Annotated in this window: 36 protein-coding genes (1 of these 36 running past the window's edge); 21 read left to right on the plus strand and 15 right to left on the minus strand. The window is 70.6% G+C overall.

From position 1 onward, the window contains the following. Positions 1-54 precede the first annotated feature (54 nt). The 8 genes from ACFWHU_RS20420 to ACFWHU_RS20455 all read right to left on the minus strand — a co-directional run bounded on the left by ACFWHU_RS20420 (position 55) and on the right by ACFWHU_RS20455 (position 17093). A complete protein-coding gene (locus ACFWHU_RS20420; protein ID WP_385803162.1) occupies positions 55-2526 on the minus strand; it encodes a M28 family peptidase in 2472 nt (823 codons plus the stop codon). Further along, the gene (locus ACFWHU_RS20425) at positions 2507-4360 is read right to left on the minus strand and encodes a BTAD domain-containing putative transcriptional regulator (RefSeq protein ID WP_387226123.1); all 1854 of its coding nucleotides are present in this window, start codon (positions 4358-4360) and stop codon (positions 2507-2509) included. The genes ACFWHU_RS20420 and ACFWHU_RS20425 overlap by 20 nt, the downstream gene beginning before the upstream one ends. Before the next feature lie 350 nt (positions 4361-4710). After that, positions 4711-7320, minus strand: coding sequence for an amino acid adenylation domain-containing protein (locus ACFWHU_RS20430; protein ID WP_387226125.1), 2610 nt, complete (start codon positions 7318-7320; stop codon positions 4711-4713). Positions 7321-7400: 80 nt separating this feature from the next. Next, a complete protein-coding gene (gene gntD, locus ACFWHU_RS20435) occupies positions 7401-8405 on the minus strand; it encodes a guanitoxin biosynthesis L-enduracididine beta-hydroxylase GntD (protein ID WP_385803168.1) in 1005 nt (334 codons plus the stop codon). 71 nt (positions 8406-8476) lie between these two features. After that, complete coding sequence (locus tag ACFWHU_RS20440; protein WP_387226127.1) at positions 8477-12928, minus strand: amino acid adenylation domain-containing protein; 4452 nt, start codon at positions 12926-12928, stop codon at positions 8477-8479. Between the two features lie 33 nt (positions 12929-12961). After that, positions 12962-13162: an MbtH family protein gene (locus tag ACFWHU_RS20445; protein ID WP_385803172.1), complete on the minus strand. Its 201-nt coding sequence runs from the start codon at positions 13160-13162 to the stop codon at positions 12962-12964. A gap of 47 nt (positions 13163-13209) precedes the next feature. Continuing rightward, a complete protein-coding gene (locus ACFWHU_RS20450; RefSeq protein ID WP_387226129.1) occupies positions 13210-16308 on the minus strand; it encodes a condensation domain-containing protein in 3099 nt (1032 codons plus the stop codon). Beyond that, the gene (locus tag ACFWHU_RS20455) at positions 16305-17093 is read right to left on the minus strand and encodes a thioesterase II family protein (RefSeq protein WP_387226131.1); all 789 of its coding nucleotides are present in this window, start codon (positions 17091-17093) and stop codon (positions 16305-16307) included. Before ACFWHU_RS20455 ends, ACFWHU_RS20450 begins: the two co-directional genes overlap by 4 nt. 303 nt (positions 17094-17396) lie before the next feature. Between ACFWHU_RS20455 and ACFWHU_RS20460 the strand changes: the two genes are divergently transcribed. The 10 genes from ACFWHU_RS20460 (at position 17397) to ACFWHU_RS20505 (ending at position 38596) form a co-directional block, all read left to right on the plus strand. Next, positions 17397-19376: an AMP-binding protein gene (locus ACFWHU_RS20460; RefSeq protein WP_387226133.1), complete on the plus strand. Its 1980-nt coding sequence runs from the start codon at positions 17397-17399 to the stop codon at positions 19374-19376. Positions 19377-19443: 67 nt separating this feature from the next. Then, positions 19444-28743 (plus strand): amino acid adenylation domain-containing protein, encoded by a 9300-nt coding sequence (locus ACFWHU_RS20465; protein WP_387226136.1) that lies wholly within the window; start codon positions 19444-19446, stop codon positions 28741-28743. A gap of 78 nt (positions 28744-28821) precedes the next feature. Then, entirely contained in the window at positions 28822-29547 is a 726-nt protein-coding gene (locus ACFWHU_RS20470; RefSeq protein ID WP_385803181.1) for a GPR1/FUN34/YaaH family transporter, read from the plus strand. Positions 29548-29595: 48 nt separating this feature from the next. Further along, positions 29596-30648 (plus strand): hypothetical protein, encoded by a 1053-nt coding sequence (locus ACFWHU_RS20475; RefSeq protein ID WP_387226138.1) that lies wholly within the window; start codon positions 29596-29598, stop codon positions 30646-30648. Positions 30649-30748: 100 nt separating this feature from the next. Then, positions 30749-31813 carry a methyltransferase gene (locus ACFWHU_RS20480; RefSeq protein ID WP_385803185.1) on the plus strand — a complete coding sequence of 355 codons (1065 nt, stop codon included), beginning with the start codon at positions 30749-30751 and terminating at the stop codon, positions 31811-31813. A 50-nt stretch (positions 31814-31863) separates the two neighbouring features. Beyond that, on the plus strand, positions 31864-32907 hold the full coding sequence (locus ACFWHU_RS20485; RefSeq protein ID WP_387226142.1) for a methyltransferase: 1044 nt from the start codon (positions 31864-31866) through the stop codon (positions 32905-32907). A gap of 239 nt (positions 32908-33146) precedes the next feature. Further along, positions 33147-34841: an MFS transporter gene (locus ACFWHU_RS20490; protein ID WP_385803189.1), complete on the plus strand. Its 1695-nt coding sequence runs from the start codon at positions 33147-33149 to the stop codon at positions 34839-34841. A gap of 80 nt (positions 34842-34921) precedes the next feature. Further along, positions 34922-35461 (plus strand): GNAT family N-acetyltransferase, encoded by a 540-nt coding sequence (locus tag ACFWHU_RS20495; protein WP_385803191.1) that lies wholly within the window; start codon positions 34922-34924, stop codon positions 35459-35461. Between the two features lie 433 nt (positions 35462-35894). After that, positions 35895-37325: an FAD-binding oxidoreductase gene (locus ACFWHU_RS20500; RefSeq protein WP_385803193.1), complete on the plus strand. Its 1431-nt coding sequence runs from the start codon at positions 35895-35897 to the stop codon at positions 37323-37325. 428 nt (positions 37326-37753) lie between these two features. After that, positions 37754-38596: a methyltransferase domain-containing protein gene (locus ACFWHU_RS20505; RefSeq protein ID WP_385803195.1), complete on the plus strand. Its 843-nt coding sequence runs from the start codon at positions 37754-37756 to the stop codon at positions 38594-38596. A gap of 79 nt (positions 38597-38675) precedes the next feature. Here the strand turns inward: ACFWHU_RS20505 and ACFWHU_RS20510 are convergent, their stop codons facing one another. Together ACFWHU_RS20510 and ACFWHU_RS20515 are read right to left on the minus strand one after the other, a co-directional pair. Continuing rightward, entirely contained in the window at positions 38676-40298 is a 1623-nt protein-coding gene (locus tag ACFWHU_RS20510) for an MFS transporter (RefSeq protein ID WP_385803197.1), read from the minus strand. Between the two features lie 254 nt (positions 40299-40552). After that, positions 40553-41488: an SDR family oxidoreductase gene (locus tag ACFWHU_RS20515; RefSeq protein WP_385803199.1), complete on the minus strand. Its 936-nt coding sequence runs from the start codon at positions 41486-41488 to the stop codon at positions 40553-40555. Positions 41489-41676: 188 nt separating this feature from the next. On the opposite strand from ACFWHU_RS20515, the gene ACFWHU_RS20520 reads away from it, so the two are divergent. The 7 genes from ACFWHU_RS20520 to ACFWHU_RS20550 all read left to right on the plus strand — a co-directional run bounded on the left by ACFWHU_RS20520 (position 41677) and on the right by ACFWHU_RS20550 (position 47701). Continuing rightward, complete coding sequence (locus ACFWHU_RS20520; RefSeq protein ID WP_387226146.1) at positions 41677-42528, plus strand: HipA family kinase; 852 nt, start codon at positions 41677-41679, stop codon at positions 42526-42528. Then, complete coding sequence (locus ACFWHU_RS20525; RefSeq protein ID WP_385803203.1) at positions 42525-42908, plus strand: DUF3037 domain-containing protein; 384 nt, start codon at positions 42525-42527, stop codon at positions 42906-42908. The genes ACFWHU_RS20520 and ACFWHU_RS20525 overlap by 4 nt, the downstream gene beginning before the upstream one ends. Positions 42909-43081: 173 nt before the next feature. Next, a complete protein-coding gene (fabG, locus tag ACFWHU_RS20530) occupies positions 43082-43843 on the plus strand; it encodes a 3-oxoacyl-ACP reductase FabG (protein ID WP_383844485.1) in 762 nt (253 codons plus the stop codon). Positions 43844-43860: 17 nt separating this feature from the next. Next, entirely contained in the window at positions 43861-44637 is a 777-nt protein-coding gene (locus ACFWHU_RS20535) for an SDR family oxidoreductase (protein WP_387226148.1), read from the plus strand. Positions 44638-44744: 107 nt separating this feature from the next. Next, positions 44745-46325 (plus strand): ABC transporter substrate-binding protein, encoded by a 1581-nt coding sequence (locus tag ACFWHU_RS20540; protein WP_385803207.1) that lies wholly within the window; start codon positions 44745-44747, stop codon positions 46323-46325. A gap of 78 nt (positions 46326-46403) precedes the next feature. Beyond that, positions 46404-47087, plus strand: a complete 684-nt coding sequence (locus ACFWHU_RS20545) for a uracil-DNA glycosylase (protein WP_385803209.1) — start codon at positions 46404-46406, stop codon at positions 47085-47087. Positions 47088-47242: 155 nt separating this feature from the next. Further along, the gene (locus ACFWHU_RS20550; RefSeq protein WP_385803211.1) at positions 47243-47701 is read left to right on the plus strand and encodes a hypothetical protein; all 459 of its coding nucleotides are present in this window, start codon (positions 47243-47245) and stop codon (positions 47699-47701) included. Positions 47702-47725: 24 nt separating this feature from the next. On the opposite strand, the gene ACFWHU_RS20555 is transcribed toward ACFWHU_RS20550, so the two are convergent. Next, positions 47726-48169, minus strand: a complete 444-nt coding sequence (locus ACFWHU_RS20555; RefSeq protein ID WP_387226151.1) for a hypothetical protein — start codon at positions 48167-48169, stop codon at positions 47726-47728. A 190-nt stretch (positions 48170-48359) separates the two neighbouring features. On the opposite strand from ACFWHU_RS20555, the gene ACFWHU_RS20560 reads away from it, so the two are divergent. Next, complete coding sequence (locus ACFWHU_RS20560; protein WP_387226153.1) at positions 48360-49265, plus strand: Gfo/Idh/MocA family protein; 906 nt, start codon at positions 48360-48362, stop codon at positions 49263-49265. Here the strand turns inward: ACFWHU_RS20560 and lnt are convergent. From lnt to ACFWHU_RS20580, 4 genes are all read right to left on the minus strand, one after another. Beyond that, positions 49210-50826, minus strand: a complete 1617-nt coding sequence (gene lnt / locus ACFWHU_RS20565) for an apolipoprotein N-acyltransferase (protein ID WP_387226155.1) — start codon at positions 50824-50826, stop codon at positions 49210-49212. The two genes, ACFWHU_RS20560 and lnt, sit on opposite strands and share 56 nt — an antisense overlap. Before the next feature lie 144 nt (positions 50827-50970). Then, positions 50971-51429 carry a nuclear transport factor 2 family protein gene (locus ACFWHU_RS20570; protein WP_387226157.1) on the minus strand — a complete coding sequence of 153 codons (459 nt, stop codon included), beginning with the start codon at positions 51427-51429 and terminating at the stop codon, positions 50971-50973. A gap of 191 nt (positions 51430-51620) precedes the next feature. Continuing rightward, a complete protein-coding gene (locus ACFWHU_RS20575; RefSeq protein WP_023543147.1) occupies positions 51621-51791 on the minus strand; it encodes a hypothetical protein in 171 nt (56 codons plus the stop codon). 194 nt (positions 51792-51985) lie between these two features. Continuing rightward, entirely contained in the window at positions 51986-52858 is an 873-nt protein-coding gene (locus ACFWHU_RS20580) for an undecaprenyl-diphosphate phosphatase (protein ID WP_385804701.1), read from the minus strand. Positions 52859-53308: 450 nt separating this feature from the next. Between ACFWHU_RS20580 and ACFWHU_RS20585 the strand changes: the two genes are divergently transcribed. The 3 genes in view from ACFWHU_RS20585 to meaB are tightly spaced (at most 4 nt apart) and all read left to right on the plus strand, a layout consistent with a single transcriptional unit that may run on beyond the window. Next, positions 53309-55189, plus strand: coding sequence for a methylmalonyl-CoA mutase family protein (locus ACFWHU_RS20585; protein ID WP_387226160.1), 1881 nt, complete (start codon positions 53309-53311; stop codon positions 55187-55189). After that, positions 55186-57387 (plus strand): methylmalonyl-CoA mutase, encoded by a 2202-nt coding sequence (gene scpA, locus ACFWHU_RS20590; protein ID WP_387226162.1) that lies wholly within the window; start codon positions 55186-55188, stop codon positions 57385-57387. Before ACFWHU_RS20585 ends, scpA begins: the two co-directional genes overlap by 4 nt. A gap of 4 nt (positions 57388-57391) precedes the next feature. Further along, on the plus strand, positions 57392-57671 hold the 5' portion of the coding sequence (meaB, locus tag ACFWHU_RS20595; protein WP_385804707.1) for a methylmalonyl Co-A mutase-associated GTPase MeaB. 725 nt of this gene lie beyond the right edge of the window; 280 of the gene's 1005 nt are visible here — the first part of the coding sequence; it begins with the start codon at positions 57392-57394; the stop codon falls past the right edge of the window.

Here is a 57671-nt window from a genome sequence, read left to right on the forward strand (position 1 = left end):
GGAGCCCGGCCGCCGAACGGCGGCCGGGCTCCGGCACAGCGGGCTTTTCGGCTCTCACTCCAGGACGCGCGTGGTGGCGACCAGGGTCGCCTCCCCGACGGAGGCGATCCCGAGGGCGGGTGCCCGGGTGCCGTCCGGCCCGTCGCCGGCCGGGCCCGGCAGCCCCGGAGTGCGGTCGATGACCCTGATCTTCGCCGGTCCCGGCGCCAGCTCCAGTTCCAGCTCCGCGCCCCGCTCGGGCACCTGACGGACCCACAGTTCCCAGGGCGCGTCCCCGGCCGGGTCGTCCGCGAACTCTCCGGGCACCCCGGACAGCGACCAGCCGCGGACGGCGGCCCCGCTGACGAGGATCACCAGCTCGCCGGCGCCGCGCTCGGAGACCGCCGTCAGCCGGACCCGCCGTCCCCCTGCCTCCGAGCCCCCGAGCACCTTGGTGGTGATCCGGGGACCGGGCGACGGGAACTCCTCGGCCGGGCCCCGCCGTACGGGTACCCGCCAGCCCGGCCAGAGGTCGGTCACGGAACCGCGCTCGGCGTCCGCGGGCAGGAACCGGTCGCTCCAGTCGTCCGACGGGGCCCGGCTCAGCCAGTGGCCCGTACGCCGGTCGGCGTCCCACAGGTAGGCGAGATCGGCCCGCAGATGGCGCTCGCGCTCCGGAGGCAGCAGGGCGATGCCCACCAGCACGGCCGCCGCCACCACGGCGGCGGTCACCGGCAGCAGCCGCGGCATGCTCGGCAGCACCCCCGGCAGCAGGGCCGTGAGCAGCGCCGCCACGGCCACCGGCACGGCGACCACGCCGAGGCCCAGGGCGACGGTGAGCAGCGGCAGCAGCGGGAACACCAGCAGGGCGACCGGGACGGTCCCCAGTGCGGCGGCAAGTACCTTGCCCCGTACGGTCGTTCCGGCTCGGGAGGTGAGCACGGCCGCCGCGGCGAGCAGACCCAGCGCGGGCCAGATGAACACATGGCTGCCGCCGGGCAGCGCCACCGCGCTCGCACCGGACAGCAGAATCCACAGCAGCATCGCGCCCGCCACCTGTGCCCGGGGAGCGGCCCACCGCCGGGCGACCAGGGCCAGCGTGCTGCCGACGGCCAGGGTGAGCACCAGGAACCCGGCGAGGGCCGGACCGTGCCCGCCGATGTCGTAGTAGTGATCGAACTCGACGCGTCCGGACGCCGTCAGCGGGGCCAGGACGAACGCGGCCCCGGCGGCGAGCACCAGTTGACCGAGGGCGACGAGGAACCCCCGGCAGGTGTCGCCCACGCCGAGCACGCCCCGGGCGCGCAGCCGCAGCAGCAGCACCAGACCGAGCCCGGCCACCGCCAGCGCGGCGGGCAGGGCCGCGCCCAGCGGATAGGAGACGAACCATCCCGCGGCCTGGAAGTACGCGGAGTCCCCGGCCGGCGTACGCGCCAGATCGGCGGAGCCGAGTGCGCGGGCCAGACCGAGGGCCTGCCCGCCCTGGTGCTGGACGGTGGCCGGGTCGACCTGCTCCGGGGTGTCGGTGGCCCCGTGGTAGTGGGTGTAGCCGTCCAGGTAGGCCAGGTTCAGCCCCTGGTGTCCGGCCTCCTGGAACACCGTGAAGTCGGTGAGGTTGGGCATGTAGTCGTACGCGGCGTCGAGCAGCGAATCGGTCCGCGCGCCCGGTACCTTCCCGGCGAGGGTCTTGACCAGCCAGGCGGTGTCAGGACCCGCTTCGAACATCAGACTCGGCCCACGGCTGCCCCGCGCCTCGAAGTTCAGGATCACCGCGTCGGGCGGCAGCACGCCCGGAGCGTTCACCAGGGCCTGCGCGCCGAGGAGGCCGCTCTCCTCGGCGTCGGTGAACACGAACAGGACATCGTTGCGCGGGGGCGGTCCGGTACGGAGCGCGCGGGCCGTCTCCAGCAGCACCCCGACCGGGACCCCCGCGTCGTTGGCGCCGGGCCCGGCCTCGGTGGAGTCGTAGTGGGTGACCAGCGCGACGGGACGCGTGCTCGCGGTGCCGGGGATGCGGGCGACCACGTTCTCCAGCCGCAGACCGGCGTACCGGGAGTCGGCGCCGATGGGGGAGAGGTCCGGCCGGTGGGCGGCCGCCGCCCCGGTGTGCACCTCGGTGTCGATGCCCAGCGCGGTGAGCGTACGGACGATGTGTTCGCGGGCCCGCGTGTGCGCGGCGGAGCCGCTGGGCCGTGGGGCCGCGGCGATCTCCCGTACGTGCGCGGTGGCGCGGGCGGCCGAGAAGGTGTCGGCGGGGGCGTCCGGGCCGCGGGCGGCGGGCATCCGGCCGTCCAGGATCACCAGGGACAGACAGAGCGCCGCGAAGACGGCGACAGCCACCGGGAACACCCAGCGGGCCACGGTGCCACGGTCCGCTCCCGGCGGCCCGTCGCCGGGCTCCCGCCGGTCGGTGCCGGGCTCCCCGGGGCTGTCGCGAGCCTGCCCGTCGGGGTGGGGATCCCGCGGGCCGACAGGGTCGGGAGCGGACGCCTCCCGGCTCTTGGGCGGGGTACCGCCCGCGCTGGTGTCATACCGCCCGTGTGCCATAGACCGTGGATCCCTCACTCGGCCGGTATCCGCGCGGCACCCCGGCGGTGCTCTCCCGCCCGCACAGGGCGAGTTCGATGCGGTCGAGCACGTCCTGCTCCGCCACCGCGCCGAGTTCCGCCGCGGCGCGCTGCCGGGCGTGGTCGCGGACCAGCGGGTTGAACGCGTAGGTGGGGCCGCCGGGTATCCCGCCGGGGGCGACCGTCAGCAGGTGCAGGTTGACCAGGGTGTCCAGCAGTCGCTGGGTGTCCTCGCCGGGCCGGTCGGAGACGGCGGAGGCCATCCACTCGGGGACGTACTCCAGGTCGCACAGGCTGAGCCGGAGCCACAGCCGGTACCCGGCCGGGGGCAGCTGGTCGAGGGAGGACGTGAGCCGCGCTCCCATGTCCAGGCAGCCGATGGAGAGTTCGTCGATACGATTCTGCTGGGTCGCCAGACGGTCGGTGAAGCTGCGCAGGGTGCAGCGCGGGCGGGCCCGCAGCCGCGCTCCGGCGGCCCGGATGGCCAGCGGCAGATGTCCGCAGAGCTGGGCGATCCGCCTGGCGCTGTCGACCTCGGCGAAGACCCGCTCCACGCCCACCAGGGAGGCGAGCAGGTCCAGGGCCTCGTCGGTGGGCAGCCCGTCGACGCTGTACTCGGTCAGGCCGGGGATCTTCAGAAGGCTGGCCCGGCCGGTGCACAGGACCGCGCTCTCGCCGCTGGGCAGCAGGGACTCGTACCGCGTGGACTCGGCCACGTCGTCCAGCAGGATGAGCAGCCGCTTGTTGGCAGTCACGCTGCGGAACAGCGCGGCGCGGGCGGCGAGGCCCGCCGGGATGCGCTGTTCGGGCACGCCGAGCGCGTCGAGGAAGCCGTGCAGCACCTCCTGCGGGGCCGCGGGGTCGGTCTGTCCGTGCAGGTCGGCGTAGAGCCGGCCGTCCGGGAAGCGCTGTTGCAGGCCGTGGCCGACATGGATGGCGAGCGCGGTCTTGCCGGTGCCGCCGCATCCCGCCAGCGCCACCACGCGCGGCCCGCCGTCCGCGCGCAGGTCCGAGGTGATGCGGTGGAGCAGGTCGCGCCGGCCGGTGAAGTCCTTCACCCGCGCCGGTAACTGGGCCGGCACCTTGGCGGGCGGCCAGGGCTGGTACGACACGGCGGGCGGTGGTGCGATCGGCTCACCGGACAGGATCTTCTGGTGCAGTTCCTGGAGTCCGGGGCCCGGCTCCAGACCGAGATTGTTGATCTGGGTGAGGCGGTTGTTGCGGTAGACGGTGAGCGCCTCCGCCCGCCGCTGGGACAGGTGCAGGGCGGTCATCAGCTGGGCGCACAGCCGCTCGCGCATCGGGTATTCGGCGACAAGCGGCTTGAGCTCGCTGATGAGTTCGGCGTGCCGGCCCAGTGTCAGGCCCACGTCGAGCCACTCCTCCAGGACCGAGAAGCGGCGTTCCTCCCAGTGCGCGGCCACCGCGTAGGTGAGCGGTCCCGAGAGGTCGGCGAGCGGCTGCCCGCGGAAGAGGGCCAGGGCGCTGCGGTATTCGGCGGTGGCCGACTCCAGTTCGCCGACAGTCACCAGCTCCCGGGCCCGGCGTACGGCCTTCTCGAACGCGTGGGCGTCGAGGTCCTCGTCGCCGAGCCGGATCCGGTAGCCGCCCTGCTCGGTCTCGATGAGGTCGACCGGCGCACCGGCGGCGGCGAAGGCGTTCCGCAGGCGCCAGACGCAGGTCTGGATCTGCTTGTCCGCGGTGGCCGGAGGAGCGGAGCGCCACACGGCGTCGATCAGCGAATTGACCGGCACGATTCGGTTCGCATGTAGCAACAGGGCCGCGAGCACCGTCAGCTGGCGATTCCTGCCCACGCGAATTGGCTTGCCGTGAATGATTACCTGTAATGGTCCCAGGATGCGAAAGAAAATGTCACGGCCATTGTCGTCCAGTCCCTCTTGGGGGTGACCTGTATTGAGAGATGAATATCCATTGTGGATCGGCAAGATCATCCTCCGGGCGCCGAAGCTATTTGCAGGCCAGCAGGGAACTTTAGGAGAGCATCGGGCGTCATGTCCATACCCCGGCTTGGTCGTGACCATGGAATTTGTTCGGAGAAACTTTTCCACCGGCCGGGATTCTTTACACTGTGCACAATGCGGACTGGCTTGAATAGTGCGGTCCCATGGAGGTGGCTATCGGCGGGGTATCGATCGGCCGGCATCTATGCCCGTTGGCCTGAAATCGCCATCGTGCGCAGGGCCAGTGCGTCGACCTTTCCACCAGGTGTTCTCGGCAGTTCGGGCAGCACGGTGATGTGATCCGGGCGCATCGGCCCGGGAAGCGTCTCGGCTATTTTCTCGTGCAACTCCGAGGCCGTCGCCCCGGCTCCCAGCACCACGAACGCGATCAGCCGTTCCCCCGCGTCCTCCCGGCGCAGCAGCACCGCGCAATCGGTCACCGCGGGGTGTCTGCGGACCGCCGCCTCGACCTCGCCCAGTTCGATCCGGAACCCGCGCACCTTGACCTGGTGGTCCACCCTGCCGAGAATGCGCAGCCGGCCGTCGTCCCCCCACCAGCCGCGGTCCCCGGTCCGGTAGAGACGCCCGCCGGCCTCGAAGGGATCCGGCAGGAACCGCTCCGCGGTCAGCGCCGCCCGCCGGTGGTAGCCACGGGCCACTCCGGGCCCGCCCAGGTGGATCTCGCCCGGCACTCCTGGCGGTACCGACCGCAGTCTGTTGTCCAGTACATACGCCCGGTAACCGGGCACCGGACGCCCGATCGGGATGCCCGCACCGGCCGCCTCGGCCGGGCCGCAACGGTGCGTGGTGGCCCAAACCGCACACTCGGTGGGCCCGTAGTCGTTGAACAGCGGTGTGTCCGGACAGAGCCGCAGGTGCTCGGCCACGATGTCCGGGCTCAGCGGTTCCCCGCCCACGGCCACCATCGCGAAACGGCCGAGCACGTCCCGGTCCGCGACCTGGAGAACGATCCGGTAGTGCGAGGGCACCGCGTGGATGTGCGTGACGGCCGCGAGCTCCAGCAGCTTCCGCAGCGCCATCGGGTCGTGCGCCTCGGTCTCGGTCGGCAGCACCACCGCGCCGCCGGCGGTCAGGGCCCAGAACATGCCGCCCGCCGCCCCGTCGAAGCACAGCGGCGGCAGCACCAGGTCCCGGCCGGGCGGCGGGCCGGCCGCCGCACGGGCAGCCGTCGACGCGACGATCGCCCGGTGGTGCACCCCGATGCCCTTGGGTTCCCCGGTGGAGCCGGAGGTGTAGATGACGTACGCCAGATCGTCGGGGGTGACCGGAACACCGGGGGAGGTGCCGGGCAGCCCGGCGGCCCCCTCGGCCGGCAGCACCGGTACGGGGACGGAGAATTCCGGCCTCCGGGTGGCGAGCAGTGCCACGGCCCCCGAGTCGGTCAGGATGTGCCGGATCCGCTCGGGCGGGTACGTCGGCTCGATCGGGACATAGGCCGCGCCGGCCTTCAGCGTGCCGAGCATCGCGGTCACCGACCAGGCGGCGCGCTCGGTGAGCAGGGCAACGAGCCGGCCGGGACCGACCCCGGCCGCGCGGAGCTGCCGGGCCACCCGGTTGGCGTCCTCGTCCAGTTGACGGTAGGTCAGTTCGGTGTCCCCGCACAGTACGGCGAGCGCGCCCGGGGTCCGTGCGGCGTGCTCCTCGACCAGGGTGTGCAGGCAGAGCGAGGGAAATGATCCCTCGGCGCCGCGCGACCAGCCGTCGAGCGCGGTCCGCTCAGGCTCGGTGACGCCGTCGATCTCGTGCACCGGCAGGTCGTCCAGCAGTCCGTCCAGCACGGCGAGCAGGCGTCGCGCGAAGGTGTCGACGGCCGTCTCCTCGTACAGACCGGTGTCGTGGTCCACACGCAGCCGGTCGCCCTCCAGCAGGACCAGCAGCCCGTGGTGGGCGACCGCGTCCGGCACCCGGACCGGCAGCGCGGTGTACGCGCCGACCCGCTCCGGCTCCGGTTCGCCGCCGGGGGCCAGCGCGAGTGCCGCGCGGAACCCCGGGGGGATCGGGACACCGGAGGCGACCGCGTCCCCGGCCCACCGCAGGGCGGCGGCGCCGGACCCGGTCTCGGCCACCCGCGGTGTGACCGCCACGGGGGTGTCGGACGCGACGACCAGCGCTGTCCCGGGCGAGCCGCCGCAGCGGACCAGGAGCAGCGCGACGGCGGCAGCCAGGCCCGCCTCGACGGGCACCCCGGTGGCCCGCAGCCGTGCGGTGGCCGGTCCGGCCGGGACGCGCACGGTCCGCGCGTTCCCGGAGGCCCGCCCGCCGCCGCTCAGGACGGTCGGCGGCTCCGGCGCCGCGCCCTCGGTGGGGGTGCTCCGCGCCCCGGCGAAGTCCGCGAACGGACCCTCCGGTCCGCTCTCCGGTCCGGCCGGGAACGCGGTGTCGTCCGTCAGCAGCCACCGCAGCACCGCCGCCGGGGGCAGCGGGTCCGCGGTGACCACCACCAGGAGGAACCTCTCCTCGCCGAGCCGGGCCAACAGCACCCGGGCGGGCCCCGGTTCCACCTCGGCGGCGGCGGTCTCCTCCCGTACCAGTTCGCCCCACTCCGTACTGTCCGTCCCGCCGGTCACCAGATCGTGCACGGTGAGCGGGACCTCCGGAACCCGGGCCGCGACCCGTGCCCGCAGCGCGCGCAGGTCCGGTCGGCCGTCGACCACCCACGTGCCGGTGGTGAGACAGGAGCGGCCGTCCGCCGGAACACCCGCCGGACCGGGCGAAGGAACACCCGCCGGAACAGCCGAAGGAACAGCCGTCGGGCCGGCTGCGGGAACGGACATGGGCACGGATGCGGACATGGCTCGCTTCCTCCTGTTGTGAAGTCGTGGTGAAGCGGCCGGACGGGCGTCCGGCCGCTTCTGTCTGCTCCCACGGCCCGTCAGAGCAGGACGCGCTCCGCCGGAGTCTCCCGGTGGGCCCGCGACTTGCGCAGATCCCGGGTGACGACCGCCTTCTTCAGCCAGCGGTCCGTCCCGTCGAACCGGGCCTTGAACGCGCTCCTGCCGTGCACCGCCCGGTAGTTGTCGATCACCAGCAGGTCACCGGGGGCCAGCGCCACTTCGGTCAGGTTCCGTTGCAGCTCCCCGGTCAGCGCCGTCAGCGCCGCCGCGGCCTCCTGATCACCCGGCAGCGGCGACATGAACGCCGGGTCGATCCGCAGGTACGGCCGGTCCGGATGCCCGAACAGCACGGCGACCGGCTCCGGATCGTCCTGCATCCGCTGTACCGCGTGCAGGCTGCCCCGGTTCTCGGTGAGCTTCCGGGCGTGCTTGAGGTGCTCGGTGTCCGGAAGGATCAGGAACCGGGACTGGCCCAGCACCTCCCGCTGCTCGTCCGTCAGCGTCACCTCGTCCACCCCGGCCACCACCGTCGGCACCGCGTCATGGTTCCGCAGTCCCAGCAGCAGCAGATAGTCGCAGCGGTACGGGTGGAAGCCGTCCTCGGTGTGCCAGGCCAGCTCCACCGTCCCGTGGCCGCTCTGGTCGTTCTCGTGAGCGGGGACCGGCAGCACGTCGTGCACCAGCCTCCCGTTCTGGAGGGTCGACCAGCCGAACAGGTCTCCGAGGTGCGCGGTCGCCAGCATGAGAGACACCTCATGCACCGCCGACTCCGGTTCCCTGGGTGGCTCCCGCCAGTCCAGCGGGGTCGGCCCGAGCCGGTTGTCGTCCACCGGAAGGCCCCGCACGACCAGGCAGGAGGCCGTCTCCGCGTTCCGGAACTCCCGCAGCTCCTGGATCAGGCGCGGTGGCAGCCGGTGGGCCTGCACGGACAGGTCGTCCAGCAGGGAGGGGGCGCTGCTCGCCCCGTGGTCCCGCAGGACCGAGCGGGTGAGCGTGTCCAGAGCGGCCCCTTCGGCCGCGTCGAGGTCCACGTATCGGATCATCGGCGCTCAACTCCCCAACGATCCGTATGGAAGCGTCCTCGTGTGTTCACGAGTTCTCCTTGTCCTGACGGTCAGTTGACGTTGGCCTGCGGCACGACGAAGGTCTCGGGATCGGGCAGGTAACCGCCGTCCACCAGGAACCGGAAGCAGGAGTGCGCCCACTCCTCGGCCACCGGCGGGCAGCTGATGCCCGAACCCTCGAGGGCCTCGGTCAGTACCCGGCACTCGTCCATCGGGTTGATCTGCTTCTGCAGCTCCGGGTCGAGCGCGGCGTGCCGCATCGTGGCGACCCGCAGCAGCGGGGTCATCGGGAACAGGATGTGGTCCTCGTCGACGTTCAGCGCCCGCTGCCTGGCGTCCTCCTCGTCGATGACGTCGAGGTTGTAGCCGAACGACCGCAGCCACTGGTAGCACTGCTGCATCGTGGTGGGTGCCGGGTTGGTGATGTTGAAGTTCTTCCCGAAGTTCTCTTCCCGGAGCGAGGTGTAGACGACGGCCTGAGCCGTGAAGTCCACCGGCACCGCGTTGATGACGTCGTTGTAGAGCGGCAGCACCCCGAGGTCGAGGAAGCCCCGCAGATACACGTACAGGTAGTCGGTGTGGTGCGAAGCGCCGGTCTCGGCGTGGCCGGTGATCATCCACGGGCGCTGCACGGTCAGCGGGATACCCCGCTCCCGGGCGATGTACATGATCTTCTCGGCCAGCCACTTGCTGCGCGGGTAGCCGGTCGGAATCCGGATCGGCCCGCTGTCCAGGTCCTCCTCGGTGAACGGGCGCTCCGCCCCGCTGCCCATGAAGACGTCCACACTGGAGATGAAGTGGACCGATTTCAGCGTCTGAGTCGTCGCCAGCCGCAGCACCTCCTTGGTGCCCTCGACGTTGGCCGGCCGGGCCGCCTCGTACGGGTAGGTGAAGTTGACCACCGCGCCGCTGTGGTAGATCACGTCGATCTGGGACGCGCAGGCCGCGAACTCCTCCGGGCCCAGACCCAGCCGCGGTTTGGCCAGGTCACCGATGACCATGCGCATCCGGGAGCGGTACGACTCGTCCCACGCGTGGTAGGTGCGCAGGGTCTGCTCCATGCGCTCCCACGCCGCGTCCTCGCTCTCCGCCCGGACCAGGCAGTGCACGAGGGCCTCGGTGCTCTTGATCAGCTCCACCACGAGGAACGCGCCCAGATAACCGGTGGCACCGGTGACCAGCGCGTGCCGCGGGTTGAACCACTCGGAGTGCGGCAGGTCCCCGGGGGTGATCTCCTCGGGCAGCCGGACCTCCTCGTGCAGCTCCTCCAGTTGCTGCGCGTACAGGACCTCGCTGTCCACGTTGTCCCGCTGCCGCCGGTCCTCCTCGATCGCCGCGGCGACGCCGGCCACCGTGGGCACCCGGAAGATCTGCTCCACCGGCAGGGTCACGTCGTGCGTCCGCGCCAGCTGCGCGGTCAGCCGCGCCACCAGCAGCGAGTTCCCGCCGAGTTCGAAGAAGTCGGCCACCGCGCTGACCGCGGGCACGCCCAGCAGAGAGCAGAAGGTCTCCGCGATCTCCGCCTCCAGCTGGGTCCCGGGCTCCACGAAGTCCTCGATGCCGAGGTCGGGCACGGGAAGTGACGCGGTGTCGACCTTGCCGTTCGGCGTGAGCGGTATCCGCTCCAGCGTCACGAACGCGCCCGGCACCATGTAGTCGGGCACCTGCGCCAGTACGTGCTTGATCAGGGCTTCCTTGGTCAGCACCCGGCCGACGACCGGGACCACGTACGCCACCAGGCGCTGCACGCCCGGCTGGTCCTCCCGCGCGATCACCGCGGTCTCGGCGACCAGCGGGTGCCGGCGCAGGACGTTCTCGATCTCGGTCAGTTCGATCCGGAAGCCACGGATCTTGACCTGGGTGTCGGCACGTCCCAGGAACTCGACGCTGCCGTCCTGCCGGTAGCGGGCCAGGTCCCCGGTCCGGTACAGACGGGCTCCCGGCTCCTCGGAGAACGGGTCGGGCAGGAAGCTCCCCGCCGTCATCCCCGGCCGGCTGACGTAACCGCGGACCACGCCGCCGCCGCCGATGTACAGCTCGCCGGGCACGCCGGGCGGCACCGGGCTCAGCCGCTTGTCCAGCAGGTGCAGACGGGTGTTGGGGATCGGGTTACCGATCGGCACCCGGCCGGACGCCGCGTCCGTCGCGGTCACCGGGTGGACGGACGCCCAGACGGTGGCCTCGGTCGGACCGTACTCGTTGAACAGCGCCACATCCGGGGAGCGCCGCAGATGCGCCTCGACCAGGCTGGGCGGCAGCACCTCACCGGCCAGCACGGTCGTCCGTACGGAGGGGAACGCCTCCGGCTCGGCCTCCAGCAGCACCGCGTACTGCGAGGGCACACCGTCGACGTGGGTGACCTCCTTGTCCCGGATCAGCGCACCGAGCAGCCGCGGGTCCAGCACCTCCGTCTCGTTGGGCACGACGACGGTGCCGCCGCGGCGCAGCGTCCAGTACAGGCCGCCGCCCGACGCGTCGAAGGTGAACGGAGCCAGCACCAGATAGCGCTCCGGCAGCCCCGGGGCCTCGATCACCGAACGGGCCAGCGTGGAGTGCACGATCTGCCGGTGCTCCACCGCCACACCCTTCGGGCGGCCGGTGGACCCGGAGGTGTAGATGACGTACGCCAGGCTGTCCGGCGCGACCTCCACGGAAGGCCGGGTCACCGGGCCCTCGGGATCGGCGGTCGGCACCGCCACCCGCTCCAGGCCCGGCAGCTTGCCCGCGAGCCCGTCCAGCGCCCCCTCGTCCCCCACGACCAGGGAGATCCCCGCGTCCTCGGCGATCGACGCGATGCGGTCCGCCGGGTACGACGGGTCCAGCGGCACGTACGCGCCGCCCGACTTCAGCACGCCCAGCAGCGCGACCATGGTGTGCACCGACCGGTCGGCCAGTACGCCGACCAGGGTCTCCGGGCCCGCACCGAGCCCGGCGAGCCGCGCGGCCAGCGCCTCGGCCCGCAGGTCCAGCGAGGCGTACGTCAGCTCCGCCGTGCTGGAGGTCAGCGCGAGGGTGCCGGGGCCGGCCGCAGCCGCCTCCTCGACCAGCTCGTGCAGCAGTCGCGGCCCGGCGTGCTCGGCGCCGGTCGCGTTCCACGCCGCGAGCCGCTCCTGGTCCGGGCCGGACAGCAGCGAGAAGTCGGCCAGCGGCCGGTCCGGTTCGGCGACCGCGGACTTCAGGAGCAGCAGCAGCCGGTCCAGCAGCCGCTCGGCGGTCTCACGGTCGAACAGCGCCGTGTTGAAGTGGACGCGCAGCGACAGTTCCCCGTCGCGGCGGACCGCGAACAGGTCGAGGTCGTGCGGGGTCCAGGTGACCGGCAGGTTCACCGGACTGGCGACGGCGCCCGGCAGCTCCCGGCTGCTCCACTCCTCCTCGAAGCCGAACAGGGCCTGGAACAGCGGGGTGTGGCTGAGGTCGCGGGCGGGCTGCGCCGCCTCGACGATCTGCTCGAACGGCAGCCGGCCGTGCGCCAGTGCCTCGTCCAGGGCCGAATCGGTCCGCCGCAGCAGCCCGGTCAGGGTCTCGCCGGCCTCCAGGTCGAAGCGCACAGGCAGGGTGTTCTCCAGCGGGCCGACCAGGTCGCCGGCTCCCTCCTGCCAGGACGGCGGTACGGGTACGCCGACCGCGAATCCCTGCTGCTGGGCGTGCCGGGACAACACCGCGGTGTACCCGGCGAGCAGCAGACGCGACAGCCTGTTGCCGGTGCCGGCCGTGAACGCGTCCAGCTCGGTGCGCAGTTCCGTCGGAACCGGCACCGTCACCACATCGGCGTCGATGGTCTTCACCGGCGGCCGCGGCCGGTCGGTGGGCAGCTCCAGGGTGGTCAGGCCCGCCGTACGGGCGCGCCAGTACTCGATGTCCTTCTCGGCCTCGTCGCCGGCCAGCCAGGCGCGCTGGGCGGTGGCGAGAGCCTGCGGCTCGGCGGCGAGAGCGGTGACCTCCGCGCTCCCGCCGAGCAGGTTCGCGTACCCGGAGAGGACCTCGTCGGTGAGCAGCCGCACCGAACGCCGGTCGGCGACCAGCTGATGCACCGTCAGCAGGAGGACGTGGTCGTCCTCGCCGAGCCGCAGCAGGCTCGCCCGCACCAGCGGACCCTGCGCCAGATCGAACCGGCGGCGGGTCTCGGAGGCCGCGATCCGCGCCAGTTCGGCGTCGAGCCGGTCCGGGTCCACCTGGACCACCGGCAGCCGCAGTGACGCCACCGGCCTGACGGTGGCCAGCGGGTGGCCGTCCACCGTACGGAAGGTGGTACGCAGCACCTCGTGGCGCTGCACACTCGCCGACAGTGCCTGCTGGAGTACGGCCGGGTCTGTCCGGCCGGTCAGCCGTACGGCGGCGCTGGTCTGCCAGGGCCGCTTCTCGTCCAGCTGGATCAGCAGCCACAGGCGGCGCTGTTCCAGGGTGAGGTTGCTGGTGACGTTGGCGGATGCGTCCAGGAGGCCCGCCAGGAGCGCGCGCTTCTCGTCGGCCGTCAGGGAACTGATCTCTTGCTGCCCGCTCATTCGGTGGACTCCCGTCCTAGCTGTCGGATGCGATCAGGCGGAGCGTTCGCGGACCGAACGAGGACGCATGTCGGTCCACACCCGCTCGATGTGCTTGAGGCATTCCTGCTTGGTGCCGGCCGGACCGTTCGCGGCCCAGCCCGAGGGCACCGCGCGGTCGGCGAACCAGATCGAGTACTGGTCCTGCTCGTTGGTGACGACCTGGAAGACGGTGTCGGCGTCGTCGATACCCATGAGGGCTCCTCGTGGTGTGTCGTGTGGTCGGTTCGGACGTCCCGCGGTCAGTTCAGATGGCGCAGGAGCTGGTCGATCTCGTCGTCGGACATCCCGGCGAGCTGGGCGAGCAGCGCCTCGTCGGTGGTGGGCCTGCGGTCGCGGGCCCGTTCGAGTTCCTCGATGACCTCGGCCAGTCCGGCCGGGGTCGGCAGCCGGAAGAAGTCACGCACCGGAACCTGGAGGCCGAACTCGGCCCGGACGCGGCTCAGCAGTTTCGCGGCGAGCAGGGAGTGCCCGCCGAGCCCGAAGAAGTCGGCGTGCACTCCGACCGCCGACAGCCCCAGGGCGTTCTGGAAGATCGCCAGCACCCGGCGCTCCACCCCGTTGCGGGGCGCCACGTCCGCCACCGCCTCGCGCGGCGGCTGCTCCGGCGGCGCCGGCAGCGCCCCCCGGTCCGGCTCGCCACCGGGACCCACGGGCAGTTCGTCCAGCACCCCGAAGACCGCCGGTACGCGGTAGCCGGGCAGCGCGGAGCGGGCCCGGCCGCGGATGTCCGCGGCGAGCGCCTCACGTTCCCGCTCGGTGCCTGCCGCGACGCTGCCGTCCGGCACCAGCCAGGCGATCAGGCGGGCCCCGCCGGCGTCGGTGGTGACCGCGGCGGCCCCCACCCCCGGGAAACCGGCGAGCACCCGCTCGACGGCCGCCGCAGGTACGGCGCGGTCCCCGGCGAACAGCCGGCCCTCGCCGGGCCCGACCGCCTCCAGGGCCCCGTCCCGGGCCCGCCGGCATCGCAGCCCCACCGGTACGGCGGCGCCACTCTCGTCGGCGACGTACAACTCGCCGACCAGGCCGTCGGACACCGGCGCACCCCGAACGTCCAGCAGGCTCCGCACCACCCCGGCCGGCGGCGGTCCCAGCCGGCGCGCCCGACCCTCGTCCAGCGGGGCCAGCGCGGCCGGCACCGCCATCGGCTGCGGGCCGGGGCGGCCCAGGAACACCGTGCCGCCGGTCCGCGTCAGCATGCTCACCAGGTCGGGGGCGAGTACCTCGCCCACACACACGAGCCGGGCCCCGGGCGGAGGCTCCCAGCCCTCGGTCAGCACCCGCCGCCAGGTCGGCGGATCGGCCAGTACGAACGCGGCGGGCGGCCCGGCCGGTGCCACCTGCGCACCCGACAGCATCAGACTGCGGGCGTGGGCCAGCGGCATCAGCAGATCGACCAGGGACGGCGGGGCACCGCCGTCCAGCAGCAGCACATCGTCCTCCGCGGACACCGACAGCCGCTCCGCCACAGTGGCCAGCGCGGCGGCCAGCGCCCCGTGCGACAGCGTCGCCCCGGACCCGTCCGAGCCCCCGTCACCGGACCACCAGGCGGGCGCGTCCGGCCCCGGCGCGCCCGTGTCCGCCACCGGGTCGAACCGCGGCCCGGTGGTGATCAGCCAGCCGCCCGGCTCCTCCTCGGCCCGCCGGACGAACGCACCCGCCCGGTCGTGCCGCTGTCCGTACGCCGGCACAGCGCCGACCTCGAACGCCGCCAGCAGCACGGCGATCAGCGCCGCCGACGGCACCGGGGGAGTGGTCACCCGCATGCCGGGTCCGGCGATGCCCTCCGCCCGCAGCCGGCCGGCCAGATCCGCCGACCACTCGCGCAACTCACCCAGCGTCAGTACGGCGTCGGCCGAGGACAGCACCATGTCGTCCGCGCCGCGCCGCGCCAACAGCTCCGGCACAGTGACCGCGGCCGTACTCACCTCCGCCTCTGCCGTGACCGTGTCCGCGTCCAGGTCCGCCAGGGGCAGCGCCCCCACCGGGACCGCCGGGTCCCGCAGCGCGTCCGCCAGCACCAGCCGGTGCAGCTCCACGATCCGCGCCGCCGTCGCCTCGTCGTACAGGCCCCGGTCGTAGTCCAGCTGGAGCCGCAGCCCGTCCCCGTCCGGCAGCACGGTCAGCCACAGGTCGAACTTGGCGGCCGTACCGGTCAGTTCCACCGGCGCCATGGTCAGGCCGGGCAGCCGCACCTCCGCCGCAGGCGTGTTCGGCATCGAGAACATCACGTCGAACAGCGGATTGCGGTCCAGTGCCCGGGTCTGCCGAATCTCCTGCACGAGCCGGTCGAACGGCATCCGGTCGTTCGAGAACGCGCCCAGACAGGCGTCGCGCACCACCCCGGCCGCCGACTCGAACCCACCGCGCAACGGCAACCGGGCCCGCAGCACCAGGGTGTTCGCGAAGAACCCGACCAGCCGCTCCGAGTCCGGATGGTGCCGCCCCGCCACCGGCGTGCCCACCACCACGTCCTCCTGGCCCGTCACCCGGGCCAGCGTCGCCATGAAACCGGTGAGCAGCACCATGAACAGCGTCCCGCCGGACCGCTTCGCCAGCTCCTCCAGCGCGGCCGTCGTCGGACCGTCCAGACGCTCCTCCACCCGGCCGCCGTCCCCGCCGCGCCCCTGATCACGGGGACGGTCCACCGGGAGCTCCAGCGGCGTCGTACCGCCGAGCGCCTCCTGCCAGTGGGCGACCATCCGATCCATCCGATCGCCGGCCAACTGCTCGTCCAGCCAGCCGACATAGTCGGCGTACTGCACCGGCAGTTCGCCGAAGCCGGACCGGCCGCGCTCCCGCAACCCCCGGTAGGCGTCGGCGAGATCTCCGTAGAACACGTCCATCGACCAGCTGTCGCACACCAGATGATGGATCGTCACGATCATGGTGTGCCTGCGCGCCGCCTCGCGCACGAGGACCAGCCGCAGCAGCGGTGGCGCGTCCAGGGCGAACGGCAGCGCCGCCTGCTCCCGCGCCAGCCGCTGCACCTGGGCCTCGGCCGCCTCGGGCGACAGGGCCGCGCAGTCGACCACCGGCAGCGACACCAGCGCCTCCGGCAGCACCAACTGGTGCGGATCACCGTCGACCAGGCCGACTCCGGTGCGCAGGCTCTCGTGCCGCGCCACCACCGCGTTGACCGCCTGCTGGAGCAGCACGACATCCAGATCGCCCGTCAGCCGCACCGCGCTCACCACGTTGTACGCGGCATTGCTCGGCGGGTTCAGCTGGCAGACGAACCAGAGGCTGCGCTGCGCCGGCGCGGCCGGCAGTACGAAGTAGTCGCTGTAGTCGCGGGATTCGCCGCTGCCGACACCACCGGCGTACGAGGAACTGCTCACTGGGTCCCCGCCTCCTTCGCGGCTGATACGCCAAGTGCCGTCTCGATGAAGGTCACGACGCTCCTCTCGTGGTCCTGCACGAAGAAATGACCTCCGTCGAAGTCGTGCACCGAACAGTCCGCCGACGTCTGCCGGGCCCAGCCCGCGTCCCCGGGCCGCACCAGCGGGTCCCGCGTACCGCGCAGCACCCGCACAGGCACCGGCAACGGCGGCCCCGGCACATGTCCGTAGGTCTCCGCCAAGGTCAGATCGGCCCGGATGGTGGGCAGCATCAGCGCCACCAACTCCGCGTACTGCGAAAGCTCCTGGGGCTCCATCCCCTCCCAGGCGCGCAACCGGTCCAGCAGCTCCGCGTCCGGCAGGTGGTGCACCTGCTCCTGGTCCGCGTACTGCGGGGCGTCCCGCCCCGACACGAACAACGCGACGGGCAGCGGCAGTTCCAGCTCCACGAACCGCCGCAGCACCTCGAAGGCGACCAGCGCCCCCATGCTGTGCCCGTAGAACGCGTACGGCCGGCGGGTCAGCGGCTTCAGCGCGGGCGCCAAGGCGTCGACGAGCGTGGTCATCTCCTGGAACGGCGCTTCCCCGAGCCGCACTTCCCGGCCCGGCAGCTGCACCGCGGTGATCTTCAGCGCCGAGGTGTAGCGGTGCCAGCTCCGGAACACCGCGGAACTGCCCCCGGCATGCGGAAAGCACACCACCTCGCTGACCGGATCGGCCACTTCACCGAAAGATCTGAACCAACGGGAACTACTCAGTCGGGTCGGGCGCACATCTACCTCCATCGGAGATGGCGAACGTAGAACGCGAGAATGTGCTGGATCGGCACCACCGGATCAGATTCACCGACCGGATCGCAGTGCGGAATCCTATCCCTACCAGTTTCATCCAAGGGCGCTCAATGACCGCATACCGGCCTGAGAGGCGAGCGATAAGGAACTGAGAGCCGAGTGAGAGACAGCACGCTTTTAATTGCATCGGCGCCGAAGTGTGTCGCCTTCGCGCCGAGTCACCACCGAACCCCGCACTCTCCCTGATACGTCGATCCGACACCGGGCCGCCCGCGGCCGAGGGAATGGAGTCCGCCGATGCCGAGCCCCGCCCGCCCCACACTCGTGCACACCCTCGTCGGGCACGCCGCCACCCGCGGCGAGCAGACGGCCTACGAGTACCTGCACGACGACGGGCGAGTGGACAGCCTCACGTACGGGGAACTGCTGACCCGAGCCACCAGGACGGCGGCGCGACTGCGCGCCGACGGCGGACAGAACGGCCCCGCCCTGCTGCTCTACCCGCCCGGCCTGGACTTCGTCGTCGCCGTCTGGGCCTGCCTCCTCGCCGGCGTGCCCGCCGTTCCGGCCTACCCGCCGCTGTTCGGCTCCACCGACCGCATCACGGCACGCTTCACCCGGATCCTCGACGACTCGCGGGCCACCACCCTGCTGGCCGACCCGCTGGTGCTCGGACTGTTCACCTCGGGCCTGCGCGCCGAGGACCTGCCGCGGGTCCTCACACTCGAGGACACCGTCGAGGAGACCGCCGGCCCGGCCGGGGCCGGGGGCCCCGATCCGGACGTCCTCGCCGAACTGCTGCGTACCGCCGCGGTTCCCGAGGACACCGCACTCATCCAGTACACCTCGGGCAGCACAGGACAGCCCAAAGGCGTCGTTCTGGAACACCGGAATCTTCTCGCCAACATCAAGGCGATTACCGAGGTGTTCCAGCTCGACGAAACCGCGCGAGTCGTATCCTGGCTGCCGCCCTATCACGACATGGGGCTCATCGGATTCATACTCACGCCCGTCCACGGCGCATTTCCGGTCCGATTGATGTCCCCCGTACATTTCCTCAAGAGTCCGCTCTCCTGGCTGCGGCAGATCAGCGAACTCGGCATCACCCACACCGGCGGTCCGAATTTCGCCTACGACCTGTGCGACCGGCGCGCGGCCACCGGCGACCTCACCGGACTCGACCTGAGCACCTGGCGCCTCGCCTTCAACGGCGCCGAACCGATCCGGCCCGCGACCCTCCAGCGGTTCACCGAGCGCTTCGCCGCCCACGGCTTCCGCCCCGAGGCGTTCCTGCCCTGCTACGGACTGGCCGAGGCCACCCTCATCGTCACCGGACGCCACTGGACCGCCCACGACATCGTCGACGAGGACGGCCGTGTCGACTGCGGCCCCGTCATCGACGGACACACCCTCGCCCTCGTCGACCCCGACACCAACACGCCCGTCCCCGAAGGCGCCGAGGGCGAGATCTGGATCAGCGGCCCCAGCATCAGCGGCGGCTACTGGAACAGCACCGGCACCCCCGACAGCGAACTCTTCGGCCTCCTCGACGGCACCCGCCGCCTGCGCACCGGCGACCTCGGCCGGCTGCGCGCCGGACACCTCACCGTCACCGGCCGCCGCAAGGACGTCCTCATCCAGAACGGCGTCAACCACCACGCCCACGACCTCTGTTCGGCCGCCGCCGAGGACAACCCCGCCGTACGGCCCACCGCCGCCGCCTTCAGCGGCCCCGACGAAGAGGTCGTCATCGCCGTCGAAGTCGTCGGCAAGGACCACGACCCGGCGGCCGTCGCCGCCGACATCCGGACCCGCGTCCTCACCGCCACCGGAGTCCGCGTGCACACCGTGGTCCTCTGCCCGCCCCGCAGCATCCCCCGCACCACCAGCGGGAAGATCCAGCACTCCCTGGCCCGCACCCGCCACCTCGCGGGTGAACTCGGCGGCACCGCGGTCACCGCCACACCGGCCACCGCCACCGCGGAGGAGGCGGAAGTCATCACCCTCTTCCTCTCCTCCATCTTCGCCGCCGTCTGCCAGGTCCCGTCCTGCGGACCCGACGAGACCCTCAGCGCCATGGGCGGGGACTCCCTGCGCGCCGCCGAGATCGCCGCGGTGGTCGAGGACGCCCTCACCCTCCCCGTACGCGTCGAGGACGTCCTCCGCGCCCAGTCGCCCCGCGAGCTGACCGCACGCCTGGCCCAGCGCTGGGCCGACGACGGAGTGCCCCCCGCCGACGCACTGGAACGGGTCAAGACCCTGATGTCCCACGAGTGAGGCAGACACCCACACCCGGCAACCAAGCGGAGGACCACGTCCGGTGACGAAACGGAGGACGACGCCTGTGTCAGACAACTCTCAGGTACCCGCCGACCTTGGCCGCGACCTCCTCGCCCGCTGGCGTGCCCGCACACCGGACGCCACCGCACCCCTCGACCCCCAGGTCAGTCCCATCCAGCTCGGCCTGCGGCTGTTCGAGGAGATCCACCCGGGCACGGCCGCGAACATCCTGCGCTTCGACGCCGAGGTCGGAGGCCCCGTCGACACGGACCGCCTCGCCGCCGCCCTGCGCACACTCGCCCGGCGGCACGCCGTGCTGCGCACCACCTTCCCCCAGGGGGACCGCACCGCCTGCGCCGTCACACCCGAAGCCGACGCCGCACCCGACCTGACCCTCACCGACCTCGGCCACCTCGGCGCCGACGCCGGCCGTGACCGGGCCCGCGCCGCCGCCGACACCCGCGCTGCCGACCCCGTGGACCTCGCCACCGGCCCGCTGTGGCGCGTCGCCGTCTGGACCTTCGCCGACGGCACCGCCCGCCTCCAGCTGCTCGCCCACCACATCGTGGCCGACGGCTGGTCCCTCGGAGTGTTCCTCGCCGAACTCGGCGCCCTGTACGCGGATTCGCCCCTCGGCCCGGCCACCCCGCTGCCCCCGGTCCCGGCGACCCCCGACCCGGCCGAACTCGCCGCCTGGCGAGACCGGCTCGCCGGCGCCCGCCCGCTGGCCCTGCCCACCGACCGGCCCCGACCGGGCACCCGCCGGTTCCGCTCCGACCACGTCGACATCTCCGTCGACGCCGAACTCCTGCGCCGCGTCGAGGTCTTGGCCGACAGCACCGGCATGACCGCCTTCATGGTGCTGCTCGCCGCCTTCCACCTCACCCTCGCGCGCACCGCGGGCCACGACGACATCACTGTCGGATCGCCCATCGCGACCCGCGAACGCCACCGCTCCCCGGGCGCCGTCGGCCCGCTGGCGACCATGCTCGCCCTGCGCACCGACACCACCACGGCCCGCACCGCCCGTGAGGTGCTGCACGCGGTCCGGGACACCTGCCTGGACGCGTACGGCGGCGCCCATGTGCCCTTCGAGACCGTGGCGGAACAGGTCGGGCAGCGCGGCACCTCCCTGTTCGACGTGCTGTTCGTGCTCCAGCCGCAACTGCCCGTGGTCCACCTGGGCGACCTGCCGGTCCGGCCGATGGTGATGGCGCCCACCACCATCCGTAACGACTGCGAGCTCTACCTCTGGCAGGGCGAGGACGGCATCACCGGCTTCCTCGGCTACGACACCGACCTGTTCTCGGCCGACACCGCGGACCTCCTCGCCAGCCGCTTCCACACAGCTCTCACCGCGCTTGTTGATGCTCCTGACCGTGAGTTGGCCGAGTTGGATGTGCGGTCGGTGGGGGAGCGGGAGCGTGTTGGTGTGCTGTCGGTGGGGGCGGCGGTGTCGGGTGTGGTGGCCGGTCGGGTGGAGGGAGTCTTCGAGGCGGTTGTTGATGGGTTGAGCGGTGAGGGTGTGGCGGTTGTCGGTGTGGGTGGGGCGTTGTCGTATGGGGAGTTGGAGGAGCGGTCGAATCGTTTGGCCTGGGGTTTGCGGGGCTTGGGCATTGGCCGGGGTGATGTGGTGGGTGTGTTGCTGCCGCGGTCGGTTGATCTGGTGGTGGCGTTGTTGGGTGTGTTGAAGTCGGGTGCGGGTTATGTGCCGATGGATCCGGGTTATCCGGCTGAGCGTGTGGCGTTCATGGTTGAGGACTCCGGTGTGTCGTTGGTGCTCGATTCGGCCGGGGAGTTCCCTGACGGGGGCCGGGCTGACCGTGTTCCGGCGGTGGGTGGTCCTGATGATGTGGCGTATGTGATTTATACGTCGGGTTCGACGGGCCGGCCGAAGGGTGTGGTGATCGAGCACCGGCAGGTGGTGTCGATGCTGGCGTGGGCGGGCCGGGTGTTCTCCGGTGAGGTGCTGGCGGGGACGCTGGCGGCCACATCGGTCTCTTTCGACCTGTCGGTGTTCGAGATTTTCGCCCCGTTGTCGGTGGGCGGGGCGGTGTATGTCGTACCGGACAGTGCGCTGGACCTCATCGCCCATCCGGAGCGGTATGCCGGTGTGACGTTGGTGAACACCGTTCCCTCCGTGGCGCGGGAGTTGCTGGCGGCGAACGCGGTCCCTCCGCAGGCGCGGACGGTGAATCTGGCGGGTGAGCCCCTGGCGCCTGCGCTGGTGCGGGAGTTGTACGCACACCCGGTGATCGATGAGGTCAACAACCTGTACGGGCCGAGTGAGGACACCACCTACTCGACCCACGCCGTGACCGTTCCGGGCGACGTGCGGACAGCGATCGGTGTTCCGGTCGACGGCACAACCGCCCATGTCCTGGACGGCAATCTGCGGCCCGTGGTGCTGGGCGCGGTCGGTGAGTTGTATCTGGCCGGTGCCGGTGTGACGCGCGGCTATCACGCCCGTCCCGCTCTCACAGCCGAGCGCTATCTGCCCGACCCGTTCTCGGATCAGGGCGGGCGGATGTATCGCACAGGGGACCTGGTCCGGTGGCGTCCGGACGGTCAGTTGGACTATCTCGGCCGGGCCGACGGTCAGGTGAAGGTGCGCGGCCACCGGGTCGAGCTGGGCGAGGTGGAGGAAGCCCTGCGCAAGCACGACCAATTGGATGAGGCGGTGGTCGTCGCCCGCGAGGACGTATCCGGATCGCTGCGTCTGGTCGCGTACGTAGTACCGAACAAGCCGGGCGGTGCGGTTCCCGCCGAGCTGACCTCTCATGTCCGTGTCTGGCTGCCGGACTTCATGGTTCCTTCGGTCTTCGTCGGCCTGGAGGAGTTCCCGCTTCTCCCGAACGGGAAGATCGACCGCAACGCGCTTCCCGACCCGGATCCGAGTGCCGGTCACACCGCTTATCGGGCACCCGCCGGGCCGGCCGAGGAACTCGTCGCCGGAATATGGCGCGAGGTCCTGGACGTCACCGAAGTCGGCGCGGACGACGACTTCTTCGCTCTCGGCGGCCACTCCCTCCTCGCCACCCGTCTCACCCACCGACTCGGTGCCGCCCTCGGCACACACGTCCCGCTCCACCTCGTCTTCGAACACCCCACACTCACCGAACTCGCCACCCACCTGCCCCGCTCGGGCGACGGCCACCAGTCCATCCCGACCGCGCCGCGCACCCCGAACTCCGACGGCACCATCACTCTCCCCGCCACCTCCGGCCAGAAGCGCCTGTGGCTGCTGTGCGCGCTGGACCCACAGGCCAATCTCGCCTACACCCTCAACGGCGGGGCCCGGCTGTCCGGCCACCTCGATGCCCCGGCACTGGCACGGGCCATCGAGGAGGTCGCCCGCCGCCACGAGGTGCTGCGGACCACGCTGCGCGAAGAGAACGGCGAGATCGTCCAGGTCGTTCATCCGGTCTGGCACGGGGACCCGCTGCCGCCGACCGCGCAGGACGCGGCCCCGGCGGACGACGAGGCCGAACTTCTCGAGAACTGGCGCCGGTCCACGGTGGACCTCGCCGACGGCCCCCTGTTCCGCGCCCGGATCGTCCGCCGCACCGAGGACGCCCACCTGCTCCTGCTCTCCCTGCATCACACCATCGCCGACGGCTGGACGCTCACCCTCCTCCTCGACGAAATCGCCCACACATACACCGCACTTGTCGAAGACCACCCGCTCGCCCCGGCCCCTGCTCTCCAGTACGGCGACTTCGCGCACTCGCGGGCTGCCGTACCCGTATCCGAAGACGACACCGGGCTCGTCCACTGGCGTGAGCGGCTCGCGGGGGCGCACTCCCTGGACCTCCCGACCGACCATCCGCGTCCGGCCCGCCGTACCCACAACGGCGCGGCCATCCCCGTGGAGCTGAGCGCCGAAGCGGTCAGGCGGCTGGCGCGGAGTACCGGAACCACCCCGTTCGCCGTGGTCGCCACCGCGGTCACCGTCGTCCTCGGCGCCCTGTCGGGCAGCCACGACGTGACCATCGGCATCCCGACCAGCGGCCGTACCCACCCCGACACCGCGGAAATCCTCGGGTTCTTCACCAACACACTGCCGCTACGGCGGACCCTGGACCCGCAGGCCACCCTCGCGGCGACCCTGAGCGCCACCCACCATGCCCTGGTGGAAGCGCACCAGCACGCGGAGACACCGTTCGAGGAGATCGTCCGGCACGCGGCGCCCGCCCCTGACGGCCAGGCGCGCAGCCCGCTGTTCCAGACGATGCTCGCCCTCAACGAAACCCCGTCGCGGAACCTGCACCTGCCCGGTCTGACCGTCGCCCGGCTCGACATCCCGCCGGCCGGCACCCAGTTCGAGTTCTCGCTCCACCTGGAGCAGGGCGAGGACGCCATCACCGGCTACCTCACCTACAACACCGACCTCTACGCGGACACCACCGCGCGCCTCGTTCCCGAACGCCTTGCCACCGTCGTCTCCGCTCTGGCGGAGCATCCGGACTCTGTACTGGCCGAGTTGGATGTGCGGTCGGTGGGGGAGCGGGAGCGTGTTGGTGTGCTGTCGGTGGGGGCGGCGGTGTCGGGTGTGGTGGCCGGTCGGGTGGAGGGAGTCTTCGAGGCGGTTGTTGATGGGTTGAGCGGTGAGGGTGTGGCGGTTGTCGGTGTGGGTGGGGCGTTGTCGTATGGGGAGTTGGAGGAGCGGTCGAATCGTTTGGCGTGGGGTTTGCGGGGCTTGGGCATTGGCCGGGGTGATGTGGTGGGTGTGCTGTTGCCCCGGTCGGTTGATCTGGTGGTGGCGTTGTTGGGTGTGTTGAAGTCGGGTGCGGGTTATGTGCCGATGGATCCGGGTTATCCAGCTGAGCGTGTGGCGTTCATGGTTGAGGACTCCGGTGTGTCGTTGGTGCTCGATTCGGCCGGGGAGTTCCCTGACGGGGGTCGGGTTGACCGTGTTCCGGCGGTGGGTGGTCCTGATGATGTGGCGTATGTGATTTATACGTCGGGTTCGACGGGCCGGCCGAAGGGTGTGGTGATTGAGCACCGGCAGGTGGTGTCGATGCTGTCGTGGGCGGGCCGGGTGTTCTCCGGTGAGGTGCTTGCCGGCACGCTGGCCGCGACATCGGTGTCCTTCGATCTTTCGGTGTTCGAGATTTTCGCCCCGTTGTCGGTGGGCGGGGCGGTGTATGTCGTTCCGGACAGTGCGCTGGACCTCATCGCCCATCCGGAGCGGTATGCCGGTGTGACGTTGGTGAACACCGTTCCCTCCGTGGCGCGGGAGTTGCTGGCGGCGAACGCGGTCCCTCCGCAGGCGCGGACGGTGAATCTGGCGGGTGAGCCCCTGGCGCCTGCGCTGGTGCGGGAGTTGTACGCACACCCGGTGATCGATGAGGTCAACAACCTGTACGGGCCGAGTGAGGACACCACCTACTCGACCCACGCCGTGACCGTTCCGGGTGATGTGCGGACAGCGATCGGTGTTCCGGTCGACGGCACAACCGCCCATGTCCTGGACGAGGGTCTGCGGCCCGTGGTGCTGGGCGCGGTCGGTGAGTTGTATCTGGCCGGTGCCGGTGTGACGCGCGGCTATCACGCCCGTCCCGCTCTCACAGCCGAGCGCTATCTGCCCGACCCGTTCTCGGATCAGGGCGGGCGGATGTATCGCACAGGGGACCTGGTCCGGTGGCGTCCGGACGGTCAGTTGGACTATCTCGGCCGGGCGGACGGTCAGGTGAAGGTGCGCGGCCACCGGGTCGAGCTGGGCGAGGTGGAGGAAGTCCTCCGCAAGCACGACCAATTGAGCGAAGCCGTTGTCGTCGCCCGCGAGGACACAAGCGGATCCCTGCGGCTGGTCGCCTACGTCGTCCCCGACAAGCCCGGCGACGTCATCCCCGCCGAGCTGACCTCCCACATCCGCACCTGGCTGCCGGACTTCATGGTCCCCTCCGTCTTCGTCGGCCTCGACGAACTCCCCCTCCTCCCCAACGGAAAGACCGACCGCAACGCACTCCCCGACCCGGACCCGAGTGCTGGTCACACCGTCTACCGTCCCCCCACCGGGCCGGCCGAGGAGTTGGTGGCCCGTATCTGGGGTGAGCTGCTCGACGTCACCGATATCGGCGCGGACGACGACTTCTTCGCTCTCGGCGGCCACTCCCTCCTCGCCACCCGTCTCACCCACCGACTCGGTGCCGCCCTCGGCACACACGTCCCGCTCCACCTCGTCTTCGAACACCCCACACTCACCGAACTCGCCGCCCACCTGCCCGCCGACAAGGAGCAGCAGCCCGCGCCGGCGATCGGCCCGCTCGACCGGGCCCCGGACCCGGACGGGACTCTTGTCCTGCCGGCGTCGCTCGGCCAGGAGCGGCTCTGGGTGCTCTGCGCGCTGGACCCGCAGGCCAACCTCGCGTACCACATCAGGGGCGCCGTCCACATCGCCGGAACCCTGGACGAGCACGCGCTGACCACCGCCCTGCGTCACCTGGTGCTTCGCCACGAGGTCCTCCGCACCTCATTGCGGCAGATCGACGGCGAGGTTCGCCAGATCGTGAGTGCCGACCCCGAGGTGCCGCTGACCCGGATCACGACCACCGACTGGGAGGCGGTGATCGACGCGGAGACCGAGCGGGCCTTCGACCTCACCACCGGCCCCCTCTGGCACGTGACGCTCGTCCGCACCGGCCCCGAGCACCATGTTCTCGTCATCAGCCTGCACCATGCGATCTCCGACGGCTGGTCCCTGGATCTCGCCTTCCGGGAGGTCGCCGAGAACTACGGCACCCTCGTCGGTGCCCCCGACACCGAACCGCTCCCGCCCTCGTCCATTCAGTACGCCGAAGTAGCCACCTGGCAGCGCGATACGGCGCCGAAGGAAGTGGAGTTCTGGCGGGCCCATCTGGCGGGCGCCCCGTCCGCCGGCCTGCCCACCGACCGGCCACGCCCCCCGCAGCAGACCTACCGGGGTGACGCGGTACCCCTGGCACTTCCCCAGGAAGCGCTCGGCTCTGCGGCCCGAGCCGCGGGAACCACCTCGTTCACCGTCCTTGCGACCGCCCTGGCCATCGTCCTGGCCAAGCTCACCGACCGGTACGACGTGACCATCGGCATCCCCGTCGCCGGCCGCGACCACCCGGACACGGCGGAAGTCGTCGGCTACCTCGTCGACACCCTCCCGCTCCGTCTGCGGCCCGACCCCGACGGCACGCTCACCGAGGCCCTGCGAGCGACCCGCGAACTCGTGGACGACATCCGCGCCCACCCGCAGCTCCCACTGGAGGAACTGATCCGGGAGCTTCGCCCGCACCGCGACCGCAGCCCGCTGTTCCAGGTGCTTCTCGCGGTCAACGGAACCCCGCCCCGGTACGAGCTGGCCGGCCTGGACGTGAGCCCCGCGCCCGTTCCCTTCCGCACCACTCCCTACGACCTGGTCGTCCAGGCCGAGGAACGCGACGGCCGCGTCACCGGACACCTCGTCTTCAACACAGACCTGTTCGAACGGTCCACCGCCCTGCTCATCGCGGACCGGCTCGCCACCGTTATCGACGCGCTTGTTGATGCTCCTGACCGTGAGTTGGCCGAGTTGGATGTGCGGTCGGTGGGGGAGCGGGAGCGTGCGGATGCGCTTTCGGTGGGCGCGTCCGTGTCCGGTGTGGTGGGCAGCCGGGTCGAGCACATGGTGGAGGCGGTAGTTGATGGGTTGAGCGGTGAGGGTGTGGCGGTTGTCGGTGTGGGTGGGGCGTTGTCGTATGGGGAGTTGGAGGAGCGGTCGAATCGTTTGGCGTGGGGTTTGCGGGGCTTGGGCATTGGCCGGGGTGATGTGGTGGGTGTGCTGTTGCCCCGGTCGGTGGACCTCGTCGTGGCGTTGTTGGGTGTGTTGAAGTCGGGTGCGGGTTATGTGCCGATGGATCCGGGTTATCCAGCTGAGCGTGTGGCGTTCATGGTTGAGGACTCCGGTGTGTCGTTGGTGCTCGATTCGGCCGGGGAGTTCCCTGACGGGGGTCGGGTTGACCGTGTTCCGGCGGTGGGTGGTCCTGATGATGTGGCGTATGTGATTTATACGTCGGGTTCGACGGGCCGGCCGAAGGGTGTGGTGATTGAGCACCGGCAGGTGGTGTCGATGCTGTCGTGGGCGGGCCGGGTGTTCTCCGGTGAGGTGCTTGCCGGCACGCTGGCCGCGACATCGGTGTCCTTCGATCTTTCGGTGTTCGAGATTTTCGCCCCGTTGTCGGTGGGCGGGACGGTGTATGTCGTTCCGGACAGTGCGCTGGACCTCATCGCCCATCCGGAGCGGTATGCCGGTGTGACGTTGGTGAACACCGTTCCCTCCGTGGCGCGGGAGTTGCTGGCGGCGAACGCGGTCCCTCCGCAGGCGCGGACGGTGAATCTGGCGGGTGAGCCCCTGGCGCCTGCGCTGGTGCGGGAGTTGTACGCACACCCGGTGATCGATGAGGTCAACAACCTGTACGGGCCGAGTGAGGACACCACCTACTCGACCCACGCCGTGACCGTGCCGGGTGATGTGCGGACAGCGATCGGTGTTCCGGTCGACGGCACAACCGCCCATGTCCTGGACGGCGATCTGCGGCCCGTGGTGCTGGGCGCGGTCGGTGAGTTGTATCTGGCCGGTGCCGGTGTGACGCGCGGCTATCACGCCCGTCCCGCTCTCACAGCCGAGCGCTATCTGCCCGACCCGTTCTCGGATCAGGGCGGGCGGATGTATCGCACAGGGGACCTCGTGCGGTGGCGTCCGGACGGTCAGTTGGACTATCTCGGCCGGGCGGACGGTCAGGTGAAGGTACGTGGTCACCGGGTCGAGCTGGGCGAGGTGGAGGAAGTCCTCCGCAAGCACGACCAATTGAGCGAAGCCGTTGTCGTCGCCCGCGAGGACACAAGCGGATCCCTGCGGCTGGTCGCCTACGTCGTCCCCGACAAGCCCGGCGACGTCATCCCCGCCGAGCTGACCTCCCACATCCGCACCTGGCTGCCGGACTTCATGGTCCCCTCCGTCTTCGTCGGCCTCGACGAACTCCCCCTCCTCCCCAACGGGAAGACCGACCGCAACGCACTCCCCGACCCCGAACCCGGCACCGGCCGCACCGCCTACCGGGCACCTACCGGGCCGGCCGAGGAACTCGTCGCCGAAATATGGCGCGAGGTCCTGGACGTCACCGAAGTCGGCGCGGACGACGACTTCTTCGCTCTCGGCGGCCACTCCCTCCTCGCCACCCGCGTCATCAGTCGGCTTACGGCGCGCACCGGCAACGACGTACCGCTCAACCTCATCTTCGATCACCCCGTACTCGCCGAACTCGCCGGGCAGTTGCCCGATCCGGCGTCCTGGGCGGCCCCCGTCGAGATCCGGCGCATCCGGCGGGTCCGCGGACGGTCCGCCGCGGGGTGAAATCCGGCCCCTTCCCCTCTACGTACGCCCTGCTCCCCCCTCCCACCCTTCCGCTCCCTACTAGATCAGGAGAAAGCGATGAAGCAGGAAAAGACAACGCTCGAGGCCCCACCGGCGCCGGTCGCCGAGGCCGCTCCCGCGGCGAGGCCGGCCGCACCCGTGCCGGATCTGTCCACCGGCCCCCGGGCCACCGAGCCCGCCATGCTGGGCTTCGGGGGATTCCTGCTCGGCTCCATCTCGCTCGCCTTCTACCTGAAGGACGTCAGCATCCCGGCCAACTCCCTGGTGGCCTCGCTGCCCATCATGGTGTTCAGCAGCACCATCATGCTGCTGATGGCCTCGGTCTGGGCGATGCGCCTGGGTGACGGGATCTTCGCGGCCGTGTACGGGCTCTTCGGGACTTTCTGGCTGAGTTTCTCCATCCTCAGCCTCGCCCTGAACAACAACTGGATGGGCGAGTTCGAGAACATCGAACAGCGCCAGGCCACCGCCAACTTCGTTCTGGTGTGGGCCATCGTGATCATCCTGCTGACGCTGACGACCCTGCGACTGCCGCGGATCTTCACGTTCCTCTTCGTGGTCGTCTCCACGACCCTGCTCGTTCTGTACGGCTCGATCGAGCAGGCCATCGACCAGATGGTCAACAACCCCACCAAGCCGGACGACCCCTGGCTGATCTACGTCGGCATCACGACGATGTTCCTCTTCATCGTGCTCGGCATGTACATCTTCGCCGCCTTCATGCACCAGGCGACCGGCGCCAAGCGCCTTCCTCTGGGCAAGCCGCTGGTCAAGGGCCGCTGAGTACCGACGCACGCCCCCCCGACGTAACGCGTATGAACAGGAGGCACGATGACCGACTACCTGCCCCACGTCGCCACCGTCCCCTTTCCCATGCCGCGGCCGGAGGATCTGCCCGTCGACGCCCCGGCGATCGCGGCGGCGGTCCCCACCGCCCTCGCGGCGCCGGCCGCCCGGATGTCCGACCCGGCGAACCGGGCCGGACTCGCCCAGATGCTGGCCGCTGCCGTGGCCGCCCAGACCGAATTCGGCCCGGTGCCCAGCACCCTCGTCGGCGACGACCCGAAGGAGTCGCGGCCGAATCGGGACAACGACCTGGCGTTCGGCATAGAGCGGCACCACGGCGACCCGCTCGCCCTGTTCGTCGCGGCACTCCTCAACGCCCAACTCGGCATCCTGGAAATCGCCGAGGAACGGGGCACCGGCCTCGACCAGCCCTCATGGCACGACATGGTCGCGGGCTTCGACGTACTGCTGCGCTGGCCGGCCGATCCGACCCGGTTGCCTGAACCGCTGCCCGTGCCCGAGTGCGTACGTTCCGGGAAACCGGAACCTCTCGACGGGCTCCGCCGCTGGGTCCGCGGCCACCATGTGTTCATGGTGCTCGCGCAGGGCGGCACTCTCGCCGTGAACAGTCTGAGGGCGGCGGCCGGGGCCGGCGACGAGGAAACCGCCGCCGCGGCGGCCGGCGTGGCCTCCCGGGTCATGTGGGCCTGCCGGGCCGCTCTCCAGTTCGCCGGGGACGCCAGCCCGGACCAGTACCAGGCGGAGATCAGGCCCACTCTGATGCCGCCCGTCGCACCCCCGCAGATGAGCGGGCTGCGATGGCGGGACCACGAGGCCCTGGTTGCCGCGCTCACCGGGTCGAGCGATGCCTGGTCGTGGCTGGCAGAGCGCCGCCCCGGCCCGCTCGAAGACTTCCGGACCGCGCTCGACGCCACGTACGACGCGCACAAAGGCGTGTGCGGACACTTCGTCGGCAGACAGTCGCCGAGCCTGCTCGCGACCAGCCGGTCCCATCGTCCCGCGGTCGGTGTCATCGAGCAGTTCCACCGACTGCGGGCGGGCACCCTTCCCGACGCTCCGCTTCCTGACCACAGCTGAATTCCCAACCGCGACGGACTTCCCGACCACCACAGGTGTCGCGGACCACAACCACCAGTGACCGGTAGAGACGCATCCACATCCGAGAGGCAGGGCACTCATGACCGCAACAGCACCCACCCAGCACGGCGGGCCCATCGAGCTCGACATGGACGGCCTGTCCCGGATTCTCTTCGGGCATGCTGCCTTCCAGTACCTCAACGCCGCCTGCGAATTGGGTCTGCCGGACCTGGTCGCCGAGAAGCAGGAACTGACCCGGGAAGAGATCCGCGACGCGCTCAGTCTCGAGGACCGCGCCGTCGACATCCTCCTCCTCGGCTGCACCTCGCTGGGCATCCTCGTCAAGCAGGACGGCCTGTACCGACTGGCCGAGGTCGTCAAGGGCCTCATGGACGAGGGCGACTGGCAGCGCTTCAAGGACACCGTCGCCTTCGAGCAGTACATCGTGTACGAGGGCCAGCTCGACTTCACCGACTCGCTCCGCGAGAACCGCAACGTCGGCCTGCGCCGGGTCCGCGGCTCCGGCCGTGACCTGTACCACCGGCTCGCCGAGAACCCGCACATGGAGCAGGTCTTCTACCGCTACATGCGCTCCTGGTCCGAGCTGGCCAACAAGCACCTCGTCCAGGAACTCGACCTCTCCGGCCGCAAGCACCTGCTGGACTGCGGCGGTGGCGACGCGGTGAACGCCATCGCACTCGCCCAGGCCAACCCGGACCTCAAGGTCACCGTCTTCGAGATCCCGGCTTCCGGCACCATAGCCGAGAAGAAGATCGCCCAGGCGGGGGTCGGGAACCAGGTCTCCGTCATCACCGGTGACATGTTCGCCGACCCGCTGCCCACCGGCTGCGACGTGGTGATGTTCGCCCACCAGATGGTCATCTGGACACCGGACGAGAACACCGAACTGCTGCGCCGCGCCTACGACGCCCTGCCCGAAGGCGGTCAACTGGTCATCTTCAACTCCATGTCCAACGACGAGGGCGACGGTCCGGTCGTCGCCGCGCTCGACAGCGTCTACTTCGCCGCGCTGCCCGCCGAAGGCGGCATGATCTACTCCTGGGCAACGCACGAGCGGTCCCTGCGGGCCGCCGGGTTCAGCACCCTCAAGCGCATCCCGTTCCCGGGCTGGACCCCGCACGGCGTCATCGTCGCCACCAAGTAACCCACGTCCCTCGACAGCGGATCCCACCCGACGAACAAGGAGGTGACAGCGTGCTCCACCCACAACTCCGGGACGACGCCGCACGGATGCGCATGCTGCTCTACGGCCAGCTCGTGTCGAGGGCGGTGTGCACGGCGGTGGAGCTCGGCCTGCCGGAGGCCCTGGCCGGCGGCCGCCGCTCCGCCGAGGACCTCGCCGGAGAGGTGGCGGCCCACCCACTCGCCCTGCGCAGGCTGCTCCACGCACTCGTCCCCTTCGGCGTCTTCACCGAAGAGGCCGACGACACCTTCGCGCTGACCGGACTCGGCGCCACCCTGCTGCCGGACACCCCCGGTACGGCACGCCCCACCGCGCTGCTGCTCGGCGGCGAGGTCGGCCGGACCTGGGGCGAGTTCGGACACACCGCCCGGACCGGCGACTCGGCGTTCCGGCTGATCCACGACTGCGAACTCTTCGAGCACCTGGAGCGGCGGCCGGAGCGGCGCGAGGTCTTCGACCGATCGCAGGAGGCCGGGCTGCGCCTGGAACTCGACGAGATCTTCGAGGCGGTCACCTTCGACCGCTACCCCCGGATCGTGGACGTCGGCGGCGGCAACGGCCATCTGATGTGCGAACTGCTGCTCCGCACCCCGGGCAGCACCGGCGTCGTCGTGGACCTGCCCGGTACCGTCGCGCTCGCCGAGAAGCGGATCGTCGAGGCGAACCTCATCGACCGTTGCACCGCCACCGCTGGAGACTTCTTCAGCGCCGTGACTCCGGGAGCGGACCTCTACATTCTCAGCCATGTCCTGCACGACTGGGGTGACGACAGCGCGGTCTCCATCCTCCGTACCTGCGCCGCCGCGATGCCTCCGCACGGGCGGATCATGGTCATCGACCTGCTCACCGACGCCGACTCCGAGGAGGGCGGACGGCACCGGCTTCCCGCTCTGATGGACCTCTACATGCTCTCCCTCTTCGGCGCCTCCGGCGGTCGGGAGCGCACCGGTGGAGCGTTCACGGCGCTGCTCGCTGCCGCCGGGCTGGAGCCGGAGGAGACGCTGGTGCTGCCCAGCGGAATGGCCGTCATCACGGCCCGTCCGCTCGCCGCCTGAAAACGTCGACAACCGACAACCGACAACCGTCGTGTCCGGATTCGCCGGCTCCGCCCGCCACCGGGAAGGGTGATCTCCGTTCAGCATTCCGGTGCCGCCGACGTCCGGGCCCGCACGGTCCGGGCGTGGGTCCGGCGTGCCACGATCCGCCGCCCACCGGGTCCGAAAACCGCTCCTGAGCGGCCGTTGGCCGCTCAGCCGGGCGTATCGCCCTCTCGTCGCTGGATAGGCACTCCGACATGAGTCAAGACGCCACTTACTCCCCACCCGCGCGTGCCGGAAAACGCGAATGGACAGCCCTCGGCGTCCTCGCCCTGCCGGCGCTGCTCATCACCCTCGACAACACGGTGCTGCACCTGGCGGTTCCGCATCTCAGCGCGAGCATCGACCCCAGCGGTCTGCAACTGCTCTGGATCGTCGACATCTACAGCTTCCTCATCGCCGGCCTGCTGATCATCGCGGGTACGTTGGGCGACCGGATCGGCCGTCGTCGGCTGCTGTTGATCGGGGCGGCGGGCTTCGGACTGGCCTCACTGCTCACGGCGTTCTCCTCCAGCGCCGAAATGCTGATCGTCAGCCGGGCGTTGCTCGGTATCGCCGGGGCGACCCTGATGCCGTCCTCGATGTCGCTGATCCGCAACATGTTCGTGGACCCGCGGCAGCGGTCCGTCGCCTTCAGCGTCTGGATCGCCTGCTTCCTGGTGGGTGGAGCGATCGGTCCCATGGTCGGCGGTGCGATGCTGGAGCACTTCTGGTGGGGATCGGTCTTCCTGCTGAGCGTGCCCGCGATGGTGCTGCTGCTGATCGTGGGACCGGTGCTGCTGCCCGAGTACCGGGACCCGGACCCGGGCAGGATCGACCCCGCGAGCGTGCTGCTGCTGGTGGTCTCCCTGCTGGCGACGGTCTACGGACTCAAGGTGCTCGCCGGCGAAGGCGTCCAACCCCTGCCGGTGGTGCTGCTGCTCGCCGGACTCGGGCTGGCCGTGGTCTTCGCGTCGCGGCAGCGACGCATCAGCCATCCTCTGCTGGAACCCGGCCTGTTCCGCGAGCGCACTTTCGCCGTCTCCCTCGGTGCCATGGCCCTCGCCCTGTTCGTGATGTCGGGATCGCAGTTTTTCGTCGCGCAGTATCTCCAGATGGTCGTGGGGCTGTCCCCGCTGGAGACGGGTCTGTCCTCACTGCCAGGGAGCATCGGCGGTGTGGTGGGCGCCCTGATGGCACCGCTGGCGCTGCGATGGATGCGTTCCGCGTACGTGATGACGGCGGGCCTCGCCATCGCCTTCGTCGGCTTCGCCGTGCTGACCCAGGTCCAAACGGAGAACGGACTGATCCCGGTGATGGTCGCACTGGGGCTGCTCAACTTCGGTGTGGCACCGACCATCGCGCTCGGCACCGACATGATGATCGCGTCCGCTCCGCCGGAGAAGGCCGGAGCCGTCTCCGCGATCTCCGAGACCTGTCACGAACTCGGTCTGGGTATGGGCATCGCGATCCTCGGCAGCGTCGGGACCGCCGTGTACCGCGGCGAGGTCTCCGACACCCTGCCCGCCAATCTGCCCGCCGACGCGGCCTCACGCGTCCAGGACACCATCGGCTCAGCCGTGTACGAGGCCGGACGGCTGCCCGGCGAGATGGGCACGGCTGTCCTCGACGCCGCCCGAGCGGCCTTCACCGACGGTCTGTTCTACGTCAGCGTGATCTGTACGGTTGTCACGCTGCTGACCGTGTTCGCGGTCGCGGTACTGCTGGGTCCGCTGCCGACGGGCGACGCCGGCGACGGTGGTGGGACCGGCGGCGGTGAGAGTGGTGACGCCGGTGCGAGCGGTGACGACACCGCCGAGGGCTCCGGTTCCGCCGAGTCCCTGGAGACCATCGACCTCCGAAAGCCCGACTACCACCGTCAGGCGACGGCGCCGGAGGACCGGGCGCACTGACCCTCCTCCCGATCTCCTCGGGCCCCGTGGGGTTTCCTTATTGGTTTGCCGCCGGTGAGCCGGTCGGATAGGAAGCTTGCATGTTGAGGGGTAAAGAGGTCGGGCTCAGGGCCCGTTACGAGGAAGACATCCCGATCCTGCGGGCCGAGCTCTACGACGACGTGGTCAACTCCGCACGGGCCGACGGACGGCCGTGGCGGCCCATGACGCCCGGCTCGAAGGACCCACGGCTCGTGGTGGACGACACCGAGGAAGGGCATGTCCCGTTCTCCGTCGTGGAGTTGGCCGGCGGCACGCTGATCGGCACCGCGACGCTGTGGCGCATCGACAACCACAACCGGTCGGCGCACATCGGGCTGGGACTGCTGCCGGCCGCCCGCGGCCAGGGCTACGGAACCGACGCGGTCGCGGTGCTGTGCCACTACGGATTCACCGTGCGCGGGCTGCACCGACTCCAGATCGAGACGCTGTCGGACAACACCGCGATGCTGCGCTCCGCCGAGCGCAACGGCTTCGTCCGCGAGGGCGTGCTGCGCTCCTCGGCCTGGGTGATGGGCGAGTTCCTCGACGACGTGTTGCTCGGTCTCCTCGCCCCGGACTGGACGCCGGACCCGCCCTAGGCCCGCTCGCCGAACCCGGTGGCCACGGCGGGAGTTGCTCCTGCCGTGCACCTCCACAGAGGCGGAAACAACTCCCGTCCACGGAGCCAACTTGACCCCTACATTCCACTTAAGTAGGGAGATCCAAGAATCGTTTCAATTCCAACGTCATGACATAAGATCCGATCGGCTGATGCCGGACCAGTCGGCGGATTGCCAAGATCCAACTGTGCTCCGTTCCAGTAAAATGCAAGGAGTCGCGTACATGTCTGAATTGAACCGCCGTGGGTTACTTACACGTGCCGCACTCGCCGGGGCCGGCCTGGTCGCGGCGGATGCCTTAGTAGGCGCTCGACCCGCGACCGCGGCGGGGAAGGGGAAGGCCAGCGGAGCATGCACTCCGGCGTTCGACTCCGTCACCGTGCAGCCCGGGGACTCCCGGTACGAAAGCTTCGTGCGCGCGCACAACACCCGGTTCTCCAACCGGCCCGACCAGGTGACCATCGCGACCACCTCGGCCCACGTCGCCGAGGCGCTCGGCAAGGCCGTCGCGGCCGGCCGACAGGTCTCCGTCCGCTCCGGGGGCCACTGCCTGGAGAACTTCACGACGTGGTCCGGGGTCAAGGACCTCATCGACCTCTCGCAGATGTCGGACGTCTACTTCGACGAGCGGCGCAAGGCCTTCGCCGTGGGTCCGGGCGCGATCGTGGCCCCGACGCAGAACACGCTCTTCAAGGGCTGGGGCGTCACCATTCCCTCCGCGGGCTGCTCGGAGGTGGGCCTCGGCGGGCACATACTCGGCGGTGGCTACAACTTCTACTCCCGCATCCACGGCATCGCCGTCGACCACCTCTACGCGGTCGAGGTCGTCGTGGTGGGTGCCGACGGACAGCCGCGCATCGTCGTGGCGACGCGCGAGGCCAACGACCCCAACCGTGACCTGTGGTGGGCACACACGGGCGGTGGCGGCGGCAACTTCGGTGTCGTCACCCGGTATTGGATGCGTACGCCCGGGGTGGACACCGCCGACCCGACCAAGCTCCTTCCCCGCGGCTCCGATCAGCGGACCCGTACGGTGCAGTGGTCGTGGGACACCCTGTCGCAGCAGTCGTTCACCACACTCATCCGCAACTACTGCCAGTGGTACGAGCGCAACAGCGCCCCCGGGGCGAAGGAGGTCCAGGTATGGGCCTCGTTCTCCGCCTCGCACGTGTCGGCCGGCGTGATCGGCCTGATGGCCGGTGTCTCGAAGTCGGTCGAGGGCGGCGAGGCCATGCTCGACGGGCTGTTCGACGCGGTCACCGCCGGTGCCGGCGTCACGGCCGCGACGGACTCCAGGTCCGAGCTGGCGTGGCTCGACCGGGACAACTGGTTCTGGGGTCCCCCCGGCCGCCAGAAGGACAAGACCTCGGATCTGAAAAAGAGTTACACCGATGAGCAGATAGCGACGATCTACCGCTATCTCCACGACGACTCGATCAGCAATCCCGGCGCACAGGTGAACCTGGCCGCCCTCGGCGGCAAGATCAACAGCGTGCGCGCCGACGCGACCGCCTATGTGCACCGCGACTCCATCCTCCGCACCTACTTCACCCCCGGTGTGTGGCGGGCGGAGTCGGACGACGCCGCGCACGTGGCCTGGGTGCGCAAGTGCTACCGGGACGTCTACAAGCGGACCGGCGGTGTTCCGGTGCCCGACGCGATCAACGCGGGTGCCTACATCAACTATCCGGACGTCGATCTCGCCGACCCGGAGTGGAACACCTCCAACACGCCGTGGCACGGGCTGTACTACGGCGCGAACTACGCGAAGCTTCAGCAGGTCAAGAGGACCTACGACCCGCGTGATGTGTTCCGCCACGCGCTGTCCATACGTCCCAACTGATTGAGCGTCAACACGGGGCACCCACCGACCGGTTCACCGACCGGTGGGTGGGTGCGCCGTGGCCGTACGCACCGGGAGTCCACTCCCGTGGGGAGAGATCCGGCGGGTGGGTGGCGGTCGTGCCCGGCCGAAGAGCGGAAACGGGCCAGGGTGGCCCGTGCCAGGACTCGGGAAAGCCGATAAGGCCGCCCCGTTCCAAGCCGCTGACCTGTGCTTTTCGGCTTGACCCGCTCGACCGGGGCCGATTCGGGCCGCCTTGACACCCAACACCGGTCGTGAGTTTGTTTACGCGTCATAGCAAGATTTCGATTACCCCGGGGGAAGCTCCCGGCCCCGTACTCGCACAGTGGCCCACCAGGGCCACTGTGGTGGTCCGGCCGGTCGAGCGACCGGGGTCAAGGTGTCGCAGACACGACAGGGAGATCGAGATGGCTGCCGAGATATCCGGCGTTGACGATGTCGCGAGTTTCTACGAAGGCCTCGGTCAGGTTCTCAACGCCGCCTGGGGTGAGAACCTGCACTACGGCTACTGGGAGGACGACACCGACGACAGCGCCGTCGCGGTCGCCACGGCCCGGCTGACCGACCTGCTGGTCACCCTGCTCGACCCCGCACCCGGCGCCGCGGTCCTCGACATCGGTTGCGGTGTGGGCAAACCCGCGCTTCAGCTCGTCGCGTCCAGGGACGTGCACGTCACCGGCATCGCCATCAGCGACGTCGAGGTGGAGCAGGCCGCCGAGCGCGCCGAGGAGGCGGGCCGGTCGGACGTGACCACCTTCCGGAACGCCGACGTGATGGAACTGCCCTTCGGCGACGGCTCGTTCGACGGCGCGTGGGCGGTCGAGTCCCTGCTCCACGTGCCGGACCGGGGCCGGGCGCTCGCCGAGACGGCCAGGGTGCTGCGCCCCGGCGGTCGGCTGGTGATCGCCGACACCGCCGAAATCCCGCCGGTGGGTCCCGACGGCCGCAAGGTGCTCAACGACATCTGCGCCTCCTACGGCGTGAGTTCGTTCGCCACCGCCGCCGAGTACCTCGAACTGCTGGCCGCCCACGGGTTCGTCGACGTCGAGGTGCGTGACATCAGCGACAAGGTGGTCCGGACAGGGGCGATCATGGCCGACGTCGTCGAGGCCCGGCGCGACGAACTGGCCAAGATCGACGGACCGGAACCGGTCGACCAGTACATCGACCTCATGCGCCGCGCGGCGGCCAACCCGGACATCGGGTACCTCGTGATCGTCGCGACGCTGGGCGCCGCGTCCGGCTCCTGACCCCGGCCCGTTGTGCGTGTGCTGCCCGACACCCCTCCGAGACGACGGGTGTCGGGCAGTCGCGGTCGCGGCCTCGGCGTCAATCGGTGCCGCGGCCGCCGGCTTCCTGCAGTTCCGTCGACGCCTCGTCGGTCTTGCCGGATTCCCCGGCCTCCCCGGTCTCATCGGTCCCGACGATCGCAGGCACCCCGCGCAGCCCCAGCGTCATGAACACGGTGAGCAGCGTCAGGACCCCGCAAATGACGCTCACCAGCACCAGCCCGTGGGTGAACGCCTCCCGTGCCACATTCAGCGACGCCGTACCCAGACTCTCCGGCAGACGGGAGATCTCGTCGACGGCGTTGCCGATGCTGTCCCGGATACTCGCGGCTGCCCCCTCGGGCAGTCCGGTGGGCAGGTCGCCGGAGACCTGATTGCTGTAGACCGCGCCACCGACGCTGCCGAGCACGGCGATGCCCAGCCCCAGGCCCAGTTCGTGAGAGGTGTCCGAGATGGCGGAGACCGCTCCGGCCTTCTCCGGCGGCGCGGAATTGATCATCATGTCGGTGCCGAGCACGACCGTGGGACTGACGCCGATGTTCAGCAGCCCCAGCGCGACCATCACCGTGGCCGGCCCGCTGTCGGCACCTGCCTGGGCCAGGACGACAAAGCCGACCGCGGCGATCGCGAGGCCCCCGGTCATCGCGTACGCCGCACGCATCCACCGCAGAGCCACCGGCGCGAGCAGCGACCCGGCCACGCCGCCGAGACTGCCCGGCAACGACGCCAGCCCGGCCTCCAGCGGCGACAGTCCCACCACCATCTGCAGGTACTGCGCGATGAAGAACTGCGATCCCGACATCACGAAGAGGGCGAGCCCCATCGCGCCGAGGGACGCGGAGAAGGTGCGCTCGCGGAACAGACCCATGTCGATCAGCGGGTGGGTGAGCCCGCGCTGTCGCAGAACGAAGAACACGCCGAGGGCGAGGCCGGCGATGAGGACCAGCGCGGGGACCACGGCGACGCCTTCGACGGCGAGCTTCTTGAGGCCGTAGACACTCGCGAGCAGGGAGAGCACAAGGAGGCCCATGCTCGCCAGGTCGATGGTGCCCGGCTTGGGGTCGCGGTACTCGGGCAGCAGCACGGGACCGAGGATCAGCAGGAGCACCATGGCCGGCACGCTCAGCAGGAAGACCGAGCCCCACCAGAAATGTTCCAGCATCACGCCACCGACGAGCGGGCCGATGGCGCCGCCCACCAGGAAGCACGTTATCCAGACGCTGAGGGCCACGGTCCGCTGCCGGGCGTCGTGGAACAGATTGCGTATCAGCGACATCGAGGAAGGCGTCAGGGTGGCCCCGGCTATGCCGAGGAGCGCACGGCTGACGATCAGCATCTCGGCACTGTTGGAGAACGCCGTCAGCAGCGAAGCGACACCGAAGCCCACCGCGCCGATCAACAGCAGCCGCCGGCGCCCGATCCGGTCGCCCAACGTACCCGCGATTATCAGCAGGCTGGCTATCAGAAAGCTGTAGATGTCGACGGCCCACAGCAGTTGCAGCCCGCTCGGGTTCAGGCTCGCGTTCAAGTGCGGTACGGCGAGGTGCAGCACCGTGTTGTCGAGAGTGATGAGCATGGCCGGCAGCGAGAGGACGGCAAGAGCCGTCCATTCGCGTCTTCCGGCGCGCGCGGGGGAAATGGCGGTCGTTTCTTGTTCAGTCATGGAGGAGAGCCCAGTCGGTGAGAGTGAACGTGCCTCCCGGCCGGGCAGGCCATCGTCGGGAGCCGACGATTCCCGGCCCGCGGGCGGCGTCGAAGGGCCGGGCACCGGTTGCGGTTCGGTGCCCGGCCAAGGAGCTGATCAGCTGGTCGGTGTTCTCGGATCTGAGCCGCTCGCCCGTACCGATGGCCCGCTCACGGGGCCGGGGTGGTGAACCGCTGCCGCTCGTCGCACCCCGGCCCCGTGAGCGGTGCCCGTCAGCGGTATCCGGTGGCGTCCGCCGGCTTGCCGGTCTCCTCGACCTCGACCAGATAACGCCAGCAGTCGGGGCGCGAACCGTCGAGATCGGTGAAGCCGTATTCCTGTGCGAGTTGCCCGCTGGACACCGACTGGCCGTTCCGGCGCGCGATGTCGGCGTCGCCCGCCAGCGCGGCGACCGCGCGTCCTACGTAAGCCGTACTCTCCGAGATGCAGAAGTGCGGCACCTCGGTCAGCGCGTCGCGCCAGGTGTCCTCGGTGACGCCGAGCGTCTCGAGCATCATCTCCGAACGCATCCAGCCGGGGCTGAGCGCCACCGCCGTCCCGCCGTGCGACTTCAGCTCGTGTGCGAGCACGAACGCCATGCGCAGCACGCTGTTCTTGACCAGGTCGTAGAAGTACGAGTTGCGGTAGCGCGTTCCGTTGTACGCGGACGTCCCGTCGGTCATCTCGATCACGAGCCCGCCCGGCCGGCGCACGAGCAGCGGCAACACGAAGTGGCTGGTGATCGCGTGGGTCTCCACGCCCAGCCGCATCAGCCGCAGTCCGTTGTCGAGGTCGTGTTCCCACACCGGCTTGTCGAACTCGAACAGCCGCTCACCGCCCCAGACATCGTTGACCAGCACATCGAGCCGTCCCTGCTCGGCGTCGATGCGCTCGGCCAGCGCACGGACCTGCTCGGGCACCAAGTGGTCGGTCGGCACCGCGATGCCGGTCCCGCCCGCCGCGGTGACCAGGTCAGCGGTGTCCTCGATCGTCTCGGACCGGTTGTACTCCGAGCGCCGTTCCCGAGTGGTGCGGCCGGTGACGTAGACCGTCGCACCCGCCGCGCCGAGCTGGACGGCGATGGCGCGCCCGGCTCCCCGCGTCGCGCCCGCGACCAGCGCGATCTTTCCGCCCAGGTCTGGTGCCGATGTGTCGGGCATGAGTGTCATTGCGTTCCTTATCTATCTGCCTGGCCTGGCCCACGTCAGTCATCGACGCCGACCGGTGACACCATGATCGCCCCCAAACCAGACACCTTGTGTCGTACTTCCCGGCGTTCTGCGCGGGCGCGACCAAAGACCGGGCCACCGGGTCACCACCTGGATTTCCGGCGGGCCGAGCCGGATAACCTGGCGAGATGCTGACCGAAGTCATCGCGACCCGCTACGTCACGCCCTTGCGTGAGGGCGGCTCGCTCCCCGGCATCGTCGAGGCCGACGATCTCGGTACGTACGTCATGAAATTCACCGGCGCGGGTCAGGGCCGCAAGACGCTCGTCGCGGAGGTCATCTGCGGGCAGTTGGGGCGGCGGCTCGGCCTGCGGGTGCCGGAGCTGGTCACCATGCAGCTCGACCCCGTCATCGGTCTCGGGGAGCCCGACCAGGAGGTGCAGGAGCTGCTGAAGGCGAGCGGCGGGCTGAACCTCGGAATGGACTTCCTGCCCGGATCGCTGGGCTTCGACCCGCTCGCCTACGAGGTGGGTCCCGCCGAGGCCGGCCGGATCGTGTGGTTCGACGCGCTCATCAACAACGTCGACCGGTCCTGGCGCAACCCCAACATGCTCGTCTGGCACGGGGATCTGTGGCTCATCGACCACGGCGCCACCATGATCTGGCAGCACAACTGGCCGGGCGCCCAGGCTTCGGCGGCCAAGCCGTACGACGCCTCCGACCACGTCCTCGCACCGTTCCGCCCCGACATCGCCTCGGCCGCCGAGGAACTCGCGCCGCTGGTCACCGAGGAACTGCTGACCGAGGTCGCCGCCGACGTGCCGGACGAATGGCTCGTGGACGAGCCCGGGTTCGACTCCACCGACGCGCTGCGCCGCGCCTACGTGGCCGCCCTGCTGCCGCGCGCCGCGACCATCCACGAACGCCTCACGTTCGACACGCCGGTCAAGGAGCGCCCCTCACAGGCCCCCGGCTGGCTGACCGATCATCCGACCCCCTGGCCGCATCCCACGAAGAAGAGCGGAGGCGAGGGCCGATGAACCGACGCGATGTGTTCGAGTACGCGCCGCTGCGTGTGGTGCCGAGGGTCGAGCGCGGTGAGTTCATCAACGCGGGCGTGCTGGTCTACTGCCGCGCCAGGTCGTTCGTGGCCGCCCGTACGCACCTGGACGAGTCACGGCTCGAGGCGCTGGCGCCGGACGCCGATGTGGCGGGGGTACGGGCCGCGCTGCGCGCCGTCGAGGGCGTCTGCGCGGGCGGCGACCCCGCCGGACAGGCGGCGCGCGACGACGCGGGCAGGCGGTTCCGCTGGCTGATCGCGCCTCGCTCGACGGTCGTCCAGCCCGGTCCCGTACACACGGGGCTGACGCTCGACCCGGCGGCCGAGGTCGAGCGGCTGCTCGACCTGCTGGTGCGGTAGGTGCCGGGGGCGGTGAACGTCCGCGGGCGGACGTTCACGGTGTGACATACGTTCGGCCGCCCCGTGGGCCGTTGACACCGGGTGTCAGGGCTTCTAGCGTCACGGCAGCTGAATACTAAGCGGTCGCTCAGCAGTCGTGCCGGCGCCGCGATCCAAGGGCGAGGAGAATCAGCATGTCCACCACCGAGCAGCGCGTCGCCGTAGTGACCGGGGCGGCGCGGGGCATTGGCGCCGCGAGCGCGGTACGTCTGGCGGCCGAGGGCCGGGCCGTCGCCGTACTCGACCTGGACGAGGCGGCCTGCGCGGAGACCGTCGGCACGATCACCGCCGCGGGCGGCAAGGCCCTGGCCGTCGGCTGCGACGTCTCCGACGCCGCCCAGGTGGAGGCCGCCGTCGAGCGCGTCGCCGCCGAACTCGGCGCGCCCACCGTCCTCGTCAACAACGCGGGTGTGCTCCGCGACAACCTCCTCTTCAAGATGAGCGAGTCCGACTGGGACACGGTCATGAACGTGCACCTCAAGGGCGCGTTCCTGATGGCACGGGCCTGTCAGCGGCACATGGTGGACGCCTCGTTCGGCCGGATCGTCAACCTGTCGTCCAGCTCGGCGCTCGGAAACCGCGGCCAGGCCAACTACGCCGCGGTCAAGGCCGGACTCCAGGGCTTCACCAAGACCCTGGCCAAGGAGCTCGGCAAGTTCGGCGTCACGGCCAACGCCGTGGCCCCCGGCTTCATCGTCACCGACATGACCGCCCAGACCGCCGCCCGTGTCGGCATGGGCTTCGAGGAGTTCCAGGCGGCCGCCGCCACCCAGATCCCGGTCCAGCGGGTCGGCGTCCCCGACGACATCGCGAACGCGATCGCCTTCTTCACGGGCGAGAACGCCGGATTCGTCTCCGGCCAGGTGCTGTACGTCGCCGGCGGACCCCTCAACTGAACCGGAGAGTGACGGACATGACGCAGCAGCCGAAGGACACCGGCCGGCCCGACAGCGGCAAGGTCGCACTGATCACGGGCGCCAGCCGCGGCATCGGATACGGCATCGCCGAGGCGCTCGTCGCCCGCGGCGACCGGGTGTGCATCACCGGACGGGGCGAGGACGCCCTCAAGGAGGCCGTGGAGCGGCTGGGCGCGGACCGGGTGATCGGCTTTCCCGGCAAGGCCCACGACGAGGCCCACCAGGCCGCCGCGGTCGACCGCACCATGGAGGAGTTCGGCCGCGTCGACTATCTGGTGAACAACGCGGGGACGAATCCCGTCTTCGGCCCCATGGCCGATCTGGATCTGGGCGTGGCACGCAAGGTCTACGAGACCAACGTCATCTCGGCCCTCGGCTTCGCCCAGCTGACCTGGCGCGCCTGGCAGAAGGACCACGGCGGTGCGATCGTGAACATCGCGTCGATCGCCGGGGTGTCGGCCTCGCCGTTCATCGGGGCGTACGGGATGAGCAAGGCGGCGATGGTCAATCTGACCCTCCAGCTCGCCCACGAGTTCGCGCCGGGCGTGCGGGTCAACGCGATCGCTCCCGCCGTGATCAAGACCAGGTTCGCGCAGGCGATCTACGAGGGCCGGGAGGCGGAGGCCGCGGCGTCCTATCCCCTGGGGCGCCTCGGTGTTCCGGAGGACGTCGGCGGCGCCGCGGCCTTCCTCACCTCCGACCAGTCGGACTGGATCACCGGCCAGACGCTGGCCGTCGACGGCGGAATTTTCCTCAATGCTGGTGTGCACTGACACGTTTTGTCGGTAAATGCTTCAAGTGCCCCATCGGACCTGCATATTGAACCGATGGGGCGCTGCGGTATGGTCGGCCGACTCGTGGCTGAACAAGGAGCGTGCACGTGTTCAACCGGACCAGTCTGCAGGCGGCTGCAGCCCTCGCGTCCATATCCCTGCTTGCCGGGTGTGGCCTGTTTTCGTCGGACAGCGCCGGAGGGGATCAGAAGATCACGGTCGGCACCACCAGTGAGCCGAGCACGCTCGACCCGGCCGCCGCGTGGGACAACTCGTGGGAGCTGTACAGGAACGTCTTCCAGACCCTGGTCGCGTTCCCCACCGGCAGCACGACCCCACAGCCCGACGCCGCCGACAACTGCAAATTCACGGACTCGACCAACAAGGTCTACCGCTGCACGCTCCGCGAGGGGCTGACGTTCTCGAACGGCCACGAGCTCGACGCCGACGCCGTCAAGCACTCCTTCGACCGCATCGTGAAGATCAACGTGAACGGTGGTCCCAACGGACTCCTCGCGTCCCTCGACGGTGTCACCTCCGACGGCGAGCTGACCGTCACGTTCAATCTGAACAAGCCGGACGCCACGTTCCCGTTCGTCCTCGCCGCCCCCGCGATGTCCATCGTCGACCCGGCGGAGTACCCGGCCGACAAGCTCCGCGAAGACGGCAAGCTGACCGGTTCCGGCCCCTACACACTTGAGTCGTACACGTCCGGCAGCAACGCCGAACTGGCGCAGAACGCCAGCTACAAGGGCTTCGCCGACCGTAAGAACAAGGCCGTCACGATCCAGTACTTCCAGGACTCCGACAAAATGTTCGGAGCCCTCAAGAAGAAGGAGATCGACGTCATCTACCGAGGTCTTACCTCGGAGGAAGTCGTCGAACTCGAACAGAAGAAGGAAGAGAACGACCACCTTCAGCTGGTCGAGACCGTCGGCGCCGACATCCGTTACCTGGTGTTCAACCCCAAGGACGAGTCGGCGGCCAAGCTGCCCGTACGGCAGGCGGTGGCCCAGGTGGTCGACCGAGACGCGCTGGTGGCCAAGGTCTACCAGGGCACGGCCGAGCCGCTGTACTCCATGGTCCCCAAGGGCATCTCGGGGCACGCCACGAGCTTCTTCGACAAGTACGGCGACCCGGACGTCGACAAGGCGCGCACGATCCTCGAGGACGCCGGCATCGACACGCCCGTGCCGCTGACGTTCTGGTTCACGACCGACCGTTACGGCTCCGGCACGGTGGCCGAGTTCGCGGAGCTCAAGCGCCAGCTCGAAGCGTCGGGCCTCTTCAAGATCACGCTGAAGAGCAAGCCGTGGAAAGACTTCCAGGCGGGCTTCCAGAAGGGCGAGTACCCGGTCTTCGGCCGTGGCTGGTTCCCCGACTTCCCGGACCCGGACAACTTCGTGGCTCCCTTCGTCGGTAAGAACAACGCGCTCAGCACTCCGTACGAGAGCCCCGAGATCACCACGGAGCTGCTGCCGCAGTCGCGGCGCGAGAGCGACCGGGGCGCGGTCATCGAGCAGTTCGAGCGCGCCCAGGAGATCTTCGTCGACGATGTGCGGCTGCTGCCGCTGTGGCAGGGCAAGCTCTACGTCGCGGCCTCGGAGGAGATCAGCGGCGGCGAGCGGGCGCTCGACCCGCAGACGGTCATGCAGCTGTGGGAGTTCAGCCGCAAGGCCAGCTGGTAGTCGCGGCAGCCGCGATTGTCAGTGGTCAGCGGTAGGTTCAGCGGTGGACCAACTGATCGCTTACCGGAGGTTGTTGACGTGACCGACACCGACATGCTGCCCGAATCCTGGCGCGGCGTCCTCGGCGGGGAACTGCAGAAGCCCTACTTCAAGGAGCTCACCGAGTTCGTCGAGGAAGAGCGGTCGAAGGGGCCGGTCTACCCCCCGCGCGACGAGGTGTTCGCCGCGCTGGACGCCACGCCTTACGACCAGGTGAAGGTCCTGGTCCTCGGCCAGGATCCGTACCACGGCGAGGGCCAGGGCCACGGTCTCTGCTTCTCGGTGCGGCCCGGTGTGCGCACGCCTCCCTCCTTGCGGAACATCTACAAGGAGATGAAGGAGGAGCTCGGCCACCCGGTGCCGGACAACGGATATCTGATGCCGTGGGCCGAGCAGGGCGTGCTCCTGCTCAACGCCGTACTCACGGTCCGGGCCGGCGAGGCCAACTCGCACAAGGGCAAGGGCTGGGAGCAGGTGACGGACGCGGTGATCCGCGCGGTCGACGCCCGCCCGGATCCGGCGGTCTTCGTGCTCTGGGGTGCCTACGCGCAGAAGAAGCTGCCGCTGATCGACGAGAGCCGGCACGTGGTGGTGAAGGGCGCGCACCCGTCGCCGCTGTCGGCGAAGAAGTTCTTCGGCTCGCGCCCGTTCACGCAGATCGACGAGGCGATCGCGGCGCAGGGCCACAAGGCGATCGACTGGCGCATCCCCGACCTGGGCTGACCTGGTCCCCGCCGCGTCCGCCGCGCGCGGCGCGGCTCGTGCGGGCGCCCGCCCGGCGGTCCGCGCCGGGCGGGTGAGCCTGTACGGGATTGCCCGTCCCTGCGGCTAGCGTCGAGCGGACGGGATCGACCGGACGGGCGCGGGAGGCGGCGGCGATGGGGCAGCGCGAAGTGTCGGAGGACGGCGTCCTGACCAGGATCGGGCAGGCGGTCATGCTGCTGCACGGCGGTGACCGCGAAGAGGCGCGCAATCGGTTCGGCGCGCTGTGGACCGAGATCGGCGAGTCCGGCGACGCGCTCCACCGCTGCACGCTCGCGCATTACATGGCGGACACCCAGGACGACCCCGGCGACGAACTGGCCTGGGACCTGCGCGCGCTGACCGCCGCGGAGGGACCGGCCACGGCGCGCGCCTCGCCGGCGGTACGGGCGTTCTATCCCTCGCTCCACCTCAACCTGGCCGCCGACTACGTGAAACTCCAGCGCCCCGACGCGGCGCGCCTCCACCTCTCCCGGGCACGCGCGGCCGTGAACGCCCTCGGGGACGACGGGCACGGGAACGACGGCGTACGGACCGCGATCGGGCGCCTCGAGCAGGAGCTGCTGGACGAGTAGGGCGGGAACCGGCGTCCGGGGCGATCAGCCGCCGTACATCGCCTCGCAGACGTGGCTCTGAGGGCTGCCCGGCGCCCAGCCCCCGTACCGGCCGCCGAGCGCGCACAGCCCGGCGCCCGTGTCCGGCACGTCCGGCACCTTCGGCGGAGCCACCAGAGGGGGCGCGGGGCGCGATGCGGGCGGACGCACGGGCCGCTTGGCCGGCTCGCGCGGCGGTGGTACGGCGTCCGCCACGGCCCGCCGCTTCGCAGGCGTGCGGACGGGCGGGGCCGCGGCCTCCAGGACCTCACGGGCGGGTGGCTGCGCGATCCGCGGCCCGGCCGGGCTTCGCGGCGGAGCCGCGCGTACGGTCCCGACGCCCGCGCCCGCGTTCGCCCCGGCCCCGGGCTCCACCGCCACACACCCCGAGACCCCGGCGACGGCCACACCGAGCAGGAGCACCGCTGTCGTTCTCGTTCGCCGCGTCACCCGGCCAACTCTGGCGGGGCGCGGCGGCGTGTGGATGCCGTAACGGCCGGGCATGACCCGCACGGGTGACGCCGCGCCCCCAGGTGTTGCCGCGGGCGTCGCCGACGGCGGCCCCCGCAACGCCCGTATGCTGCACAGAAGCGCTCCGGCGCGTGAGACAGGACCGCGGCGAGGCAACAGGGAGACCCACGTGAAGGTCGGCTGCATAGGGCTCGGGGACATCGCCCAGAAGGCGTATCTGCCGGTACTCACCACGCTGCCCGGGACGGAGCTGCACCTTCAGACCCGGACCCCGGCCACCCTCACCCGGGTCGGCGAGAGCCACCACATCCCCGACGAGCGGCGTCACGCCGACCTGGACTCGCTGCTCGCCCAGGGCCTGGACGCCGCGTTCGTCCACGCGCCGACCTCCGCCCACGCCGAGATCGTCACCCGGCTCCTGGACGCCGGTGTGCCGACCTTCGTCGACAAGCCGCTCGCCTATGAACTCGGCGACTCCGAGCGCCTGGTGACCCTCGCCGAAGAGCGCGGGACAAGCCTGGCCGTCGGCTTCAACCGGCGTTTCGCGCCCGCGTACGCCCAGTGCCTGGAACACCCGCGCGAGCTGATCCTCATGCAGAAGAACCGCATCGGCCTGCCCGAGGACGCGCGCACCCTGGTCCTGGACGACTTCATCCATGTCGTGGACACCCTGCGCTTCCTGCTCCCCGGCCCCGTCGAGCACGTCGACGTCCGCGCCCGGACGCGTGAGGGCCTCACCCATCACGTGGTGCTCCAGCTCTCCGGCGACGGCTTCACCGCCATCGGCATGATGAACCGGATGAACGGCTCGACCGAGGAGATCCTCGAAGTCTCCGGACAGGACACCAAGCGGGCCGTCCACCATCTCGCCGAGATCGTCGACCACAAGGGCCAGCCCAGCGTCCGCCGGCGCGGCGACTGGGTGCCGGTGGCCCGGCAGCGCGGCATCGAGCAGTGCGTACTGGCGTTCCTGGACGCCGTACGCGCCGGGAAGACGCTCAGCGCGCGGGACGCGCTCGCTACGCACGAGTTGTGTGAACGGGTGGTACAGGCGGCGCGGACGCAGGCCGTCTGAGCGACCGCGCTCCCTCGGCGGCGCAGAGGACCGCGAGCACGGCCAGCGCGCCGTACAGCGGCCAGTCGCCGTACTTCACGTACGCGGTGGCGCCGCGTGTCAGCGGCAGCTCGTACACGGCGCTCGCGCTGCTTCCCGTACCGAGCCGGGCTCCGGCCTCTTCGCCGCGCGGGCCGTACACCGCGCTGACACCGGTGAGGGTGGCGTGCACCATGGGGCGGCCCGTCTCGGCCGCCCGCAGCGCCGCCAGCGAGGCATGCTGCTCCGGCGCCCAGCTGTGCTGGAACGTCGACGTCGACGACTGCGCGACGAGCAACTGCGCGCCGTCCCTGACCAGTTGCCGGCTCATGTCGGGGAACGCCGACTCGAAGCAGATCAGCGGGCCCAGCCGCGGCCCGCCCCGCCCCTCGCCGGGCAGCACCATGACCACTTGGCGGGTGCCGCGTCTGCGGTCCTCGCCCGCCGCCTTGCCGACCGATGTCGCCCAGCCGAGCGCCGCGCGCGCCGGGACGTACTCACCGAACGGCACCAGCCGCATCTTGTCGTACCGGTCACCCGTCAGGCCGTTGGGACCCACGAGTACGGCACTCTTGAAAATCCCGGTACGCCCCGCCCTGTCCGTGCCGGCAGCGTCCACATTGACCAGGATCTCGGCGCCCACCAGCCGTGACAGCACGGCGACGCGCGCCGCCAGATCGGGCCGGGTGCCGAGATCCTCGCCGACGCTGCTCTCGCCCCATACGACGAGATCGAGATCCCGTCCGGCCAGCGAGCGGGTCAGCTCCTCGCTGCGGTCGAAACGCCGCTCGACGCCGTCGGGACCGGCGAAGACTCCCGGCTGGACGACCGCGACGCGCGCCTGCCCCGTCCGCTCGGGCCGCGGCGCCCACACCCACGCGCAGGACACACCGACCGCGCACGCCACCAGGCCCACGGCGACGACCGCACGGGCCGTGGCGACCGCCAGCAGCGCCGTCAGCCCGGTGTTCACGGCGACCACCAGCAGACTGACCAGCCAGACGCCGCCCACCGAGGCGAGCCGCAGCGCGGGGGCCGCCTCCCACTGGCTGGCGCCCAGCAGCCCCCAGGGACCGCCCAGGCCCTCCAAGGACCGCACCGTCTCGATCATCAGCCAGCCCGACGGCACCACCACCAGCGCGGCGACCGTACGCCGGGGCGACGGACGCCCGCCGAGCATCAGGCGCACCAGCCAGCCCCACGGCGCCCACAACAGCCCCAGCAGAGCGGCCAGCACCACGATGAACACATGCAGGCTCGGCATCAGCCAGTGATGGACGGCCAGTATGAAACCCAGCCCGCCGAGCCAGCCGTCCAGGATCGCGCGCCGCCCCGTCGGAGCCGTACGCACCAGCAGCATCCAGGGCACGAGCGCCCCGTACGCGAGCCACCAGAGACCCGGCTCGGGAAAGGCGAGCGCGGGCAGGGCCCCGGCTGTCACGGCGGCGGCGCCGCGCCACACCGGCGACGTGGAGCGCCGGACCCACGTCTCCCGGCCGACGGCCGGAACCCACCTCTCCCGCCGACCGGCCGGAACCCGCATGCCGCGCCCCCCTCGTCCCGCCCGTGAGCGGTGCAGATCGGCGGCACCGGCCGGCGATGCCGGTGAGCGGTGCCTTTGCGATCAGTGTGCGGGAGGGAGCGCGCCGGACGACAGAGCGCCCCCGGCGCGTCAGCCTTCGTCGTCTCAGTGCCGGGCCGTGGCACCGGCGCCGCTCGGCGCCCTCTCCCGCACCACGACGCTGTGCAGCCGCCAGCCGTCCTCCGTACGGGAGAGGCCGAAGGTGTAGCGGCTGAGAGCGGTGGTCGTCTCGCCGGACTCCGGGAACATCGTGGTCAGACAGTCGGCCCGCACCTCGGCGCGGTCGCCCGGATACGCGCCGACGTCCTGGAAGGCCAGCCGGCGGTTGCCGATCAGGTGCTGGCGTACGGGAAAGCGGCCGAGGACGCCGGCGAGCCAGTCGGCCACCTCGGCGGCCGATCCCTCGATCCCGCCGGCGGCACGGTGGTCTGCCCGCCCGTCGGGGGTGTACAGGGCAAGGAAGCCGGGCCAGTCGGAATCGTCGACGGCCATCGCGTAGCCGCTGATCACCTCGTCGATGGCCAGTCGGTCCATCACGGTCGCGAGATCCACACGCTGCGTCATCGTGTCAGTCTCGGGCAGCGCGGGCCCCAGGCCAAGGCCCGTGCGGGTCTGTCGATCATCCGGTCGAGCGGCGGGCCGACCCGCAGGGCCTCTTCATGCGCCGGACCCATGGGAAAGGCCCGGCCACGCGGTGTCACCGCGTGGCCGGGCCCGACGTCCGACTGTCGAAACGCGCCCCTGGGCGTACGCCCCTAAGCGGCCTCGTCGACCGAGTCGTGCAGGGCCGCCGCCCATTCCAGCAGCAGGACTTCGTACTCCTCGGCCGGCCACGTGCCGTCGGCCGCGTCGACCAGGGCGCGGATGCGCTCGTTGGCCGCGACGGCACCGGACGCCGCGGGAGCGGATGAGGAAGTTGTGGACATACGGCAACGGTACGGGCCGCCGTGGCCTTCTCACGCCGTTCCGGGAGCGGCATAGCTCACACGCCGAGAGGGCAACCCCACGGTGCGTCAGCTGTGAGCCCTGCTGCGCCAAGGGTTCCGGGCGCCGTAAGGCAGTTGGAGAACGGGCAGGCGGCAAACGTGTCCTTGAGCACACCGGGCGTGAACGACGCCGGTCAGCCGCCCGATTCGCCCGCGTGCGGGCTCAGGGCGTCCGTACCGACGAGGAAGAAGATCACGATGCCGAGCAGGATCCGGTAGATCACGAACGGCATGAAGCTCTTCGTGGTGATGAACTTCATGAACCATGCGATCACGGCGTATCCCACCACGAAGGCGATGATCGTCGCGAAGATCGTCGGACCCCACGAGACATGTCCCTCGCCCGCGTTCCTCAACTCGAAGGCTCCCGAGGCCAGTACGGCCGGAACGGCCAGCAGGAACGAGTAACGCGCCGCCGCCTCACGGGTGTAGCCCATCAGCAGGCCGCCGCTGATCGTGGCACCCGAGCGCGAGACACCCGGAATCAGCGCCAGGGCCTGGCAGAAGCCGAAGATCAGACCGTCCCTGACGCCCAGTTCCTGGAGCGACTTGCGCTCCTTGACGGCGCGGTGCTTGCCGCCGGCCTCGTCGCGTGCCGCCAGCCGGTCCGCGATGCCGAGGATGATGCCCATCACGATCAGCGTCGTCGCGATCAGCCGCAGATCGCGGAACGGCCCCTCGATATGGTCCTTGAACACGAGCCCGAGCACACCGATGGGGATCGAGCCGACGATGACCAGCCAGCCCATCTTGGCGTCGTGGTCGGAGCGCATCGCCTTGTCGGTCAGCGAGCGGAACCACGCCGACACGATGCGGGCGATGTCCTTGCGGAAGTAGATGAGAACCGCCGCCTCCGTACCGATCTGGGTGATCGCGGTGAACGCCGCACCCGGGTCGTGCCAGCCCGCGAAGGCGGCCGTCAGCCGCAGATGCGCGCTGGAGGAGATGGGCAGGAACTCGGTCAGCCCCTGGACGAGTCCGAGGATGAGTGATTCGAACCAAGACATTGGGTGCTACGCCATCCAAGAAAAGATCGTGCACCGGCCGGTGCGAACGCGGGCCGGTGGCGGATTGTGTACCGACGGGCGGGGTGCGGAGCCGTTCATATGGAGCGGGGTGTGGATGTGCTCACGCGGACTCATCACTGCTCGCAGGAGTACTCGAAGGGATGGCGGTGCGGTGCCGGCGGCGCGACGGATATCCACTCCCCTTTCCCGGGAGGAGCGGTCGCGCGCCGGACGGGGGCAGCGTAGCCGCTGCGGGTTACGAGGCCGCGCCAGGCCCCGGTCACGGGCCCGAGGAGGCCCGGAACACTCCGGGAACACTCCGCGCGGCGCGAGGGCTCGGGAGCGCGTAGGGGGCGCGCGAGGTGGCGTGTAGGGGGTGCATGGAGGGGAGTTCAAGGTCACATCGGTTCGACCTGATAACCGTCGAACGCGCTGCCCTAACATCTCGGCATGACGCTCCTGCCCGACAGCGGGCTTTCGCTGGCAGCCGAGTTCCCCGAACCCACCCATGAGCAGTGGCAGGGTCTGGTGGAGGGCGTACTCCGGAAATCCGGTCGGGACGTCTCCGGCACCGCCGCCGAGGACGCACTCTCGACAACGATCGAGGACGGACTGACCACCCGTCCCCTCTACACCGCCGCCGACGATCCCGGCGACGGCGGCCTGCCCGGCTTCGCGCCCTTCACCCGCGGCGGCACCCCCGCGGGCCCCGCGCCCGGCGGCTGGGACGTACGCCAGCGCCACGCGCGCACCGACCCGGCACGCACCAACGAAGCCGTACTCGAAGACCTCGCCAACGGCACCACCTCCCTGTGGCTGGCGGTGGGTCGAAACGGCGTACCCGTCTCGGGCCTGGCCGACGCCCTAGCCGGCGTCTACCTCGACCTCGCCCCGGTCGCGCTCGACGCGGGTGACGAATTCCCCGACGCGGCGGCCGAGTTGCTGCGCCTGTACGACGAACGCGACGTCCCGCGCGGGGAGGCGCGCGGCACCCTCGGCGCCGACCCGATCGGCCGCCTCGCCCGTACCGGCGACGAGACCCCCGGCCGCCAGGACGCCGCGGCGGAACTCGCCGGGCTGTGCCACCGCGAGTACCCCGGACTGCGCGCCCTCGTCGTCGACGCCCTGCCCTACCACGAGGCCGGCGGCTCGGCCGCGCAGGAACTCGGCTGCTCGCTCGCGGCCGGCGTCGCCGCGCTGCGCGACCTCGACGCGGCGGGGCTCTCCGTCGAAGCGGCCTGCGGCCAGCTGGAGTTCAGATACGCCGCCACCGCCGACCAGTTCCTGACCATCGCCAAACTCCGCGCCGCGCGCCGGCTGTGGGCCCGCGTCGCGGAGGTCAGCGGAGCCGGACCGGCCGGCGCCGCCCAGCGCCAGCACGCAGTCACCTCGTCGGTGATGATGACCCGGCGCGACCCGTGGGTGAACATGCTGCGCACCACGGTCGCCTCGCTCGCCGCCGGGGTCGGCGGCGCCGACTCCGTCACCGTGCTGCCCTTCGACCACAGCCTCGGACTCCCCGACGCCTTCGCCCGGCGCATCGCCCGCAACACCTCGACCATCCTCATCGAGGAGTCCCACCTCGGCCGCGTCATCGACCCGGCCGGCGGTTCCTGGTACGTCGAGCGGCTCACCGACGACCTCGCGCACGCCGCCTGGGCCTGGTTCCAGGAGATCGAACGCGCCGGCGGCCAGCGCGCCGCGCTGCGGAGCGGCCTGGTCGCCGAACGCCTCGCCACGACCTGGGCGGCCCGCTCCGAGAAGCTGGCCCGCCGACGCGAACCGGTCACCGGCGTCAGCGAGTTCCCCCAACTGGCCGAGACACCCGTCGTACGCGACGCACCGCCCCCGGCCGCGACCGGCGGACTGCCCACCGTCCGCCGCGACGACGCCTTCGAGGCCCTGCGCTCCCGCTCCGACGCCCACCTCGCGTCGACCGGCGCCCGCCCACGCGTCTTCCTGGCCGCCCTCGGCCCGGCCGCCGCGCACACGGCGCGGGTGACGTTCGCGTCGAACCTCTTCCAGTCCGGCGGCGTCGAACCGGTCCACGACCCCGTCACCGTCGACGCGACCACCGCCGCCGACGCCTTCGAACGCAGCGGCGCCGCCATCGCCTGCCTCTGTTCCAGCGATCCGCTCTACGCCGAACAAGCCGGGGAAGTCGCTGCGGCACTGAAATCGGCCGGTGCCACCCGCGTATATCTCGCGGGTCGTCCGGGCGAGCTGCGCGAGAGTCTCACCGGCGCGGGAGTCGACGAGTTCGTCGCCGCGGGCGGGGACGCCGTCGCCCAACTCACCTCCGCCCTCGACCACATGGGAGTGGCGCCATGACCGTCCCCGACTTCACCGGTATCGACCTGGGTCCCGCCACGCCCTCGGGCGGGCACGAGGACCAGTGGCGCACCGCCGTCAAGGAGAGCACCGGCAGGAGCGACGCCGACCTCGTCTGGAACACCCCCGAGGGCATCGACGTCAAACCGCTCTACACCTCGCAGGACCTCGCGGGCCTCGACTTCCTCGGGACGTACCCCGGCATCGCGCCGTATCTGCGCGGCCCCTACCCGACGATGTACGTCAACCAGCCCTGGACGATCCGTCAGTACGCCGGATTCTCCACCGCCGAGGAGTCCAACGCCTTCTACCGGCGCAACCTCGCGGCCGGGCAGAAGGGCCTGTCCGTCGCCTTCGACCTGCCGACGCACCGCGGGTACGACAGCGACCACCCTCGTGTGACCGGTGACGTCGGCATGGCGGGCGTCGCCATCGACTCCATCTACGACATGCGCCAGCTCTTCGACGGCATCCCGCTCGACAGGATGACCGTCTCGATGACCATGAACGGCGCCGTCCTGCCCGTACTCGCCCTGTACATCGTCGCGGCCGAGGAGCAGGGCGTACCGCCCGAGAAGCTCGCCGGGACCATCCAGAACGACATCCTCAAAGAGTTCATGGTCCGCAACACCTACATCTATCCGCCCGCCCCCTCGATGCGGATCATCTCCGACATCTTCGCGTACACCTCGCGCAAGATGCCGCGCTACAACTCCATCTCCATCTCCGGCTACCACATCCAGGAAGCCGGTGCGACGGCCGATCTGGAGCTGGCCTACACCCTCGCCGACGGCGTCGAGTATCTGCGCGCCGGACTCGACGTGGGCCTCGACGTCGACGCGTTCGCCCCCCGGCTCTCCTTCTTCTGGGCCATCGGCATGAACTTCTTCATGGAGATCGCCAAGCTGCGCGCCGCGCGCCTGCTCTGGGCCAGGCTCGTCAAGAAGTTCGACCCCAAGAACGCCAAGTCGCTGTCGCTGCGCACCCATTCACAGACCTCCGGCTGGTCGCTCACCGCGCAGGACGTCTTCAACAACGTCCCGCGCACCTGTGTCGAGGCGATGGCCGCCACCCAGGGCCACACCCAGTCGCTGCACACCAACGCCCTGGACGAGGCACTCGCCCTGCCCACCGACTTCTCCGCGCGCATCGCACGCAACACCCAACTCCTGCTCCAGCAGGAGTCCGGCACCTGTCGCGTCATCGACCCGTGGGGCGGCAGCGCCTACGTCGAGAAGCTGACGTACGACCTCGCGCGCCGCGCCTGGCAGCACATCGAGGAGGTCGAGGCGGCAGGCGGCATGGCGCGGGCCATCGCCGAGGGCATCCCCAAGCTCCGGATCGAGGAAGCGGCGGCCCGCACCCAGGCCAGGATCGACTCCGGGCGCCAGCCCGTCATCGGCGTCAACAAGTACCTGGTCGAGAGCGACGAGCAGATCGAGGTCCGCTCGGTCGACAACTCCTCCGTACGGACGCAGCAGATCGCCAAGCTGCGCCGGCTGCGCGACGAGCGCGACGAGGCCGCCTGCCAGGACGCGCTGCGCGCCCTCACCGGCGCGGCAGAGGCGGGATCGAGCCAGGGGCTCGACGGCAACCTGCTGGCCCTCGCCGTGAACGCGGCGCGCGCCAAGGCCACCGTCGGCGAGATCTCCGACGCCCTGGAGAAGGTCTACGGACGCCACTCCGGCCAGATCCGTACCATCTCCGGTGTGTACAGGAACGAGGCCGGCACGTCACCGGCGGTCGAGAGCACCCGGGAAGCCGTCGAGGAGTTCGAGCGTGCCGAGGGACGGCGCCCGCGCATCCTGGTCGCCAAGATGGGCCAGGACGGCCACGACCGCGGCCAGAAGGTCATCGCCACCGCCTTCGCCGACCTGGGATTCGACGTCGACGTCGGCCCGCTGTTCCAGACGCCAGGCGAGGTCGCGCGGCAGGCCGTCGAGGCCGACGTGCACATCGTCGGGGTGTCGTCGCTGGCCGCCGGACACCTCACGCTCGTGCCCGCCCTGCGCGAGGAACTCGCCCGCGAGGGCCGCGAGGACATCATGATCGTCGTCGGCGGGGTGATCCCGCCCGGGGACATCGACGAGCTGCACCGCGCGGGCGCTGCGGCCGTCTTCCCGCCCGGCACCGTCATCCCCGACGCCGCGCGGGACCTGCTCACCACCCTGGCCGCCGCTCTCGGCCACGAGCGGTGAGCCGGTGGCTCCTCGGATCGACATCGACACCTACACCAAAGGGGTGCTCGACGGCTCCCGTTCGGCCGTCGCGCGCGCCATCACCCTCGTGGAATCCACCAGGGCCGACCACCGGGAACTCGCCCAGCGGCTCCTGACCGCGCTGCTGCCCTACTCCGGCACGGCGCGCAGGATCGGCATCAGCGGCGTGCCCGGCGTCGGCAAGTCCACCTTCATCGACGCACTCGGCACGATGCTCACCGGCCTCGGGCACCGGGTCGCCGTCCTCGCCGTCGACCCGTCGT

The sequence above is a fragment of the Streptomyces sp. NPDC060366 genome, assembly GCF_042725135.1.
In the GTDB taxonomy this organism is placed as follows: domain Bacteria; phylum Actinomycetota; class Actinomycetes; order Streptomycetales; family Streptomycetaceae; genus Streptomyces.

Coding starts and splice junctions, on each gene's coding strand:
- fabG (WP_383844485.1), top strand. CDS start 43,082: ATGTCCACCACCGAGCAGCGCGTCGCCGTAGTGACCGGGGCGGCGCGG.
- ACFWHU_RS20550 (WP_385803211.1), top strand. CDS start 47,243: ATGGGGCAGCGCGAAGTGTCGGAGGACGGCGTCCTGACCAGGATCGGG.
- ACFWHU_RS20525 (WP_385803203.1), top strand. CDS start 42,525: ATGAACCGACGCGATGTGTTCGAGTACGCGCCGCTGCGTGTGGTGCCG.
- ACFWHU_RS20495 (WP_385803191.1), top strand. CDS start 34,922: ATGTTGAGGGGTAAAGAGGTCGGGCTCAGGGCCCGTTACGAGGAAGAC.
- ACFWHU_RS20520 (WP_387226146.1), top strand. CDS start 41,677: ATGCTGACCGAAGTCATCGCGACCCGCTACGTCACGCCCTTGCGTGAG.
- ACFWHU_RS20505 (WP_385803195.1), top strand. CDS start 37,754: ATGGCTGCCGAGATATCCGGCGTTGACGATGTCGCGAGTTTCTACGAA.
- scpA (WP_387226162.1), top strand. CDS start 55,186: ATGACCGTCCCCGACTTCACCGGTATCGACCTGGGTCCCGCCACGCCC.
- ACFWHU_RS20570 (WP_387226157.1), bottom strand. CDS start 51,429: ATGACGCAGCGTGTGGATCTCGCGACCGTGATGGACCGACTGGCCATC.
- ACFWHU_RS20470 (WP_385803181.1), top strand. CDS start 28,822: ATGAAGCAGGAAAAGACAACGCTCGAGGCCCCACCGGCGCCGGTCGCC.
- ACFWHU_RS20430 (WP_387226125.1), bottom strand. CDS start 7,320: ATGTCCGCATCCGTGCCCATGTCCGTTCCCGCAGCCGGCCCGACGGCT.
- ACFWHU_RS20440 (WP_387226127.1), bottom strand. CDS start 12,928: ATGAGCGGGCAGCAAGAGATCAGTTCCCTGACGGCCGACGAGAAGCGC.
- ACFWHU_RS20510 (WP_385803197.1), bottom strand. CDS start 40,298: ATGACTGAACAAGAAACGACCGCCATTTCCCCCGCGCGCGCCGGAAGA.
- ACFWHU_RS20490 (WP_385803189.1), top strand. CDS start 33,147: ATGAGTCAAGACGCCACTTACTCCCCACCCGCGCGTGCCGGAAAACGC.
- ACFWHU_RS20455 (WP_387226131.1), bottom strand. CDS start 17,093: ATGGAGGTAGATGTGCGCCCGACCCGACTGAGTAGTTCCCGTTGGTTC.
- ACFWHU_RS20580 (WP_385804701.1), bottom strand. CDS start 52,858: ATGTCTTGGTTCGAATCACTCATCCTCGGACTCGTCCAGGGGCTGACC.
- ACFWHU_RS20480 (WP_385803185.1), top strand. CDS start 30,749: ATGACCGCAACAGCACCCACCCAGCACGGCGGGCCCATCGAGCTCGAC.
- ACFWHU_RS20445 (WP_385803172.1), bottom strand. CDS start 13,162: ATGGGTATCGACGACGCCGACACCGTCTTCCAGGTCGTCACCAACGAG.
- ACFWHU_RS20575 (WP_023543147.1), bottom strand. CDS start 51,791: ATGTCCACAACTTCCTCATCCGCTCCCGCGGCGTCCGGTGCCGTCGCG.
- ACFWHU_RS20475 (WP_387226138.1), top strand. CDS start 29,596: ATGACCGACTACCTGCCCCACGTCGCCACCGTCCCCTTTCCCATGCCG.
- ACFWHU_RS20535 (WP_387226148.1), top strand. CDS start 43,861: ATGACGCAGCAGCCGAAGGACACCGGCCGGCCCGACAGCGGCAAGGTC.
- ACFWHU_RS20585 (WP_387226160.1), top strand. CDS start 53,309: ATGACGCTCCTGCCCGACAGCGGGCTTTCGCTGGCAGCCGAGTTCCCC.
- ACFWHU_RS20420 (WP_385803162.1), bottom strand. CDS start 2,526: ATGGCACACGGGCGGTATGACACCAGCGCGGGCGGTACCCCGCCCAAG.
- ACFWHU_RS20460 (WP_387226133.1), top strand. CDS start 17,397: ATGCCGAGCCCCGCCCGCCCCACACTCGTGCACACCCTCGTCGGGCAC.
- lnt (WP_387226155.1), bottom strand. CDS start 50,826: ATGCGGGTTCCGGCCGGTCGGCGGGAGAGGTGGGTTCCGGCCGTCGGC.
- gntD (WP_385803168.1), bottom strand. CDS start 8,405: ATGATCCGATACGTGGACCTCGACGCGGCCGAAGGGGCCGCTCTGGAC.
- ACFWHU_RS20515 (WP_385803199.1), bottom strand. CDS start 41,488: ATGACACTCATGCCCGACACATCGGCACCAGACCTGGGCGGAAAGATC.